This is a genomic window from Lysobacter sp. MMG2 (assembly GCF_016735495.2).
In the GTDB taxonomy this organism is placed as follows: Bacteria; Pseudomonadota; Gammaproteobacteria; order Xanthomonadales; family Xanthomonadaceae; genus Lysobacter_J.
The window spans coordinates 112892-162082 of record NZ_JAERQY020000006.1 but is presented as its reverse complement, the minus strand read 5'-3'; the positions used below and the strand labels follow the sequence as shown (position 1 = coordinate 162082).

The 49191-nt window shown below is 65.0% G+C and carries 57 protein-coding genes and 3 tRNA genes (1 of these 60 running past the window's edge); 7 read left to right on the top strand and 53 right to left on the bottom strand.

Features of this window, described 5'->3' with window-relative positions:
- Positions 1–140: 140 nt before the first annotated feature.
- Positions 141–626, top strand: a complete 486-nt coding sequence (locus JI752_RS18755) for a hypothetical protein (protein ID WP_216967136.1) — start codon at positions 141–143, stop codon at positions 624–626.
- A gap of 285 nt (positions 627–911) precedes the next feature.
- Here the strand turns inward: JI752_RS18755 and JI752_RS18750 are convergent, their stop codons facing one another.
- Positions 912–1454, bottom strand: a complete 543-nt coding sequence (locus tag JI752_RS18750; RefSeq protein ID WP_216967133.1) for a hypothetical protein — start codon at positions 1452–1454, stop codon at positions 912–914.
- 3 nt (positions 1455–1457) lie between these two features.
- On the bottom strand, positions 1458–1661 hold the full coding sequence (locus JI752_RS18745) for a hypothetical protein (protein ID WP_216967131.1): 204 nt from the start codon (positions 1659–1661) through the stop codon (positions 1458–1460).
- 226 nt (positions 1662–1887) lie between these two features.
- On the opposite strand from JI752_RS18745, the gene JI752_RS18740 reads away from it, so the two are divergent.
- Positions 1888–2844: an SOS response-associated peptidase family protein gene (locus JI752_RS18740; RefSeq protein WP_216967128.1), complete on the top strand. Its 957-nt coding sequence runs from the start codon at positions 1888–1890 to the stop codon at positions 2842–2844.
- A gap of 415 nt (positions 2845–3259) precedes the next feature.
- Here JI752_RS18740 and JI752_RS18735 read toward each other — a convergent pair whose 3' ends face one another.
- From JI752_RS18735 to JI752_RS18665, 14 genes are all read right to left on the bottom strand, one after another.
- Positions 3260–3571 carry a response regulator gene (locus JI752_RS18735; RefSeq protein ID WP_216967125.1) on the bottom strand — a complete coding sequence of 104 codons (312 nt, stop codon included), beginning with the start codon at positions 3569–3571 and terminating at the stop codon, positions 3260–3262.
- 141 nt (positions 3572–3712) lie between these two features.
- Positions 3713–3949, bottom strand: coding sequence for a hypothetical protein (locus JI752_RS18730; protein ID WP_216967123.1), 237 nt, complete (start codon positions 3947–3949; stop codon positions 3713–3715).
- A gap of 12 nt (positions 3950–3961) precedes the next feature.
- The gene (locus JI752_RS18725; RefSeq protein ID WP_216967121.1) at positions 3962–4288 is read right to left on the bottom strand and encodes a hypothetical protein; all 327 of its coding nucleotides are present in this window, start codon (positions 4286–4288) and stop codon (positions 3962–3964) included.
- Positions 4289–4377: 89 nt separating this feature from the next.
- Positions 4378–4596 carry a hypothetical protein gene (locus JI752_RS18720; protein ID WP_216967118.1) on the bottom strand — a complete coding sequence of 73 codons (219 nt, stop codon included), beginning with the start codon at positions 4594–4596 and terminating at the stop codon, positions 4378–4380.
- 521 nt (positions 4597–5117) lie between these two features.
- A complete protein-coding gene (locus tag JI752_RS18715) occupies positions 5118–6215 on the bottom strand; it encodes a TIGR03118 family protein (protein WP_216967115.1) in 1098 nt (365 codons plus the stop codon).
- A gap of 288 nt (positions 6216–6503) precedes the next feature.
- Positions 6504–6728, bottom strand: a complete 225-nt coding sequence (locus tag JI752_RS18710; protein ID WP_216967112.1) for a hypothetical protein — start codon at positions 6726–6728, stop codon at positions 6504–6506.
- 1209 nt (positions 6729–7937) lie between these two features.
- Positions 7938–8144: a DUF4224 domain-containing protein gene (locus JI752_RS18700; RefSeq protein WP_216967106.1), complete on the bottom strand. Its 207-nt coding sequence runs from the start codon at positions 8142–8144 to the stop codon at positions 7938–7940.
- Between the two features lie 162 nt (positions 8145–8306).
- Positions 8307–8882: a hypothetical protein gene (locus tag JI752_RS18695; protein WP_216967103.1), complete on the bottom strand. Its 576-nt coding sequence runs from the start codon at positions 8880–8882 to the stop codon at positions 8307–8309.
- A gap of 633 nt (positions 8883–9515) precedes the next feature.
- Positions 9516–9881 carry a hypothetical protein gene (locus JI752_RS18690; RefSeq protein ID WP_216967100.1) on the bottom strand — a complete coding sequence of 122 codons (366 nt, stop codon included), beginning with the start codon at positions 9879–9881 and terminating at the stop codon, positions 9516–9518.
- A gap of 114 nt (positions 9882–9995) precedes the next feature.
- Positions 9996–11477, bottom strand: coding sequence for a hypothetical protein (locus JI752_RS18685; RefSeq protein WP_216967097.1), 1482 nt, complete (start codon positions 11475–11477; stop codon positions 9996–9998).
- A 110-nt stretch (positions 11478–11587) separates the two neighbouring features.
- Complete coding sequence (locus JI752_RS18680) at positions 11588–11866, bottom strand: hypothetical protein (RefSeq protein WP_216967094.1); 279 nt, start codon at positions 11864–11866, stop codon at positions 11588–11590.
- Between the two features lie 189 nt (positions 11867–12055).
- Positions 12056–12541: a D-Ala-D-Ala carboxypeptidase family metallohydrolase gene (locus JI752_RS18675; protein WP_216967091.1), complete on the bottom strand. Its 486-nt coding sequence runs from the start codon at positions 12539–12541 to the stop codon at positions 12056–12058.
- A gap of 42 nt (positions 12542–12583) precedes the next feature.
- Positions 12584–13150 (bottom strand): hypothetical protein, encoded by a 567-nt coding sequence (locus JI752_RS18670; RefSeq protein ID WP_216967088.1) that lies wholly within the window; start codon positions 13148–13150, stop codon positions 12584–12586.
- A gap of 185 nt (positions 13151–13335) precedes the next feature.
- Positions 13336–13644 (bottom strand): hypothetical protein, encoded by a 309-nt coding sequence (locus tag JI752_RS18665; protein WP_216967085.1) that lies wholly within the window; start codon positions 13642–13644, stop codon positions 13336–13338.
- On the opposite strand from JI752_RS18665, the gene JI752_RS18660 reads away from it, so the two are divergent.
- Entirely contained in the window at positions 13615–14211 is a 597-nt protein-coding gene (locus tag JI752_RS18660; RefSeq protein WP_216967082.1) for a hypothetical protein, read from the top strand. The genes JI752_RS18665 and JI752_RS18660 overlap by 30 nt on opposite strands.
- 31 nt (positions 14212–14242) lie before the next feature.
- A complete protein-coding gene (locus tag JI752_RS18655; RefSeq protein WP_216967079.1) occupies positions 14243–14914 on the top strand; it encodes a hypothetical protein in 672 nt (223 codons plus the stop codon).
- A 3-nt stretch (positions 14915–14917) separates the two neighbouring features.
- On the opposite strand, the gene JI752_RS18650 is transcribed toward JI752_RS18655, so the two are convergent.
- From JI752_RS18650 to JI752_RS18505, 30 genes are all read right to left on the bottom strand, one after another.
- On the bottom strand, positions 14918–15457 hold the full coding sequence (locus tag JI752_RS18650; RefSeq protein ID WP_216967076.1) for a hypothetical protein: 540 nt from the start codon (positions 15455–15457) through the stop codon (positions 14918–14920).
- A gap of 38 nt (positions 15458–15495) precedes the next feature.
- Positions 15496–15936 (bottom strand): hypothetical protein, encoded by a 441-nt coding sequence (locus JI752_RS19390; protein ID WP_254201199.1) that lies wholly within the window; start codon positions 15934–15936, stop codon positions 15496–15498.
- An 806-nt stretch (positions 15937–16742) separates the two neighbouring features.
- Complete coding sequence (locus tag JI752_RS18640; RefSeq protein ID WP_216967070.1) at positions 16743–17339, bottom strand: HNH endonuclease signature motif containing protein; 597 nt, start codon at positions 17337–17339, stop codon at positions 16743–16745.
- Between the two features lie 579 nt (positions 17340–17918).
- Positions 17919–18650 (bottom strand): hypothetical protein, encoded by a 732-nt coding sequence (locus tag JI752_RS18635; RefSeq protein WP_216967067.1) that lies wholly within the window; start codon positions 18648–18650, stop codon positions 17919–17921.
- A gap of 90 nt (positions 18651–18740) precedes the next feature.
- On the bottom strand, positions 18741–19199 hold the full coding sequence (locus JI752_RS18630) for a hypothetical protein (protein WP_216967064.1): 459 nt from the start codon (positions 19197–19199) through the stop codon (positions 18741–18743).
- Positions 19189–19380, bottom strand: a complete 192-nt coding sequence (locus tag JI752_RS18625; protein ID WP_216967061.1) for a hypothetical protein — start codon at positions 19378–19380, stop codon at positions 19189–19191. Before JI752_RS18625 ends, JI752_RS18630 begins: the two co-directional genes overlap by 11 nt.
- The gene (locus JI752_RS18620; protein WP_216967059.1) at positions 19373–19690 is read right to left on the bottom strand and encodes a hypothetical protein; all 318 of its coding nucleotides are present in this window, start codon (positions 19688–19690) and stop codon (positions 19373–19375) included. Before JI752_RS18620 ends, JI752_RS18625 begins: the two co-directional genes overlap by 8 nt.
- A 126-nt stretch (positions 19691–19816) precedes the next feature.
- Positions 19817–21052, bottom strand: a complete 1236-nt coding sequence (locus JI752_RS18615; protein WP_345777377.1) for an integrase arm-type DNA-binding domain-containing protein — start codon at positions 21050–21052, stop codon at positions 19817–19819.
- A gap of 173 nt (positions 21053–21225) precedes the next feature.
- Positions 21226–21312 (bottom strand) — tRNA-Leu (locus JI752_RS18610).
- Between the two features lie 104 nt (positions 21313–21416).
- Positions 21417–21490: transfer RNA gene (locus JI752_RS18605), tRNA-Cys, on the bottom strand.
- A 101-nt stretch (positions 21491–21591) separates the two neighbouring features.
- Positions 21592–21667 (bottom strand) — tRNA-Gly (locus tag JI752_RS18600).
- A gap of 153 nt (positions 21668–21820) precedes the next feature.
- Complete coding sequence (gene pgsA, locus JI752_RS18595; protein ID WP_216967053.1) at positions 21821–22387, bottom strand: CDP-diacylglycerol--glycerol-3-phosphate 3-phosphatidyltransferase; 567 nt, start codon at positions 22385–22387, stop codon at positions 21821–21823.
- Positions 22384–24285 carry an excinuclease ABC subunit UvrC gene (gene uvrC, locus JI752_RS18590; protein WP_216967050.1) on the bottom strand — a complete coding sequence of 634 codons (1902 nt, stop codon included), beginning with the start codon at positions 24283–24285 and terminating at the stop codon, positions 22384–22386. Before uvrC ends, pgsA begins: the two co-directional genes overlap by 4 nt.
- A gap of 175 nt (positions 24286–24460) precedes the next feature.
- Complete coding sequence (locus JI752_RS18585; protein WP_216967047.1) at positions 24461–24955, bottom strand: low molecular weight protein-tyrosine-phosphatase; 495 nt, start codon at positions 24953–24955, stop codon at positions 24461–24463.
- On the bottom strand, positions 24948–25733 hold the full coding sequence (gene kdsB / locus JI752_RS18580) for a 3-deoxy-manno-octulosonate cytidylyltransferase (protein ID WP_345777376.1): 786 nt from the start codon (positions 25731–25733) through the stop codon (positions 24948–24950). Before kdsB ends, JI752_RS18585 begins: the two co-directional genes overlap by 8 nt.
- Entirely contained in the window at positions 25730–26758 is a 1029-nt protein-coding gene (lpxK, locus tag JI752_RS18575; protein WP_342317283.1) for a tetraacyldisaccharide 4'-kinase, read from the bottom strand. The genes kdsB and lpxK overlap by 4 nt, the downstream gene beginning before the upstream one ends.
- Before the next feature lie 25 nt (positions 26759–26783).
- Positions 26784–28532, bottom strand: a complete 1749-nt coding sequence (gene msbA, locus JI752_RS18570) for a lipid A export permease/ATP-binding protein MsbA (RefSeq protein WP_345777375.1) — start codon at positions 28530–28532, stop codon at positions 26784–26786.
- On the bottom strand, positions 28529–28972 hold the full coding sequence (locus tag JI752_RS18565; RefSeq protein ID WP_216967039.1) for a biopolymer transporter ExbD: 444 nt from the start codon (positions 28970–28972) through the stop codon (positions 28529–28531). The genes msbA and JI752_RS18565 overlap by 4 nt, the downstream gene beginning before the upstream one ends.
- A gap of 13 nt (positions 28973–28985) precedes the next feature.
- Positions 28986–29621, bottom strand: coding sequence for a MotA/TolQ/ExbB proton channel family protein (locus JI752_RS18560; protein ID WP_216967037.1), 636 nt, complete (start codon positions 29619–29621; stop codon positions 28986–28988).
- A gap of 5 nt (positions 29622–29626) precedes the next feature.
- Positions 29627–32014 (bottom strand): DNA internalization-related competence protein ComEC/Rec2, encoded by a 2388-nt coding sequence (locus tag JI752_RS18555; protein WP_345777374.1) that lies wholly within the window; start codon positions 32012–32014, stop codon positions 29627–29629.
- A 3-nt stretch (positions 32015–32017) separates the two neighbouring features.
- Positions 32018–32740 carry a lipoprotein-releasing ABC transporter ATP-binding protein LolD gene (gene lolD / locus JI752_RS18550; protein ID WP_216967034.1) on the bottom strand — a complete coding sequence of 241 codons (723 nt, stop codon included), beginning with the start codon at positions 32738–32740 and terminating at the stop codon, positions 32018–32020.
- Entirely contained in the window at positions 32733–33977 is a 1245-nt protein-coding gene (locus JI752_RS18545) for a lipoprotein-releasing ABC transporter permease subunit (protein WP_216967031.1), read from the bottom strand. The genes lolD and JI752_RS18545 overlap by 8 nt, the downstream gene beginning before the upstream one ends.
- Positions 33978–33983: 6 nt before the next feature.
- Positions 33984–34433, bottom strand: a complete 450-nt coding sequence (locus tag JI752_RS18540) for a hypothetical protein (protein ID WP_216967028.1) — start codon at positions 34431–34433, stop codon at positions 33984–33986.
- Positions 34384–34638, bottom strand: coding sequence for a succinate dehydrogenase assembly factor 2 (locus JI752_RS18535; RefSeq protein ID WP_216967025.1), 255 nt, complete (start codon positions 34636–34638; stop codon positions 34384–34386). Before JI752_RS18535 ends, JI752_RS18540 begins: the two co-directional genes overlap by 50 nt.
- On the bottom strand, positions 34635–35057 hold the full coding sequence (locus JI752_RS18530) for an MAPEG family protein (RefSeq protein WP_216967022.1): 423 nt from the start codon (positions 35055–35057) through the stop codon (positions 34635–34637). Before JI752_RS18530 ends, JI752_RS18535 begins: the two co-directional genes overlap by 4 nt.
- An 82-nt stretch (positions 35058–35139) precedes the next feature.
- Positions 35140–35922: a succinate dehydrogenase iron-sulfur subunit gene (locus JI752_RS18525; RefSeq protein WP_216967019.1), complete on the bottom strand. Its 783-nt coding sequence runs from the start codon at positions 35920–35922 to the stop codon at positions 35140–35142.
- 15 nt (positions 35923–35937) lie between these two features.
- On the bottom strand, positions 35938–37728 hold the full coding sequence (sdhA, locus tag JI752_RS18520; RefSeq protein ID WP_216967015.1) for a succinate dehydrogenase flavoprotein subunit: 1791 nt from the start codon (positions 37726–37728) through the stop codon (positions 35938–35940).
- Between the two features lie 4 nt (positions 37729–37732).
- Positions 37733–38128 (bottom strand): succinate dehydrogenase, hydrophobic membrane anchor protein, encoded by a 396-nt coding sequence (sdhD, locus tag JI752_RS18515; protein ID WP_216967012.1) that lies wholly within the window; start codon positions 38126–38128, stop codon positions 37733–37735.
- Positions 38125–38520 (bottom strand): succinate dehydrogenase, cytochrome b556 subunit, encoded by a 396-nt coding sequence (gene sdhC / locus JI752_RS18510; RefSeq protein WP_216967010.1) that lies wholly within the window; start codon positions 38518–38520, stop codon positions 38125–38127. Before sdhC ends, sdhD begins: the two co-directional genes overlap by 4 nt.
- A gap of 67 nt (positions 38521–38587) precedes the next feature.
- Positions 38588–38752, bottom strand: coding sequence for a DUF1674 domain-containing protein (locus tag JI752_RS18505; RefSeq protein WP_216967006.1), 165 nt, complete (start codon positions 38750–38752; stop codon positions 38588–38590).
- A gap of 50 nt (positions 38753–38802) precedes the next feature.
- Between JI752_RS18505 and JI752_RS18500 the strand changes: the two genes are divergently transcribed.
- Positions 38803–39651 carry a folate-binding protein gene (locus tag JI752_RS18500; RefSeq protein WP_342315602.1) on the top strand — a complete coding sequence of 283 codons (849 nt, stop codon included), beginning with the start codon at positions 38803–38805 and terminating at the stop codon, positions 39649–39651.
- Between the two features lie 9 nt (positions 39652–39660).
- Here the strand turns inward: JI752_RS18500 and asnB are convergent, their stop codons facing one another.
- The 6 genes from asnB to JI752_RS18470 form a co-directional block, all read right to left on the bottom strand.
- Positions 39661–41604 (bottom strand): asparagine synthase (glutamine-hydrolyzing), encoded by a 1944-nt coding sequence (gene asnB, locus JI752_RS18495; RefSeq protein WP_216967000.1) that lies wholly within the window; start codon positions 41602–41604, stop codon positions 39661–39663.
- 4 nt (positions 41605–41608) lie between these two features.
- Complete coding sequence (locus tag JI752_RS18490) at positions 41609–43876, bottom strand: thiamine pyrophosphate-dependent enzyme (RefSeq protein ID WP_216966997.1); 2268 nt, start codon at positions 43874–43876, stop codon at positions 41609–41611.
- A 54-nt stretch (positions 43877–43930) separates the two neighbouring features.
- On the bottom strand, positions 43931–44569 hold the full coding sequence (locus JI752_RS18485; RefSeq protein WP_345777378.1) for a glutathione S-transferase family protein: 639 nt from the start codon (positions 44567–44569) through the stop codon (positions 43931–43933).
- Positions 44569–45123, bottom strand: coding sequence for a GNAT family N-acetyltransferase (locus tag JI752_RS18480; RefSeq protein ID WP_216966991.1), 555 nt, complete (start codon positions 45121–45123; stop codon positions 44569–44571). Before JI752_RS18480 ends, JI752_RS18485 begins: the two co-directional genes overlap by 1 nt.
- A 12-nt stretch (positions 45124–45135) precedes the next feature.
- Positions 45136–46299: an acyl-CoA dehydrogenase family protein gene (locus JI752_RS18475; RefSeq protein ID WP_216966988.1), complete on the bottom strand. Its 1164-nt coding sequence runs from the start codon at positions 46297–46299 to the stop codon at positions 45136–45138.
- 160 nt (positions 46300–46459) lie between these two features.
- Positions 46460–47254: a glycine zipper 2TM domain-containing protein gene (locus tag JI752_RS18470; RefSeq protein ID WP_216966985.1), complete on the bottom strand. Its 795-nt coding sequence runs from the start codon at positions 47252–47254 to the stop codon at positions 46460–46462.
- Positions 47255–47429: 175 nt separating this feature from the next.
- Here JI752_RS18470 and JI752_RS18465 point away from each other — a divergent pair, with 175 nt between their 5' ends.
- Both JI752_RS18465 and JI752_RS18460 read left to right on the top strand, forming a co-directional pair.
- A complete protein-coding gene (locus JI752_RS18465) occupies positions 47430–47648 on the top strand; it encodes a DUF6116 family protein (protein ID WP_216966982.1) in 219 nt (72 codons plus the stop codon).
- An 8-nt stretch (positions 47649–47656) separates the two neighbouring features.
- Positions 47657–48430 (top strand): TatD family hydrolase, encoded by a 774-nt coding sequence (locus JI752_RS18460; protein ID WP_216966979.1) that lies wholly within the window; start codon positions 47657–47659, stop codon positions 48428–48430.
- Here JI752_RS18460 and JI752_RS18455 read toward each other — a convergent pair.
- A protein-coding gene (locus JI752_RS18455) for a tRNA threonylcarbamoyladenosine dehydratase (protein WP_216966975.1) crosses the window boundary here: on the bottom strand, positions 48427–49191 show its 3' portion. It continues 84 nt past the right edge of the window; 765 of the gene's 849 nt are visible here — the last part of the coding sequence; the start codon falls outside the window, past its right edge; its stop codon occupies positions 48427–48429. The two genes, JI752_RS18460 and JI752_RS18455, sit on opposite strands and share 4 nt — an antisense overlap.

Here is a 49191-nt window from a genome sequence, read left to right as displayed (position 1 = left end):
GCCGGCTTCAACCTCTTTCAGGATCCGGACGATCTGTTCCTCGGTGAATTTCGACTTCTTCATGCAGAGCTCCTTCTGGGGAAACTCTACTTCCAACTGGATCGAATTTTCGAGGACGCTACAGCACCAACCGCGTCGCGATGCCGCATGACGTCGGCCCTGGCCAGGACGTTGCCTTCAACTTCTGGGTGCAGGCGCCCGCTTGGGCGGGCACGTACCAGATGCAGTGGAGGATGGTAAAGGATGGGATGTCGTGGCTCAGCGGCGCGACGCCGGACTGGTCCATCAGCGTGCTCCCTCCGCCGTCGGGCTCCATCGGCGCCAACCCGAACCCGTGCACGATTCCGTGGGGCAGCGATCGCTGCACATCCACCATCACATGGAACTCCAACCGCTCCGACGCCGAGGTGTGGGTGTCGAACCCGGACGGCAGCAATCCGATGCTATTCACCCGCGCGCAAAGCGGTTCGGTAGCAGCGCCATGGATTACTACCAACTGGCTCCGCTTCACGCTGAAGTCGGCTGGCGTGGCGATCACGCACGTTGACGTGTACGGCGTGCCGGGGGGCGAGCCGCCGCCGGTAGATCCGCCGCCGTGCCCGACACCGCATTGCGTGGAACCTTGACACCGCTACACGCATGAATGCGCAAGCCCGACCCGGACGGATACATCGTCCGGGTCTTCATGTGGCTGCCGGGGTGCGTATCGACCCGCTAGCGAGCGACTGAGTCTGCAAGCGCACGCCCTGCGTATGCCTACGCTTGCGACATGATGCGTCTGTACCACAGCGAAGGCTTTAGCCAGAGCGAGACTGCGGCTCTCGTCTCAATTGACCTCGGTCATGGCGACGGCCGCGGGCGCTACGTGTGGAAGTCTACACGCGCGGGCACGCAACATCACTTGGACCGCACTACTCCTCTGCTTGAGAGGCAGGCTTAACCTTGGCCGATTGCTCTACGACGGGCGCATCAGAAATCGCAGGGGCTACGTGTTCCGTCTTGGCTAAATCCGCCTTTGGCTCCATGCCTGGGATGAGCGACATCTGATGCGCATGCTCCCAAGTGATGCGGCTCTCGCCCAGGCGTTTCAAAGCTGCCTTTGGCAACGCACCGAGGCGTGGGGTTTGACGACCAATTGCGCGCTTGAACCATACGTCGTCGTAAGGGAGCCAAACTGTTCTATCGAGCGCGAAACGCGTCGGCTTGGACAAACCAATCTCTTGAGCTTCGTCTTTGCTTAGAACCAAATCCCAAGGATGCGGGTGGTCAATGCCTTGGCTTGTTCCGTATGCCACGAACAGCGAAAAGGGATCCTTCCGGCTGATTGCGAGCACAAGAACCGGGTGCTCCACTGGTCCGGGAGCATCAGGAGCTTCGTTGTACGGAAAATATGCGAGGCAGACTTCTGCCAGGACGGGAAGGCTGGCGCCCTGCCACGACGCGGGAATACCCACGTGTCAAATGGATTCGTCGGCGACGCGCGACTGGTCCACAACGCTACGAATCTTAGCCATCATCTGGTCGGACGGCTCGGCTGATTCGATGTTCAACAAGGTTTGGCGAGTCACGGAGACGTTCAGACGCGCGGGCTCGCTGCGGGCTTGCGTATGCAGCGCATACGACTTGCCAACCTTAGGAGCGGGATAGTTGCGCTTGAGCATTTCGTTTCCTCCATGAGGCAGGTGTCCGGGATACCGGATCTGCTCAGCTGGCAACTCTACGGGGGTGGCTAACATCGTCGCAAGTGACGCATTCCGCCCTCCTGCCTACTAGTTCACATTCGCCATTTACCCTACGCGCGGCCTGTTTACAATCAATGGGTTAGACCGTCGCAGCGGTGGCCGCGACTCGACGTTCAGCTAGCTGAAGCCGAAAGGACAAGAGATTATGTGCTACTCCGCGCAGATCTGGGCCGACTACAAGAAGTTCACCCGCCAGTTCGGGGCCATTCTGAGCATCGGCGACTTCACCCGGATCTTCTGGGAGCGCCGGGAGGGTGGCAGTCCCAAGATCCCCAAGGCCATCGAGCTGGCCTTCGCCGAGCCGCAGGACGAGTTCGAGGCCCAGGTGAAGCAGATGATCGACGAGGCCCGGGAGGCCGAGCTGGCCCGGATCGACGAGCGAATCGCCATCCAGCAAGAGAAGATCGCCGAGGCAGAGGCGGCCCTGCAGAAACGGGTCACCAAGAAGTCCCAGGAGATCATCCGTGTGGCGAACAACCGGATCGCGGCGGAACGCCTCAAGGCCGACAGGCTCCAGCGGACAGAGCCCGCCGAAGACGACGACCGCATATGGCCCGGCGACTACACGTTGGTGATGGTCATCGAGGACGGGCGGAAGGTTGTCAAGCCGATGCGCTATCAGTGCCGCCTACCCGGCTGGACCTTGGCCGACGAGAAGGCCAAGCCCGGCACCTACAACGCCCGCCGAGACAGCCTCAGAAGCGTCTGGAAGCGTCTCTACGGCTACCGCCACGGAATCATGGTCGCGACGCACTTCTACGAGAGCGTGGCGCGCCACGACTACGAGCAGCGCGCGCTGGCCGATGGGGAGCGTCCGAAGAGCATGGAGCTGGAGTTCACGCCGCAGACGGGCGAGCCGCTCTACATCCCAGTGCTCTGGTACGCATGGACCGATGGCGTCGAGGAGCTACTGTCCTGCGCGGCCATCACTGATGAACCGGAGCCAGAGGTGGCGATGACCGGCCACGATCGGACCATCATCAACATCAAGCCTGAGCATATGGACGCTTGGCTCAGTCCTGACCCGAAGAACCTCGCAATCATGGACGAGATACTGGAGGACAAGCGGCATCCCTTCTACGAGCATCGAGTGGCGGCTTAGACCGACTCGGTGTTTCGCCTGTGATCTAACGCGGCAGACCAGGCTTCGTAGGCAATAGGTTCGACTTCACTCCACTCGACCCGCCCGGACACGGAACTTGTATGCCAAGCGACCATTAAGTGAGCCGCAACTTCGTCCCAATCCAGATGTGCGAGACACGTGGATGCGCTACGTCCCAAAGCTTGGGCGAGCCATCGTTGATCGCAATTAATGCGCGCGGAATCGTCGTGAAGCCTGACGGGCTGCTCTGACAGTTTCACAGTGCACCTCAATGTGCTGCCGCTGAGGTGCCGTAGGGCGACGCCGCAGCGGACGAGCTGCACGGAGGCCCAATGTCGGGACGCAGGAAGTGCGCCCGGTGCGATTGCTTCTGGACCATACAGCACGCGGTGTGAGGCGGACGTTGGAGCAGCCGTTAGTCCCTTGGCCCTACGGTATGGATGCGACAGGTTTGCAGTGCGCGTTCCAAATCATCAAGGAGGTAAGGTTTGCGCAGGTGACCAGTGCCGACCATTCCGGCAGGAAGATCGTCGGCGGCGCGCGCGCTTGCGATTACGTAGGGGATGCCGCTCTCCGTCAGAACCATCGCCACGTCGGCGGTCGTCTCGGCGCCCATGTTGACGTCCAGCATTGCTGCATCGAATGTCTTCCGCCCCTCCAGAAGGTGCACGGCTTGTGCAATGGAGCTGGCATGTACCGCCGTGTGCCCGAGGGCCTCCAGCGCCATTACGACGCAATCTGCGACTTCTGGCGTGTCTTCAACTAGCAAAATCCGCATTAGAGCAACTACGAGAGATTTCAGGCGAGCGTACTGTCGCGTCCGTGACGTCGCCGGCATTTCATCGCTCTCTCACCTCGCTGACGAACGTCAGTGCTGTCTCTCATGTTCGGGCACGTAGCCCAGATCGATCAGGATGTCCGTGATCCGGATACTGGCCTCCTCGATGCAGTCGTTATCGGACGACGCAAGGACGTCGTCGGCAAGGTCTGCAAACCGGGGCATGAAGTCAGCTTCATCAGGGAAGCGAGATTTCAGGTCCTCGGCGGTGAGGCGAAGCTGTTGCAGCCACGGGAGGATCTCGGCCCAAGATTGTTTAGTCGTCATCTATGGCCTTTGTCAGTGGCGCTTGCGGCGCCTGCGGTGATGGGTGGTCGTGACCTGCTCGCGCGGTCGGACCAGCAGGTGGCCGAATGGATTGCCCGTACGGCCGACCTCCTCCTTGATCCGGTTCTCCCACTTAGTGGCCCACGCCTCCATGTATCGGATCGAGTCGGCCTCGGTCCTCGTGAATACATAGCGCGGCAGGCCCGCGGGGTTGATGCAAAGCCGCCATGGTGGATCCGGGTCGTAGTTCGCCGGACATGCGGAAGCCACGACCCGATCGCCCAAGTAAAGGCCAGGGCCATCGACGTACCGTTCGAAGTGGAAGCCGTTCGGAAGCATGGCGCCATCCTACGGCCGCCCGTCGCACAGGTTGCGACCGCTAAGCGGACGGCCATCCAACACCCGCCCGGGCACGAAAGATCACGCTGCTACTGCGGAGCGAGGAGCGCACGCCGGCCTTCTATTTCACGAAGCACCGAACGGAATGCTCTGGTTGAGGCTGACTCGGCGCCCACATTTTGCAGCAGCTCAAGCACCTCAGTCTCGAATCGCGCAAGCTGCGGAAGAGTGGTCAACGCAATGACCCGGGAGAGGCATGTAGTAAGCGCCCCGAACAGCTCAAGCATCGATTCATCTTCGGCAGTCATGATGCCTTCTCGTATTTGGCCCAGGACGGTCGTATCCCAGGCAGTAGCGGGCCGAGCGGCGGCCCTCAACAGCGGTTATGCGTGGGGTACGCTTGCCTGCCAAAAATCCACTTTTTCGCCCGGGCACTTGTTGTTCCAATCCAACAGTTTCTGCCTGAAGGAACTGTCGTCAAGACCCTGCTCTCGGTAAAGAAAAGTGCTCCTGCTTTCCCAAGCATTCGTCCTGACCGGAACCGGTGTGAAGCGAGTTTTGTCCTCCGGCTCAAGGCTGTGTGCCGCGCCGTCCAATGGAACATAGACAACTACATCGGTCATAGGGATAGCTCCTATCGCAAGTCCTTTTAAAGAGCTATGAGCTCGAACTCGTCAGTTGCCGAACGTCTGATTTGGGTCGAAAGCGGACATTAGCACTGCGGTGCAGGCACCCGGGCGAAAGTCCGCTATCGGCCAGGAGCGGACATTCAGTGCGCTTGATCGAACCAACTCGCCGCCGCTTTGCTGGTACGGTCCCAATTCCGCGGCTATCGGATTAGATCAACGCGGCCGTACAAGCCCGCGGCTCCATTGACCGGTCCGGCCGTGAAGTACAGCGTATTCACAGACTGATTGGCAACTCCGTTGCCGAACTGCACTGCCCGGAGGCCATCGATGACGATGGGATTGCCGGACGCATCCCGCAGGCATCCCAGGTGCGCACCGCTGGTTGGATCGAAGACGTTTATACGCCCATCACCGAGGTTGGCGACTAGCAGCTTGTTGCTGTGATCTCCGAACTCCGCGGGCGCCATGGCCATTCCCCACGGAGCATTCAGTGCGCCGCCGGTCGAGATGACCCTGATCAGACGCCCGCTCGGAGTGAACACCGTCACTCGTCCCGCTCCCGCGGCTGGCACCGCGTTAGGTGGCCTGAAGCCGTCGAACCTTGCGTATGCAGCGTAGATGTTCCCGCCGATGGCCTGCACATTGTGTAGAGCCAGATCAGCCGGAAGTGCCGGATCGTAGAACGCACCGACAGGCATCGAACTGCGCTTGATGTTTCCGTTGGCATCGTTGTCGAACACGGGCAAACCACGCTGGCCGGGCAGCACCGCGTAGAGAAGTTGACGGCCGCAGCAGCCGCTGAGCGCCATTCCCGTAAGGTAGGGAAGTGATCCGCTGTTGAAGCGGTAGAAGGCGACGGCCGGATCGGTTTCCGGGTTCCAGCCGTGTATCGAACCGATGTCCGTGGTCATCAAGAACCGACTGGTCCTGCATAGACCATTGGCATTGCAAGTGATGAAACCCTCATAGCCGCCATTGAAGACGATGCCGAAGGGCCTCAGGTTGCCGTAAGCCGAGACGGGCACGCGCACCAAGGGCGGTTGTGATACGCCGTTTCCGTCGTACTTCATCACGGCGCGACTGGCCGGTGATGCGACCCACGCAAACCCATACGGATCGAATGCGAGTCCCCACGGATCGACAAGGTTGGAATCGATGTGGTCTGCTGCAATCGTGCCGTTCGACACCAGGTAGCGCACCTTGTACCTGCTTTGAGCGAGCGCTGGCGTTATCGCGAGAACCATCGAGAACGCGACAACCGAACACAGCCGCAGGAAGAATCGAAGATGGCGATGCATGACGGCCTCCCGTGAAGTGCTGACACAACGTCGTGGGTCCCACTCCCTCGGCACCTAAGTCTAGGCCGCGACAACGTTCGATCCGAGCCGTCTGTCAGTCGCTGCGGCGAGGCGCTCACGAGAGGGCCGCGCGTAAGCACAGGCTCACTTCATTGTGCTTTGTGCAGAGCGTGTATGCCTGACTGCCTCGGGTAAAAGAGGATAAACGTTCGTTTCGGGCCTCTAAGCAAAGTCCGCTGGGTCGAAAGCGGGCATTACCAGCAGCACCAAGCGTCGTGTGAGGGGGGGCTATTCGAACAGGGCCCGCATGGTGGCCTCGCCCACCTTCGCCTTCGTTTCCATTTCGCGGCAGGCCTCACCCTCAAAGGCTCGGCGCAACTCCCTTTCACTGCCCGCGCCTTCGACTACCTCCACGACGCAAGCCTCATGGCTGTCCGACAGTCCCATCGCCATCGAAGTGAGCAGAGCAATACCGAGCAGGCCAATTAGCACGAAGCCGGCGTAGACGGTCACGGGGAGATCCTTCGACATGCCGTCACCGAGAAATGGGATTGCCGCGATATCGGCCGGGACACCCCTGGCTTGAATCGCTTGGGGCGGACCGATCGTCAGGCGCTATCGCGATTGGATGCGCTCGGTTCTGTCGGGATCTAACGCTAGTGGCCCCTGCGGCCCTTGGGCCGTCTAGGAACGCTGTTGATGGCCGGCCAGTTGGGCTCAACTCTTGGCTTAGTCACTTTCCGAGGACCCTTCAAGACGGCCGTCCGCTCAACGAGTGGACGGCCCACTGCGTTTGGTAGGAAAGGGATGCCCATCGAAGCCAGCCGCCGGCATTGAGCCTTCCAGCTGTTCGGCTTTAGGGCAGTGAGTTCCCCGACCTCATCAGGCGTGAGCCAAGTCTCCGACATATCCAGCGCCCCCTACTCCTTGAGTTCAGGCTTCTTGCGGGGCTTGTACGGCCGTAGTCGGATGGCCGACAGGCGTGCGTCTAGCGAAGACGTGGGCAAGGCGCGCGGCTCTCGCGACCATGGGCGAGACTGAAGGCAAGCATCTAAAGTCTCTCGAAAATAGACCTTTCTCCCACCTGAGTTGTTTGCAGGTAATCCCATTTTTCGGAATGCCCACAAAGAGCAGCGACAGTACTCGGCCGCTTCAGCCTCGGTCAGCCAACGCGCCCATTGCAGACCCTTCGGTTCGCTCATCGATGCTTGCCGGCCCGGTGACTGTTCCGGTACTCCACGACCTCGCCCGCGCGCCAGGTTGCCGGCTTGTAGGTCAGCCTCGAGGGAAAGCCCGGACGACAGGCCACCCTTTGCAGGAAGTGGTCTTTCGACACCCCCCAGAGCTCGGCGCACTCGTCGGCGGATAGAGCCAACTCCGTCCAAGGAACCTTCTCAGCAAGCGTCATCGTTCGCGCTTCCTGCGCGCATGGAATCGATTCGCGTCGCGCCATTCCACCACCTCGCCGGCCTTCCACGCTGCCGGTTTCAAGTTCACCCGCCGGGGGAACGTAGGGAGGCAGGCAATGGTCCTTAGAAATCGATCCTTGGACAGGCCAAAGAGCTGCGCGCATTCGTCCGCAGCTAGGGCCAACTCAGTCCACGGCAACTTGTCGAGTGCGGACACGGGCCACCTTCGTCTAACTCTTCGAGATCAAACGAAGTCGCGCAGCATCAGGGGCCAAGGCTCGACCACCCGCGGTGAGTGGTGGACGGTACACGGCTAGATTAAGCCCGGGGACCACTTTGGCTTCTCAGGCCGCGAGGGAGCATCCCGGCCCTCTACCGTAGAGCGCATCACAACCGGCCAGCCATATGCATCTATGTAATGCCGAATCCCATTCCGAACGAGAAAGGCAACTTGCCTTGCCTTCTGTGGAGATCTGGTCAGCTGCGCCACCTCTGACTTCGACAGGGTCAATGCGGTCATGAATGTGAGCAGTCCTTAACGGAGTTGGCGTCACCTTAAGTCACTCCGCAGCACAGCACTGCTCACCGGTTCTCATTCCTGCATTGAGTGGAGGCATCGCGGTGATGCCTTAAAGCAGCCGCGAGCTCTCTAAGCATCGGTCGAACACCACCTTTCCATGCATTACGGCTGACCACTGCCTTTCCTTCGTCGGTTACTGGGCCTGTTGATTGCTCCCACGGGTTCCAGCGCTGAATTGCCTCTGCTTGCCGTGCCCGGGCCTCGGGCGTCCAGCGGTTCCCCATGTATCACCTCGAAAAGTTTGTTTGGCTGGATTTCGCTCTCTCCCGCGCGGGGTTCCGTCCCGTTGTTGATCTGCTGGTGGCCCGCCGCGATGTTGGCCTGGCGTACGAAAGCCACCGAACGCGGGTTCTTGACCTCGGCCAGTGTCTCCACCGTCGATCGACTCTGGCTCTGAGCCTTCATGGCGAGCCGCAAGTATGTGTCTGCCGCGCCCAAGTTCTGGCCCAGATTGAGCGCCGCGCGTCGGGTGCACTCGTGGAAGATCGTGTTTAATGCGAAGGCCTGCCCGACAAGCATCGCTTCCATGCCGGCCAAGCTGCCGCCTTCCACTTGGCGAACGTGGTCCTTCAGCACCGCGACGCACTCATGCAAACCCAGATCGCCGAATGAACCCGCTCCCATCAATCGCGCAATGTGCGCCCCGGAAGCAATGCCATTGACGGCAATCTCGGCCATCGCCTGGTTCTCCGTCTTCCCGGACGGAAGCACCACCTCAAGCGAATGCGTCGCCCGCTTGCTTGCCTTCTTTCCAGCCACGAGAACCTCAGTCTAGTCGGGAGTCAGCACTCGCCACGTCGGAACGAATCACGATTGGTGATGGTGCATAGCGCAGCCATCGGATGTACCAGCGGCACCCTGCGGCGTCTGCGATGGACCAAGCGAGCGCACCGGCGGCAAAGAAGGTGAGTACGAATGCGGCCTTCCCCACCGCCCCTGGCAGCAGGAGGGCGGCCGTCAACAGCGCAGCTGTGAGCCACGTTCGGCGGTTGACCTAAGCCTTGTGTAGCTCGTACTCGTTGCCGTGCAGCGCCAGCAGCTCTTCCCAGTTCGCCACGTCGGGGTACATCTCATGTTCCATTTTTGACACTCGAATCTCCTAGTCCCCGTAGGGGAATGCTTCTCGTGATTGGGGCGGGTAGCCCGAGGTTCTGAATCTCTTGGGCGGCTTCGGGCGTGCTAGGCTCGGGGCGCCCTAGTTGGGAGCCCCTGAGATGGCTGATCTGCAAAAGAAGGACTGGCTGGACCACGCCCGCGAGCCTAGCGACGGGTGGAAGGGAACCCTGTGGTTCGGCGCCGCCGCGGTCCTCGTTATTGGCGGGGCACTGGCGTTCTTCCTTGCGCTCTAAGCAGCTCGTCGGCCAGCTCCACCGTCTCCTCATCTCCGTTCATTTGGCCGATGCTGCGCAGCGTGTGTAGCTGCGCCGCGGCGCTGCCCACCGGCACCTTGGTGGAGTCCGCCAGCCACCGCACTACCCACGGCTTCGTCAGGCCGCGCGCCAGCAGGTTCAAACCGGCGCCTGCAGAGATCAGACCGCCCGTGCCGCCCGTGAAGAGGGAGCTGACCAAGGCGCCGCCGTAGGTCAGAGCAGCGATCCTGTTCGCGGTCCCTGGCGGATTCGCGTACACCTGAGCGCCGGTCTTGATGTTCTCGGCCACCCGAGCGATGCGGTCCATGTCCTTCGAGAACGACGAGCCGTAGCGATCGAACAGCGCGCGCCTTGCCTCGGGGCTCAGCTTGTTCCAGTTCGTCAGGAACGTCTGAGCGCTGAACTCCGCGCCCTCGGCTCCCTACTGTCCAGCAGAAGCCAACCCCATCCGCTTCAGGACCGCGCCAGTGATCGCGCGCTGCCCTTCCTGGTCCAGTGACTGCATTACCCCCCGCAGGGTAGTGCCGCCGTCCCTGGTGCCCGACATGGCCGCTGCGTAGACCTTCTCAGGGCCGCCGCTCTTGTCCACGATCCGCTCCAACTGATCCAGGCGGCTCGCGCTCATCTTGAAATAGTTATTGGCGCGGCTCATCGCCTGGGCGGCCTTCGGACCCTGAGCCTTTGCCGCCTCGTCCAGGTCTTGCGAAAGCGCCGCGTAGACCTGCTTGAGCTGCCTAGTGGGGCGATCCGTCGAGAGCGAGAAATCCGCCAGCTCCCGTCCAATGCTCGTGCGGATGTCCCGCACGGTCTGGTAGCCCAGGCCACCCGCAGTCGGAGCGAGCCTACCCATCGGGCCGGAAGTACGCGAGGCGGCTATGTCCTGCTCAATACGCTCGGCCAACGAACGGATCTGCGGATTGATGAACTGCTCGCCTGTCGCGGCCGCGCCCTTTGGCACCGTCGTCAGGGTCGTCAAAGCAGCGCGCGTGCGGCTCATCGGCACCAACGTCTCCGGAGGGATCAGCGCGTCAGCAGCACGGTACAACTGGCCGCGCTTCCCTTCGACGTCTTTGGCGAAGGTACTGATGCCCCGCTCCACCGCGCGGCCTGCCCGTTCGCTGCTCGCGTTGCGGTAAAAGCCATCCGCATTCGCCTGGAGACCTTCGCCGATGTCCGCGGCCTGCTTCCTAGCGAAGCGGTCCATGACACCCGAGCTGGTCGGCGAGCCTGCAAGCAGGTTCTCCACGCCTTGGACAGCGCGATTGCCGGAAGCCTGACCAACGGAGGGCGACGTTCCGAGTTGACCGAAATCCTCTATCGCGCGCTGCATACCGATACCCGACCTGCCGCGGACAAGGCCACGAGTAGCTGCTGCAGTACCGGAGCTAATGGCACCTGGACTCAGGCCACCGGCGAGACCCGCGGCCAGCTGCACGCCTGGGCCGTAGCCCTTTTCGTTTGCAACCGATGCTGCGCCCGCGCCCGTCGCAGTGCTCACGGTTTGCAGCGTCGGCTGTGCGGTAAGGAAATCCCCAACACGGTTAGCAACGCTCGGACTCGTGGCGGCGCCGCGGCCGGCATTGAGCACGCCACCGATGCCCATCGTCAGAGCAGTGCCGGTCAGCGCACGACCCACATCCGCCTGCACCCGTTCGGAGGCTGTCTCAGCGCGCGGCAAGCCCATGTTGTCGAGCACTTGGCCCCAACCCTCACGAGTCGTCGCCTGGCGCTCCCAGCGGCGCTCCGGCTGTCCAGCGATCAGGCTCTTGGTCGTCGGTTCCTTCTCGCCAAGCCAGTTGTAGGCGTGGATGAAAGGATCGGCCACGATGCCAATCAAGTCGCCTACGCCCTCAACCACATTGCGCGTGCTGAGGCCGAGGTCCCGTTTGACGCCACGCTCCATCGGCGGTTCTGCGCGCGTAGCCGCGGCGGTCGCCTTGGGCTGCTCCTGATACCTGCTCCACGGACCATCGGCCTACGTCTCGGTTTGATACCTCTCCCACGGTCCTGCCATTACAGCTTCTCCCAACTGTTCGGATCTCCAGGGTTGCCGCCCTTGAAGCGGTGGCCATCCTGCACTTCGCCCACAGTGGGGCCGTTGTTGCCACCTGCCTGCTTCCGCTGCTGGTAGACATCTTGGTTGAACAACTGCGGATAGCTCGACACTTGGTTCTCGATACTGGTCGCGACGGCCCGATAGAGCTCGTCCAACTGCGCCTGGATCTGGGGCCGCGTCCTCGGGTCCAAGACCGCTTGGAACGACGTCGGATCGCGAAGGGCGCTCTCCAGCATCGGAAGTTCGCCTGGCTGCAACACGCCCGTGTTGTAGACGATCCGCAGCGCGGCACGAGCGTTGTTGTAGGCGGTGCCGAGGCGACCCTTTTGCTCACCGTCCAGAAGCAGGCCGGCGCCATTGGGAACTTCCGTGAGAGCCCTATCGAACGCCTTGAACGTGTTGAGCGCGTCCTTCGTCTCCTTGAACTACGTGCGCACCTTGGCGGCCTCACCGGCAGACAGCGGCAGAACGCCGGGAGTGCCAGTGCGCGCGTCCGGCTTGTTGACCACGTCGATCTTTCCGTTTGGCCCAACCTGGGCGACCGTCCCCTCGGGCAAGCCCTGTTGCGCAATCTCATCCGGACTTAGCGTGCGATATGCGCCCGGCCCCTCCTTCCGCTGGACGTGCCTACGCCCAAAAGGGGCCTGCGTCCGCGAAATGTCCGCTTGCGATGCGGGCACCTGCTGACCCGGCCCGAACGAAGAGGTAACCTGCGCACCTCGCGAAGGCTCGACGTGCATGTGGTCGCCTTCATCCAGTACGTCGTAACCCATGTCACGACCGCGGGCCGAGAAAGCCGCGCGCTGGTCCGGAGGCACGACAACGTCCATGCCCTGGCCCTTCGTGTGGTAGCTGTTCGACACGCCGCCGACCTTGGCGTTGTGCCCGGCGTCGCGATAGAGACTCGTCACCTGCACGCCAGGGAAGCCACCAATGAGGGAGCCGAAGTCCTTCTACGGATCAAGGATCGTCCCCGCCACCGGATTCCTAGCCTGCGGATCGTCAGAGGTGATGCCGAACTTCGGAGCCGCGGTCGGTACCGACGCAGCGAGCGGACCAGCCGCGGGCGCTTGAGATTGAACCTGGGCCTCGGCACGAAAGTTACCGGCGGGGACAAAGCCGCCCGTCTCGTCATCCCACACATAGGGGTCTTCGAACTGGCCCGTTTCGTCGAGCATGTAGATCGGCGCGCCCGGGTTCTTTCGACGGGGGTTAGCCGCGTCATACCACTCCTTTGCGCCCTTTGGGTCCTCGACCTGCCATTCCTTGAACGCCTGCGCGTTGATCGAACCGTCCTGATTGCGGACGCGCTGCTTGATGGCGTGCAGGCGCTGCTCGGCTTCGTTGTTTGAGGCCATTCGACCCATGATGGCGTCTTGGTATTGGTCCCTCTGGATGTCTCGCGCGTTCTCGTTCATCGCGAGCAGACCGGACTGAAGGCCTTCACCCACGGCATTGCCGAAGCCGCCACGGGCCTGAAGCATCGACAGGCCTGCGTGCAACAAGCCTTGGCGGATCATCGCGCTCTTGTCCTCGTCGGAGTACGAATCCGCACTCGGGATAAGGCGATCGGCAAGTCGCGCTTGCCAGCCGCGCTGCGGCGGGCCGGCGAGGAAGCTGGCGGCTAATTGGGCGCGGGGCGCCTATTCGAAATCGGGGGCGAGAATGCCGATCTGGGGGATGTTGATCATGGTGAGTCCTGTGCTTAACGGTTCTTCTTGGTGGCGCGCATTGCGTCAGCCAGTGCGATTGATCCGGCGGAACTGGAGCCTGCGCCCTGCGCACCCAGACCGAAGCCCGCCGCCGCATCGCTACCTGCCCAGCCTTGTCCGGCCACTTGGATTGCGCCCGCGCCAAAGGGAGTGAACGAACCGGCCGCACGACCGTAGGAGCGCGACTGCGGCACGCTGAAGCCGAGGTTGCCGCCGTAACTGCCACCGAAGGGATTGCTGCCCGCAAGCGACCCGCCCCAGGGAGCCTGCGCTTGCACTGGCGCCATGGTGGGCATGTTCATGGATGGCTGACCGCCGACGTTGCCAGCATACACATCGCCCAGCAGGCCGATCTATTGCTTGGTGACCGGTCCGATCTAGTTGCCGAACTCACTGAAGGCAACGTTGGGAGGCGGGCGGAAACCCTTGGCGTCAATCGCGTGCTGCATCTGCTGCTGCGAGAGCGAGAGCTGCGAGTTCAGCTAATCCTGCGGGCCGTAGCCGAACACGCGTGCAGCCAGCCCCTTGCCGAACGGAATCCAGTTCTGGCCGTTGCTATCGATGGCGGTGTCCGCGACCTTTCCCGCCATGTACGCGCCGCCGGGGCCGAGGAACGTTCCTGCCAGTACTTTCGCGCCGAAACCGAGGGCGCCTTTGCCGACGTTCTACAGCGTGCCATCGGGCGCGCGCTGCTCACCCGGGAAGAGCCCATTGACGCCAGCCCTTGCGGCGCGCTGGATGAAGTTGCCGGCGTACTAGTTGAAAAATCTGGGACGGTCTGGGTTTGCCATGTCGTTACCTCGTTTGCTGTGATATTCGAAGAAGGCCCGCGATCTGGCCGCCTATCCGGCGATCGCAGCACCCAATAGACTGCCGCCACCAAGTCAACAAAGAACTACGATGACTCCGCTGCCTTCCGTGCTCGAGTGGCTAAAGTTCGCGATCAGTGCCGCGACCTTGGTTTCGATCGTCATTGCTTTCCGCAGCTACAGAGCCAATGTCGCAAAGCAGAACGAAGATCGAATCCGCGACAGCGACAAAGAGCTGCTTGCTCAGGCTCAGAAGTCGATCCAATGGGCCTACGACGCGCTAACGGACGAAGGTAAGGGGCTCCCTCCCTTGCCCGATCGCCTGAACTGGCTCACTTCCGCCCGCCACCTAATCCGCGCTCAGAAGCTTGCCGCCAAAATTGCTAGCCCAACCTATAAGACAGTCTATGAAGAGATCGAGGAGTTCTGGCGCCATAGGTTCTATGTCGCGTTGAGCCACTCCGATCTTCGTAGCTGGGCTTACTTTGCCGACTCCGCCAAGTCGAACTACCCAGAAAGAATCCAACCGACCTCCGCCGTGGTGATCGTCGCCTTCTCGAGTTGGAAAGAAGGGGTGCCTGATCCGACAGATGAAGTTGACCTCGATACGATAATCAAGCGCGGGGCCTTGGAAAACACGTCAGCTGGAAGGGGCCTCGAGTCCTACTTGCAGCAGCTCGAGGCTGCGCGTAACAAGCTCCAAGAGCGACGCAAAGCTGAAATGGCGAATCGGCCAATTAAAGGCGAACTAGACACCCCTTAGGAGTCAGGCGGCCCAGTCGTAATTTGGGAGCCATCCTGTATCGCGGGATGGCGCGCGAGGGTCGGAGGCCGGGGGGCGATCGCGATTCCCTACTTCCAATTTTATCAACTTGACCCCAGTTCGCCGTCCCGCTTCGAGCTTGTTCCACCAAGTGGTTTCCGCGAACGGTGAGAGGACAGTACCGGCCGTCAACGGGTGCTCGTCGTTGGCAGCCGCTTCGGTGAAACGGAGCGCGCCCTCGACAAGGCGACGTCGGTACATGTCGTGTACGACCGATTTCAATCTCCGATAGCGGGCGGCACGAATGCCCAGCTGCGACGCCCGCTGATCAGTGGGGGTGCACGATGCGGGCATGTAGAGCTTCATGAGCCCGTCCACCACGCCGAACCGGATCGCGTCCGCCTTGTGGCGTTCACCACGCGACGTACACCATGCCTGCGTGTACGCGAGACCGTAGCTCAGCACCGTTTCGAGGTGCTCTTCCTGTCCGGCGTAGTACAGGCTCACCAGCGCAGGGCGGATGTCGTGGGGCCCGTCGCTCATGAAGGACAAGGCCGCGGGACAGCGCGCGGGGCGAATCCTCATACACCGCGTTCCTGGAACGCTGCCATGATCCCTTCATCCGGCTCGATACCTCGCGCGCCGCAACGATCGAGATACATCGCTTTCAAGGACTGAAGGCGTTCCAGACGATCAGGCAGATATCCGTCAGCCAGCATCAGACTGGTGTCCAAGATGCTCAAGCCGGTCTCGACCTGCTTCTCTGGTGACCCCGTCGGGAACGCCTCAGGATTCAGTGCGCCGTCACTTGTCCCTCCACCCTGCTCCTTTTCCCGATTCCCAAAAGAAGAAAAGGCTTCTTCCCTCTCTTCTTTTTCTTTTTCAGGAATCGATTCATTAAGGTATTCGGGTGGTGTCCTTGCCGTGGGTGTGACGGCGTCTAGACCGTTCCTTTTGGACTGATTCGCCGCTACCGACGGACGAGAATGTCGCCCCTTGTCCGCGTCACCCACGGCACCCACGCCGTTACTTCCAGGCCCACGTTGTGCTTGGAAATGGGGCACGTACCGATTGAGCTTTCCGCGGTGTCGCGCTCTGTGGAGATACCCAAGCTCCTCCAAGCTATCGAGCGCCCGCTGAACTGTCCGGCCATCCAGATCAGCATCCGAGGCGATTGACTCGATCGACGGCCAGCAGCACCCATGCTCCGCATTGAAGCGTCTTAGGATGACTGCCATTACGGCCACCGTAGCTCGGCTGCCGCGTGAGTCGCACGCGACAGTATCGAGAAGGCGGAACTTGTCGCCGTAGCCTCCGGCGATCTTCTGTGTCGTCACTGTTCGCCCCCCGGCGCTCATCGAGCTGCCGGTGGACTGCCGCGGAGCAGTCCAGTACGGAGTCGTTCGATGTGCGTGGAAACCTCTCGCAACGCGGCCAACATCTGGTCGCAGCGATCCGCGCCAAGGTCACGGGATAGGTCCATCAGCTGGCCATGGGTCCGGTCGGCTAACTCGATCAGGCAAGCCTGCGCATATGGGGAATTAGGGGCCATCCAGTGTCTCCGCTAGGTAGGTAGCGCCCTCGTAGTCCGAGCTCTGTTTATGCGCCTCGGTGACACGCAGAAACGCACTCGTAATCCACGCCCCTGCCCCGTTGCGAGTCCAGCCAGCAACTAAGAGTTCGGGCGGCATCAGGCACCGGCGCGTGTTGATTCCGCCCAGGCCGGCGAAGTCGCCTACCCGGTGCCGATCAAAGGCCGATTCACTGTTGAACAGATCGCCACAAGCGGTGCACTGGCAGCGACGGCCCGTCAGATTGGGCATGGCCATCAGCCAGCCTCCTTCGGAGCCCTGCGCCGTGGACGACGGCTGGTCCGGCGGGCCGGGCGCGTAGAGGCGGTTCCGTCCCGATGGCAGCAGATGTGTCGCCAGCTACGCCCAGCCCGAGCGTCGCGAATCGTGCGGGGATCGAGTCCAAGTTCCCTCGCCCATTCCCGCGTGCTGATCTGCTTCGCGGTGCGGCGGATCTCGCACACCTGCTCCCCTGTGAGCTTGGCGTCGGAACGAAGGTCGCCCGTCGGCACGCGGCCCTTGTCTAGAGCGCGGAGCAGGTTCTCGGTCGGCGTTACGGCTTCGAGGTTGCGGATGCGGTTGTCAGCCCTCTTCCCGTTCCGATGGTCGATGTAGTGCCCGTCCGGAATCGGCCCGTTTACGGTCTCCCAGATCAAGCGATGGGCGTACTGATGGCCCGATCGATTGGCGGACCACCCCAAACGGATGTAGCCATCGCCGTAGTCGCGGCCCAGGACCTTGCCCAAACGGCCATAGACCAAGCCGCGCGCTGGATCGACGAGATAGCGCGACTGCCAATGCAGGATCAGACCCACAATGCGAACATGTGCAGCGTGCGGATCGAACAGGGTCATGCACATTAGGCAGCCTCCTTCCGCGCCTTGGCACGTCGCTGCCACTCGGGCATAGGCGACCAGCGCTCCGGTAGCCGCCTCGGAAGACTTTCAAGACTGTGGAGGTAGACCATCCGCCGACGGCCCAAGACGAACGTGTCCAGAAGTCCGTCGCGGACAAGTGCCCACGCCGAGGTTTCAGGAATCCCATGGGCCTTGCACGTCGGAACTAGCGGTGCGAATGCGGGCTTGAGATCGTGATCGGATTGATTGGACGGGGGCATTAGGCGCCCCCTTCGCTCAAAGCCGACGACGGATTCTGGAGATCAAGCCAATCATCAAACCGCCTAACGTCGATGTAGACCCTTCGTCCGATCCGGACGATCGCCCCAGCACGAGAAAGGCCGTTTTGAGGTGCCTGGAAGATCCACCAGCGGAGTTGAGACTCACTGAATGGAGTTGAGTCTGCGAACTGCGAAACGCTCCTAAGCGTACGTGAACTGCTCACTGTTGTTGACCAATCCCGACCGGGGTGGACGGGTTCCGGGCAATGGTCGCTCGCTCAACTAAGGAGAAGTCCCAAGTTCTTCTCCAGATTCCCTATTGGGGTTTCTCTGAATGCAAGCCCCGCGCTTCCTCAAGAATCTTGCGAATCGTTTCGTCATTTGGACCGACGAAGCCCAGCGCTTGAATCTGAGCTTCGATCGCAGCAGCGGCTCCTCTCTTAGGAAGGCGTGCCATCACATCAAGCGCGCGAATGACGCGCAACAAGCTCTTCTCCCGCCTAGCGTCCAAGGCCAAAGATTCACGCTCCTTGCTGTGCTCAGCGACAAACATTACGTCGTCAGGCCCAGTGCTCTGACAGACCATTACGTAGCCATCGTCCGGCCCGCGGAACTCGGAGCGACCACGCACGGTGACAACCACATGCCCATCGTCGTCATCTATGCCAACGTGCCATCCCTCCAAACTGATCGCATCCTTCCTCGTGAACACCGTTGCCACGAATTCTTGAGCGAGGCGCACCCATCCAGTCACTTCGTAGCCAGGACGAGGGATTATGGTTCGCCGCTTGTTCGTAAGGAACAGGCGTGTGCCGTGCTCATACGTTTCAGTCGGGTCGAACGGTGTTCCCAAGTCACGCCAACGGACATTCGGGAAGGTCTCGAATGACCAGGGCGGAAGAAATTCCTCTTGACTCCCTTCAGCCATTTCACGGAGAAAAACATATGCGTCCAGCTGGCCGCTCATGGCCCTGGATCTCACAACGCTCTCGCTGACACCAAGTTCTTTCGCTTTTGCAGAAATATCTATGAAGTCAAGTTCAAGCACGCGCGTACCCTCGCGCCCCAAGAAGGGGCCGCGCCAGCGCCGCAGGGTGGCGGCGTTTTCGCCCCGTCGGGCTAGGCGCGGCTGTTTTGCCTACCGGTTCCTATTCAAGCCCTCTTCGAGCTCATTTGCCAAGGCACCCCAATCCACATTTGCCCCCATCTGACCCATGCGCCGTTTGCCGGCCTTCCGGGCGATCCAAGGGGTCCATAGGGCTCCTCGTCCCACCACTTGCTCGTCGAACGCCTTCTCCATCTCGCGCACACGTGCGTTGAAATCGCGGCACTGCTCCAGGGTATCCCTGATCATTGGGACCGCATTCTTCATCTGCCCGATGGTCAATTCCGTGTGGCTGCTGACACTGAAGTGGTAGCGAAGGAAATTGATGGCGCGCTGCTCGTTTCTGCCCCAGGATTTGAGTTTGTGCAACAGCCCTTGGAGCTCCTTGTTGAGAGCCTCGATCTGCTCCCACTCGTCCTCCGCCGAGACCTGAGGGAAAGGCTGTGGCATCTGCGGGGGGCGCCCCGGGAACTGCAGGACATCAGCGCTCATGGTCGGCCTCCTCTCGACTGGAACGGGCGCGCTGAAGGCTCTCCGCCATCCTTCGGCCGAAGTTGAGCAGCCGAGCCTCGCCGTAGGTCATGGAATCATCGATTCGGACACCTGACTGGTAGGCCTTCACCGCTGACTTCATGACTTCGACCATGCGATTGACAGACTCTTCGCTAGCCATGTCGCACCTCCGAATACAGACGCTCAATCGCAAGCTCAGCCGCAGCTAGGAGCAAGCCCTGGGTGGCATAGATGCCCCCGAGCCGGTTGTCGTCCACAGGGACATAGGCAGGCCCGCCAATGTTGGCATCCGCGCGGCGTTCGAAGTCTTCCCGGAGGGTATCGGCCAGATTGCGGAGGCCGGTAATTGCCTCATCTAGCGTTACTAACTGGACCCGCTGAGCCGGGGTCAGGGCTGTTTCTACCCAAAGCTGGTTTCGAATTGGGACATAGCGGGGCAGTGCCGCCGCGATATCATTCGCAGTTGCCATGGTCGTTCTCCTCATAGAACGGTTGTGGAAGGCGGGGTCGGGTGTTTCCAGCACTCGGCCCTGCCGCTTTTTACAGATTGCGCTTGGTGTAGGTGTTCCTCCTGGTTCGTGGGTCTGAATCTGGAATCAGGCGCGCCTGCCGCGGATGGGCACGACCTTGGTCTCGCCAGCCCGCAGTTGATCTAGGTGGTCCGCCCACGCCTGCATCATCTGCTTGCGCTCGCTGAGATACTCCGCCCGGTTGTATACAGCGCGAACCTTATTCCGCTCCGCATGGGCCAACTGCCGCTCGATCACATCAGACGACCAGCCCATCTCATTCAATACGGTCGAAGCCATCGCGCGGAAGCCGTGGCCGGTCATGGTCTCCTTGTCGTACCCAAGGCGACGCAATGCAGCGTTGATCGTGTTCTCGCTCATCGGCTCCTTTGGGGAGCGCACGCTCGGGAACAGATAACGGCCCTTAGCTGTAAGGGGTTCGAGCTCTTGGAGAATCTCCACGACCTGCTTGGAGAGGGGCACGATATGGTCCCGCCGCATCTTGGTTTTGGATCCCGGGATACGCCATTCGGCCGCATCCAGGTTGAACTCTGACCATTCCGCCTTGCGCAATTCTCCAGGGCGGACGAAGACGTAAGGAGCCATCCGGAGCGCGCTGCAGGTTGAGTAGAGTCCTTCGTATCCGTGGAGAGTGCGCAGCAGATCGCCGATGTCTGCCGGCCGGGTGACCGCCGAGTAGGACCTACTCACGAGTGGCGCCAACGCGCCACGAAGGTCGGCAGAGGGGTCGCGCTTGGCTCGGTTCGTGGCAATGGCGTAGCGGAATACCTGGCCACACTTCGCACGCGTGCGGTGCGCTGTCTCGTGCTTCCCAGAATCTTCAATGCGTCGCAGGACAGCGAGCAATTCTGAAGGTTCGATCAGGTCGATGGGTCTAGAGCCAAGATGCTTGAAAATATGGGCTTCTAGTGCCCATTTGGCCTTGTCGTAGGTCGCCGCAGACCACTTTCGCTTCTGCAGGTTGAGCCATTCAGTGGCCACCGCTTCAAACGTGTTCGCATGCGCAACCTCCGCATGCAGCTTTTGCGCTTTCCTCTTCTGCGAGGGATCGATGCCCGACGCGAGCACCTTCCGTGCCTCGTCGCGGCGCGCGCGGGCCTCCGCCAACGACACCTCTGGGAATACTCCGTGCGAGATGCGTTTTTCTTTGCCGGCAAAGCGGTACTTGTGCCGCCAGTAGCGACGACCGTCCGGCATTACTTCCAAGTAAAGACCGCCGCCGTCGAACATGCGCACCGGCCTTGAGCCAGGCTTCGCACCCTTGATCGAAACTTGCGTCAGCTTTCCGGTCGCAATTGCCACTGGGGGCACCTTCATGCGTACCGGGGACAATCCCCGTTCTTGCCCCCAATCCTGCCCCCAGATGCCCCCAAATGCAATGGGTCTTTACTGAACTGGAGGGACCGCTGACTAGTCTATTTCCCTAGGGGAATTTGGCCATTGCGGAGGGAACTGATCTCAACTGAACTCAACTTTGGTGCCCGGACCCGGGATCGAACCGGGACACCCTTGCGGGTGGCGGATTTTAAGTCCGCTGCGTCTACCTGTTCCGCCATCCGGGCTGGAACGCGCGCCTAGCTTACGCGACGAACCGCGCAGGACCGGTGCCGCACGATTTCCTGGCCGCAACGAAAAAGCCCGACCTGTCGGTCGGGCTTCATGATGCTGGAGGCCTGGGTCGGAATTGAACCGGCGTACGCGGATTTGCAGTCCGCTGCATAACCACTCTGCCACCAGGCCGGTGACTCGAATCCGTCGACCGGATTCTTTCATATTCCGGCCCCGTTCACGCAACGAGGCCTGAAACGACAAGGCCCCGAGAACGGGGCCTTGTCTGAAACTGGAGCGGGAAACGAGACTCGAACTCGCGACCCCGACCTTGGCAAGGTCGTGCTCTACCAACTGAGCTATTCCCGCAGAGGAACCGACATTTTAGGCATGGAATGAAAAGTGTCAACTCTTTTTCACTCCGTGGGAGGCCCCGTCAGCGGACTTCCCGAACCGGCCGATCGGGCTGCCATCTCCCGGTCGGATCGTCGAACGCGTCGGCGTTCGCGTTGCGCATATTCTCTATGAACGCGCGTCTTCGCGCAATACCGGCCATGCAGCGCGCAGGTATGCGAAGCCAGACCACAGCGTCAGCAATGCAGCCGCAGCAAGCAGCCATTCGCCGACCAGGAAGATGTTCACTCCATACAGCGGCTCCTGGTACAGCAGGCATACCAGCGCCACCATCTGCACGATCGTCTTGATCTTGCCGATCGAAGCGACCTTCACAGTGGCGCGCTGGCCGAGTTCGGCCATCCACTCGCGCAGCGCGGAAACGGCGATTTCACGGCCGATGATGACCGCCGCCCACAGCGCCATCCACACGGTTGGATGTTTCTGCACGGTCAGCAGCAGCGCGATGGCGACCATCAGCTTGTCGGCAACCGGATCGAGGAACGCGCCGAACGCCGAATACTGGTTATAGCGGCGCGCGATCCAGCCATCCAGCCAGTCGGTGATGGAGGCGAACGCGAAGATGAAGGCCGCCGCGAAATTGGTCCACTTGTAGGGCAGATAGAAGACCAGCACCAGCACCGGGATCAGCAGGATCCGCAGCAGGGTCAGCATGGTCGGTACGGTCAACTTCATCCTTCGCTCCGCGCGCCGCCGGTCGGTTCGGGCATGTCCAGGGGGGTGGGTCGTTCGGTGGGCCTGTCGGGGACGTCCAGCCCGTGCAGGGTCGCATAGATACGCTCGGCCAGGGCGGCGTTGATGCCGTCCACGCGCGCGATCTCCTCGATACCCGCCGCCTTCAGGCCCCCTAACCCGCCGAAATGCCGCAACAGATTAGCGCGACGGCGCGGGCCGATGCCGGCGATGTCCTCCAGTCGGCTGGTATTGCGCGCCTTCTGGCGGCGGCCGCGGTGGCCGGTGATGGCGAATCGGTGAGCTTCGTCGCGAACCTGCTGAACCAGCTGCAGCGCGGGCGATTCGGCCCCGGGGTGCACGGTCCGGCCGTCGGGCAGGAGGAGCTCCTCCTCGCCGGGCCGGCGTTCGGGCCCCTTGGCCACGCCCACGAGGGTCACCCCCTCCACGCCCAGGTCGCCCAGCACGGCACGCGCCTGGGCGACCTGCCCGGCACCGCCGTCGATCAGCAGGACGTCCGGCGTCACGCCGCCCTCCTCCACCGCACGGCGGAAGCGGCGCTCGATCGCCTGATGCATCGCTGCATAGTCGTCGCCTGGTTCGATGCCGCTGATGTTGAAGCGCCGGTACTGCCCGCGGACGGGGCCTTCGGCATCGAACACCACGCACGAGGCCACCGTGGCCTCGCCCATGGTGTGGCTGATGTCGAAGCATTCGATGCGCGAAGGCAATGCCGCCAGCCCCAGCATCTCTCGCAGCGCTTCGGCGCGCGCATGCTGCGCCGCATGGCTGGTGCGTTCGGCCGCCAGCGAGAGCTCCGCGTTGCGCCGCGCCATATCGAGGTAACCCGCGCGTTCGCCGCGCACATTGCACTTGATCTGCACGCGGCGCTCACCGGTACTGGAGAGCGCGTGTTCGATCAGCTCGCGATCGGGGATGTCGCGATCCAGCACGATCTCGCGCGGCGGCGTTTGTTCGCCGTAGTACTGGGAGACGAAGGCCGCCAGCACTTCCTCGGCATTCTCGCTGCCGTTCGTTTTCGGGAAGAAGGCGCGCGTGCCCAGGTTGCGGCCATCGCGGAACGCCAGCAGCAGGACGCACGCGGCCACGCCATGCATGGCGATCGCCAATACGTCCAGGTCGGCCGCGCGTCCGTCGACGTACTGCCGTGCCTGTAGGCTGCGGATGGAGGCGACGAGGTCGCGCAGCCGCGCGGCCTCCTCGAAATCCAGCCGCACGCTGGCCGCCTCCATCGTCTTCACCAGCTCGTCGCTGAGCTCGTCGCTGCGCCCTTCCAGAAAGAGGCCGGCGCGGCGCACGCTTTCCGCGTAGTCGCGCGCCGGCACCAGGCCCACACACGGCGCGCTGCAGCGACCGATCTGGTGCTGCAGGCACGGTCGCGAACGGTTGCGGAACACGCTGTCCTCGCAGCTGCGCAGCTTGAACAGCTTGTGCATGAGGTTGAGCGTGTCGCGCACTGCGCCGACGCTGGCATAGGGGCCGAAGTAGCGTCCCGGGATTGCGCGTGGACCGCGGTGCATGGCGATGCGCGGCCAGGCTTCCTGCGTCATCAGCACGTACGGGTAACTTTTGTCGTCGCGCAGCAGCACGTTGTAGCGCGGCTTGAGCGACTTGATGAGCTGGTTTTCCAGGATCAGCGCTTCGGCCTCGGTGCGCGTCACCGTGACTTCCATTCGCGCGGTCTGCGCCAGCATCGCCATGATGCGCGCGGACTTCGGTGTCGCATTGAAGTAGCTCGACACACGGTTCTTCAGTGCGCCGGCCTTGCCGACGTACAGCACGCTCTCGTCCGCCGCGATCATCCGGTAGACGCCGGGCGCGGTGCTCAGGTGCTTGACGAAGGCCTTGCCATCGAAGGCCGGTGCGACGGTTTGGCTCATGAATGCGCGGGCCGTCCGCAGGCTGGCCGCAGGAACGGCGGGATGCGGCTGGAAGCCGCGATGGGAAGCGGGACGATGGCGGGCGTTGCGGTCATGAGCATCGGCTCAGGGATGGGGCCGATTATGCGTCAGGGCAAGGCTTGCGCGCCGTGCGGAACACGCTCTGTGCGCCGGTTCAGCCCAGGCGCGACGCGTACTCCCGGCGCAGGCGTGCGATCACGCCGTCGGCCGCGCGGTCCAGGAGCTGGTAGACGTGCTCGAACTGTGCGGCGCCACCGGTATAGGGATCGGGAATCTCGCCCTCGCCCGCCATGCCGGCCCAGTCCAGCAGCAGGTCGATGCGCGCGTGCGCGTCGGCCGGGGCCCGGGCGCGCACGTCGCGCAGATTGGCGCGATCGGCGCACAGCACCCAGTCGAAACGCCGGTAGTCCACGGACGCGAGCTGACGCGCGCGCAGTCCGCTGATGTCGATGCCGTGTTGCGCTGCATTGGCGACCGCGCGCCGGTCCGGTGGCTCGCCGACATGCCAGTCGCCCGTGCCAGCCGAATCCAGTTCCACGCGTCCCGCCAGCGTCGAAACGGCGATGCGCGCGCGCAGCACGCCTTCGGCCACGGGCGAACGGCAGATGTTGCCCAGGCACACCACCAGCAGGCGGACCGGTTCAGCCATGGCCGGCGGCGATCCAGGCTTCGGCGCGGGCCAGGTCTTCCGGCGTATCGACGCCGGGCGGGAACGGTTCGGGCGTCACGCCGACCCGGATGCGGTAACCGGCTTCCAGCACACGCAATTGCTCCAGTGATTCGACCTGCTCCAGCCGCCCCGGCGGAAGCGCGGCGAAGCGCTGCAGGAAGCCTGCGCGGTAGCCGTAGATGCCGATGTGGCGCAGCCATTCGCCATGCTCGTTATCCGGCATGCGACTGCGGTCGCGCGCGAACGCATCGCGCGGCCACGGAATCGGCGCGCGACTGAAGTACAGCGCATGGCCGTCGCCGTCACGAACCAGCTTCACGGCGTTGGGATCGAACAACGTCTCCACGTCGGTGATGGGCGCCGCGAGCGTCGCCATCACCGTCTCGCCGTCCTGCATCAGCGCTGCAACCGCGCGTATGCCGGAGGCCGGCGCAAACGGTTCGTCGCCCTGCAGGTTCACCACGACGGTGTCGTCGCTCCAGCCGGCAATGCGCGCGCATTCGGCCAGCCGGTCGGTGCCGGAGGTGTGGTCCGGCGATGTCATCGCCACGCGCACGCCTGCACCGTCCAGTGCGGTGGCGATGCGCTCGTCGTCGGTTGCGATCCAGACCTCGCGTGCGCCGGCCTTCAGCGCGCGGCGGGCAACGTGCAGCACCAGCGGCTCGCCGGCCAGCAGGCGCAGCGGCTTGCCCGGCAAGCGGCTGGCGGCGAAGCGCGCCGGAATGGCGACGACGAAACCGGGAGTCTGCGCGTTCACGTCTTCTTCCTCGCTTTCGAGCCGAGTTCGCGGCATTCACGCGCCTTCGCAGCGATGCGGTCGAGCAGGCTCACCCAGAACGCTTCGGGCAGCTCCGCGCGCACCGGCACGCTGAAGAAGCGGTCGTCGGCGAAGGCCGCGCACTTGACCGCATCCTTCTCGGTCATCAGCACGGGCAATTCGCGGCTGCCGAATTCGAAATCGACGGACTGGTACTGGTGGTGATCGGAGAACGCGTGCGGCACCACAGCGATACCGAAATCGCGCAACGTCGTGAAGAAGCGTTCGGGATCACCGATGCCGGCCACCGCATGCACGCGCTGTCCGGAGAAGGCGCTCAGTTTGCGCGGCCGTCCGCCCAGCATCGGATCGACCATGTCGGCCACCAGCCGCATCGACCATTCGCCGAAGCCCGTGTCGGCGCCGCCCGTGCCCACGTTCACCACGCGGAAATCGCAACGCAGCCCGCGCTCGGGCAGTTCCCGCAACGGGCCTGCCGGCAGCAACTGGCCGTTGCCGTAGCGACGACGGCCGTCGACCACTTCGATCTCGATGTCACGCGCCAGGCGGTAATGCTGGAGGCCGTCGTCGCAGATGACGAGGTCGCAGCCTGCCTCCGCAAGCGCTTTCGCAGCCGCGGCGCGGTCGCGATCCACGCGCACCGGCGCGCCGGTGCGATGTGCGATCAGGACGGGCTCGTCGCCGCCCTGCGCGGCATCGGTGCGCGTGTCGACCCAGCGCGCCGTCGATGCGTCCTCGCGGCCGTAACCGCGACTGGCAACGCCGGGATTCCATCCTTCAGCGCGCAGGCGCTCAACCAGCGCGATCGTCAGCGGCGTCTTGCCGGCGCCGCCGGCGGTGATGTTGCCGACCACCAGCACCGGCACGCCGGGATGGCGTCGCTTCAACCAACCCTTCAAATACGCACTGCGACGCACTCCGCTGATCGCGCCGTACAGACTGGCCAGGAGTCGCGCGCCGATCGGAGCCGGCCGATCGCCGTACCAGTACGCCGGGGGATTCACCGGGCCTTTGCTCACCGTATTTCCTTCATTCCGCCTCGCGGAACTGCATGCGGTGCAGGTGCGCGTAAAGTCCGCCCTGCGCCAACAACTGCGAATGCGTGCCGCGCTCGACGATGCGACCCTGGTCGAGCACCAGCACCTGGTCGGCGTGTTCGATCGTGGACAGGCGATGCGCGATGACCAGCGTGGTGCGGTTGGGCATCAGATGCTCCAGCGCGTCCTGCACGAGGCGTTCGGATTCAGTGTCCAGCGCGGCGGTCGCTTCGTCCAGGATCAGGATCGGCGCGTCCTTCAGCATGGCGCGGGCGATGGCGAGGCGCTGGCGCTGGCCGCCCGACAGACGTCCGCCCTTGGCGCCAATGTCGGTATGCATACCCTTGGGCAAGCGCTCGACGAATTCCATCGCGTTGGCGCCGCGCACGGCGCGTTCCAGCGTATCGGCATCGGCCGACTGCATCTCGCCGTACGCGACGTTGGCCGCGACGGTGCCGTCGAACAGCATCACCTGCTGCCCCACCAGCGCGACCTGACGGCGCAGGTCGGCCAGGTGGTAGTCCTGCAGCGGATGCCCATCGAGCAGGATCTGGCCTTCCTCGATTTCATAGAAGCGCGGGATCAGCTTGATCAGCGTGGACTTGCCGCTGCCGGAGCGGCCGACGATCGCCGTGACCGTGCCCGGTTTCGCCTCGAAGGTGATGTCGGACAGCGCCGGCTCGGCTTGGCCGGGATAGCGCGCGGTGACGTGGCGGAACTCGAGCAGGCCTTGTGCGCGCTCAAGCGGGCGCGTGCCGGTGTCCACTTCGTCCGGCGTGTCGAGCACGTCGAACAGTCGCTCGGCGGAAGCCACGCCCCGCTGCAACATGCCCTGCACATTGGTCAGCTGCTTCAGGGCGGGGATCACCGCGAGCATCGCCACCATGAGGCTGACGAACTCGCCGGCGGTCAGACGGCCCTGCATGGCCTCGCGACCGGCGAAGAACAGCAGCAGCGCCAGGCCGATCGCGCCCATCAGCTGCACCATCGCCGAGGAGATGCTGCGCGTGGATTCGACCTTCAGGCTCAGGCGCAGATGGTGCTCGGCCTGGCCGGAATAGCGCGCCAGTTCGGTCGACTGCGCGCCGTACACCTTCACTTCCTGGTGGTTCGACAGCGCCTGGTCGGCCGATTGCAGCAACTGCGCTCCGCTCTCCTGGATGCGGTGGCCGATGCGACGGTAGCGACGCCCGACCTTGTCCATCGTCCACGCCAGCATCGGCCCGAGCAGCAGCACGGCCAGCGTCACGCGCCAGCTGGTGTAGAGCATCACGCCCAGCATCACCAGCACCTGCAGCGACTGCTGCAGCATGACCTTGGCCGCATCGATGGCGGCCTGCGCGACCTGGTCGCTGTCCGAACCCAGGCGGGTGAGCATCGACGACACCGGTTCGGTGTCGAAGCGCAGGCCCGGCAGGCGCAGGTACTTGCCCAGCACCTGCACGCGCAGGTCGCGCGCGATGCTGCGTCCGGCGCGCGCCATGAAGGTGTCGGTCAGATAACCGGCGAGGCCGCGCGCCACGAAGATGCCGATGATCGCCAGCGGCAGGATCAGGCCCACGTTCGGATTGCGGCTGACGAAGGTCAGGTCGACCATCGGCTTCATCAGTTTGGTGAACGCACCGGCCGCGGCGGCTTCGATCAGCATGCCGACCAGTGCGATGAGCAGAACCGAGCGGTACGGCGCGACGAAATGCAGCAACCGGCGGTAGGTCTTCCAGGGCGAGACGTCGTCGCTCACCTGGCGGTCTCCGCTGCCGCTTCGCGCGTCTGCGGCGCGGTCGCGTTCATCACCTTGCGGAAGCCGAGCTGGCCGAGTGCGTCGTACACCGTGACCACGGCCTGGTACGGCGTGCGCGCGTCGGCGCGCAGCATCACCGGGCGGTCGCGGTCGTTGCCGGCGACTTCGGAGATGGTGCTCTTGAGCGACTCGACGTCGCTGCGCAGCACTTCGCGGTCGTCGACAAAGTAACGACCTTCGGCATTGACGAGCACGATCAGCGCCTTGGCCGGATCGGTGTTGGCTTCGCCGGTGGCGCGCGGCAGTTCGAGCTTGAGCACCGATCGCGCGTCGAACGTGGCGGTGACGACGAAGAAGATGATCAGCACCAGGATCACGTCGATGAGCGGCACCAGATCGATGTGCGGCTCATCGTCTGCGCGGTGGTCGCGGATACGCATCGGGCGCGTCGCCTCAAGCCGCCTGCGGGGTGCGCACGGCGGTGGCCGGGCGCGTGTCGAGCGTGTCCATGAGCGCGATGGCCTCGTGCTCCATCGCCACGATGTACTCCGAGATGCGGCCGCGGAACCAGCGGTGCGCCATCAGGGCCGGAATCGCGACGATCATGCCGGCGGCGGTACACACCAGCGCCTTGCCGATGCCGCCGGCGAGCTGGTTCACGTCGCCGATGCCGTGGTCGAGGATGCCCAGGAACATCTGGATCATGCCGACCACGGTGCCGAACAGGCCCAGCAACGGGCCCGCCGCGGCGATGGTGCCCAGCGTGTTCAGGTAGCGCTCCATCTTGTGGACGAGGTGGCGGCCGACGTCCTCGATGCGCTCGCGGATCTGGTCGCGGGGACGCAGGCGCACGTCCAGCGCGGCGGCCAGCAGCTCGCCCAGCGGCGAGGTGCGGCGCAGGGACTCGATGTGGGCGGGGTCCAGCTTGCCGCTGCCGGCCCAGGTGCGGACTTCCTTGCCCAGGTTGGGGGGCAGCACGGCGGTGCGCCGCAGCGTCCAGGCGCGCTCGACGATCAGCGTCAGGGCCAATACCGACAGCAACAACAGCGGAATCATCGGCCAACCGCCGGCCTTGACCAGTTCCAGCACGCGAACTACCCCTCCGGCCCTCGGCCGTCTCGATCTGGCCGATAGGATAGCCCAGCCGGATGCGACTCCCCTCGCCGCGCGGCGTCCCAGAGCCGCGGGTGTGCATGCCGTCGCGCTTCCACCTCCACGCCCCCGGCATTCAGGCGAACGCGCAGAGCGCCTTCGCCGGCCGTGCCATGCACGGTTGCCCCCATGCGGCGCCAGCGCTCGACCACGAACGGGCGCGGATGCCCGAACCGGTTGCCGTGTCCAGACGACACCAGCGCGACCGACGCCCCCGTGCCGGCGATGAAGGCAGGGTCCGAGGAACCGCCGCTGCCGTGGTGGGCGACCACGACCACGTCGGCGCGGATGTCGGCCGCTGACTCCCGGGCGAGACGCCGCTCGATCACCTCACCGATGTCTCCCGTCAGCAGGGCTGCCCGTCCACGTGCTTCGACGCGCAAAACGCAGCTGGATTCGTTGCGCAGGTAGGGAAAATCGACCGGCGGATGCAGGAAGCGGAAGCGGACGCCGTCCCAGGCCCACTCTTCGCCTGCACGGCAGGCTCGCCCTCCGGGCAGGGCGAGCCCTTCGGGGGCAAACAGGGCCGGCACGGGGAAAAGCCGCTGCACCGACGGCCATCCCCCGGCATGATCGTTGTCGCCGTGGCTGACCACGGCCGCGTCCAGCCGTGTCACGCCCAGCGCATGCAGGACCGGTACGACCGCGCGCTCCCCGGCATCGAATCCATCGGGAACCGCGGGTCCCATGTCCACCAGCAGCGCGTGGTGCGTCGTGCGAACCAGCACGGACAGCCCCTGCCCTACGTCGATCACCACCAGCTCGGCCTCGCCCGGGGCCGGCAGTCGACGGTCAGGCCACAGCAGCGGCAACCACATCAGCACGGCCAGCGACTTGCCCGGCGTACCGCGCGGCAGAAGTAACCAGAACGCGCCCAGCAAGGCGAGTGGCAGGGCGAACCAGCGCGGCTCGGGTAGCCACCAGAGGGACAACGGGCTCGCTGCGAGCCGGACGAACAGCGGCCAGGTCAGATCGAAACACCAGGCAGCGGCCTGCCACGCCCAACCACCGGCGCCGGGATGCAGCGACTCCAGTCCCAGTCCGATCAACGACAGCGGCACCACAACCAGGCTCCACCATGGCACGGCGAGCAGGTTCGCCAGCGGCCCCGCGAGGGAAGCCTGCCCAAACAGGATCGCAGCCAGCGGCAGCAGGCCGAGCGTCGCCACGGCCTGCGCGGAAAGAAAGTCACGCACTGCACGGCCACCGCTGTCGGGCAGGCACCACAGAAGCCAGGCGACACCAGCGAAACTTAGCCAGAAGCCGGCCGACAGAACGGCGAGTGGATCCACGAGCAACATCGCGAATGCCGCCAGCGCCAGGCATTCCCCCGCGGACATCCGACGCCGCAGCATCCGCAGACCGGCCACGATGGCGATCATCAGGGCCGTCCGCACGGTCGGCAACGCGAAACCCGCAATGGCGGTGTAGACCACCGCACCGGCAACGCTGCCGGCCGCAGCGGCGACCTGCGCAGGCACGCGACGCGCGAGGTTCGGCCACAACCACCACACCCCGCGGATCAGCAACGCGAAGAAGCCTGCGACCAGGCCGACGTGGAATCCGGAGATCGCGATGAGGTGCGTCAGACCATTCGCACGCAGGACGGTCCAGTCCTCATCGTCCAGGCCACGAACGTCGCCCAATGCGAGCGCGCGAATGAAGCGCGCGGACGAGTCGGGCACGCGCACGACGATGCGTTCCGACATTGCGTCACGCCATGCGTCGATGCCCCGTGCGGACGTCAGAAGCCGCGCGGATGCAGGGTTGCGTACGTAGCCCATCGCCGCGATGCGCTGGGCCATGGCGAACTTCTCTGCATCCGCGCCGCCTGGATTGCGCAACCCGCGTGGCGCACGCAAGCGGAGCTCGAAACGCCAACGCTGGCCGGCGCGAAGCGTGGTGCGTCGTGCGGGATCGTCTTCGTACCAGGCCAGTCGCAGGATGCGACCTCGAAGGTTTGCATCCTGCACCGCATCGTCGACGCGCAACAGGAAGCTCGTGCGGCGCGGCTCATGTGCGGGCAGGTCGAGGATGCGGCCGGTCACGACGGCGTCGTGCCGCGCCGGCTCCGCCGGCAGTTGCAGCGACAGCGCATGCACCGCGTGCAGGCCGGCCAGGGCGTGACCCAGCAGCATCCAGCCCATCAACAGCGTGAATGTGCGCGGCGACCGGATGCCTCGCCATACGCATCCGATGCCCACGATGACCATCGCCAGCGAAGCCCACCACGGCAACAAGCCTGACGACCATAAACAAACGAAGACGCCGATCAACAACGCGAGCGCTGCAGCGATTCCGAACGGCGGCGTCCCTGCCGCTGGCGTCACCCGTCAGACCTCGCTGGGGGGCAACTCGCGCAGTTTGCCCTCGTGCAGCTCAAGCACCCGGTCCAGACGACGCGCCAAACGACGATCGTGCGTAACCAGCACCAGTGCGGTGTGCTGCTCGTGGTTCAACGCAAGCATTAACTCGAACACCGTCGAGGCGGTCTTCTCGTCGAGATTACCGGTGGGCTCATCGCCCAATACGCACGCCGGCCGATTGACGAGCGCTCGTGCCACAGCGGCGCGCTGACGTTCACCGCCGGACAGCTCACCGGGCTTGTGTTCGAGGCGATGGCCCAGCCCCACGGCTTCCAATAGCGCTTTCGCCTGCCTGTTCGCATCGGGTACGTGCGCGCCGGAGAGCAGCACCGGGAGCATCACGTTCTCCAGCGCGGTGAACTCCGGCAGCAGGTGATGGAACTGGTAGACGAAGCCGAGCGACTTGTTGCGCAGTGCGCCGCGGTCGGCATCGGACAGCGAACTCATCTTTCGCCCTGCAACGAACACCTCGCCCGCCGTCGGCCTGTCGAGGCCGCCGAGCAGATGCAACAGCGTGCTCTTGCCTGCGCCGGAGGCACCCAGGATGGCGACGGTCTCGCCCGACTGGACCGCCAGGTCCAATCCGGCGAACACCGGTGTGCGCAACGAGCCCTCGGCATAGGTCATCGCCAGGCCTTCCGCGCGGATCGCCTCGCCCTGGTGCTTGATTGCCTGCATGGCCTCACTCATAGCGCAGCGCCTCCGCCGGAGCCGTGCGCGCTGCGCGCCAGGCGGGGTAGATGGTGGCGAAGAACGCCATGACGAGCGCGACGGTGGCGATCACCACCACGTCGCTGGCCTGCAGATCGGTCGGCAGGCCGGTGATGTAATACACATCCTCGGGCAGCAGTTGCACGCCCACAACGGCTTCGATCGCCTTGAGGATGTGCTCCAGATTGAGCGTCAGTACGATGCCGCCGATCACGCCGATCACCGTGCCGATCACGCCAATCAACGTCCCCTGGACGACGAACACCTGCATCACTCCGCGCGGCGTGAGGCCCAGCGTGCGCAGGATCGCGATATCGGCCTGCTTGTCGGTGACCAGCATGACCTGCGAACTGACCAGGTTGAACGCGCCCATCGCGATGATCAGCGACAGGAGGATCGCCATGATGGTCTTTTCCATCTTGAGCGCGCGGAACATGTTGGCGTTCTCGCTGGTCCAGTCGCTGACGCGGTACGGACCGCCCAGCGAGACGGCGAGATCACGCGCGACGTCCCATGCCTTGTCCATATCGTGCAGGCGCAGGCGGACGCCGGTGACGCCCTCGCCCATGCGCAGCAGCCGCTGCATGTCGTGCATGTTGGTGACGGCCAGGCCCTTGTCGAAGTCGTTGTAGCCCGCTTCGAAGATGCCGCTGACGGTGAAGCGCTTGAGCTGCGGCACGGCGCCCAGCGGCGTGCTGCGGAAGTCCGTCGTGGTCATCACCACGCTGTCGCCGATGCCGACGCCGAGCCACAGCGCCAGTTCCTTGCCCAGCACGATGTTGAAACTGCCCGGCGCGAGGGAGTCGAGCTTGCCCTGCACCATCTTGTCGGCCAGGACCGAGACCTTGCCCTCCTGGTCCGGCAGCACGCCACGCACCAGCGCCGGCTGGTTGCGGGCACCGGACAGCAGGGCCTCCTTCTCGATGTACGGCGCTGCACCGGCCACGCGCTTGTCGGCCACGGCCTTGGCGATGGCCGCCTGCCATTCGGTCAGGGGTTCGCCGTAGGCGCTGACAGTGGCATGCGCCGCCATCTGCAACATGCGGTCGCGGATCTCACGCTGGAAGCCGCTCATGACCGCCAGCGTCGTGATCAGCGCAGTCACGCCGAGCGCGATGCCCGCGATGGAGGCCAGGGAGATGAAGGAGATGAAGCCGTTCCGGCGTTTGGCGCGCAGGTAGCGCAGGCCGATGGCCACTGGGATGGGTTTGAACATAGCGGGCTAGGATGCCATCGAACGCGGTGGCTGCGCAGCCGTTTGGACAGGAAGAGCCAGCCGCAGTTCACGGCGTTCGCGGGACGGCAGTGTGTCCGGCCACCAGGCCAGGCGCTGGCGGCGCCCGGTTGCGTCGCGGTAGCGCAGGAAGGCGAGCGGCCCGCGCCAGTGCAGGTCCAGCGCGTCGACAGGCAGGCCATCGACCATCGCCCGCCCCTCCCCGGCCAGCACCAGCATCCTCATTGGCCGCACGGCCTCGCGCCGCGAGAGCCGGAGGCCCTCGGCCATCGCGGCGAGCGCGAGCGGGATCGACCACCCCAGCGGCATTTCGCTCGCGATGACACCGAGCGCCGCGAGCAGCCCGAGTATGAAAAGCGCCCGCGTCAGCCAGCGCGACGGCCGCCACTCAAGGCGGCAAGGTGCGGATGCGTGCGACGAGGGCGGCGAGTTCGGCATCGGCGGGCGTTTCGTGTCCCATGAACCAGTGCCAGAGCTTATCGTCCTCGATTTCCAGCAGGCGTAGGAAAACCGCGTGTTCGGATGCAGGAGCTTGCCGCCATTCGCGGTCAAGGTACCGCTCGAGCAACCGATCCAGTTCCCGCATGCCGCGGCGCGAGCGCCAACGCAGGCGGCTCAGTTCGCGTTCGATGTCCTCGCTCATGTGAGCCACCAGCCCAGTGCGATCACGGCCCACAGCGCCCACAGGACCATGCCGCCCGTGACGTAGGCGTAGAACCGGTGCATGACCTTGTTGTAGGTGCAGTGGATCGCGCTGTGGACGATGCGAAGCAGGACGAACGCCCATGCCAGCGCCACCGTCACCGCGTTGACCTGCGCCGTCAGCGCGGCCACGACCAGCGCCAGGTAGAACAACACCGGCAACTCGAACAGGTTGCGGAAGTTGTCGGCGGCGCAACTGTCGGTCAGGCGCGCGGCGGACTGCGCCGAGGTGGCGACGGCTTGCGGATGGATGCGCTCACGCTTCATCTGCCCGATGCGCATGACGTACATGCGCCACCACACCACGCAGGTGAGCGCGACCATCGCCATCGCCGGAACGAAGATCAGCCTGTTGTCCATGTCATTCCCCTGAAACGTTCCAGAAAAAAGGGCGCACTCTCGTGCGCCCCAGTTCCGTACACAGCGGCCACCATCCGCCCGATCAGGCGCGACGCGCCAGCATCAGCTTCTTGATCTCGCCGATCGCCTGCGCCGGGTTCAGACCCTTCGGGCAGGTGCGGGCGCAGTTCATGATGGTGTGGCAGCGGTAGAGCTTGAACGGATCCTCAAGGTCGTCCAGGCGCGCACCGGTGTCCTCATCGCGCGAGTCGACGATCCAGCGATAGGCCTGCAGCAGGATCGCCGGGCCGAGGTAGCGGTCGCCGTTCCACCAGTAGCTCGGGCAGCTGGTCGAGCAGCATGCGCACAGGATGCACTCGTACAGGCCGTCGAGCTTCTTGCGGTCTTCCGGCGACTGCAGGCGCTCGCGATCGGACGGCGACGGGCTCTGCGTGCGCAGCCACGGCTTGATCGAGGCGTACTGCGCGTAGAAGTGCGTCAAGTCCGGAACAAGGTCCTTCACCACCGGCATGTGCGGCAGCGGGTAGATCGGCACCTCGCCGGCGCTGCAGTCCTCGATGGCCTTGGTGCACGCCAGCGTGTTGGTGCCGTCGATGTTCATCGCGCACGAACCGCAGATGCCTTCGCGGCACGAGCGACGGAACGTCAGCGTCGGATCGATCTCGTTCTTGATCTTGATCAGCGCGTCCAGAACCATCGGGCCGCACGTCGCCATGTCCACCTCGTAGGTGTCCACGCGCGGGTTCATGCCGTCGTCGGGGTTCCAGCGGTAGACCTTGAAGGTGCGCGCCTGCTTGGCGCCCTGCGCCGGCCAATGGCGGCCCTTCTGGATCTGCGAGTTCTTCGGGAGGGTAAATTCAGCCACGGTTGCTCGCTCCGGTCAGTAGACGCGCTTCTTCGGCGGAACCACGGCCACGTCGTCGCTCAACGTGTACATGTGCACCGGGCGGTAGTCGATCTGGGTCTTGCCGCTCTCGTCGACCGAGCACAGCGTGTGCTTCTGCCAGTTGGCGTCGTCGCGATCCGGGAAGTCCTCGCGGGCATGCGCGCCGCGCGATTCGGTGCGGTTCTCGGCGGACACGATCGTCACCAGCGCCTGGTCGAGCAGGTTCGACAGCTCGTAGGTCTCGATCAGATCCGAGTTCCAGATCAGCGAACGGTCGCTCACCTTCACGTCGGCGAAGGATGCGTGGATCTCGCGCATCTTGCGCACGCCGTCGGACAGCGTCTCGCCGGTGCGGAACACGGCCGCGTCGGCCTGCATCGTGCGCTGCATCTTGTCGCGGATGACCGCCGTCGGCGTGCCGCCATTGGCGTTGCGCAGCTTGTCCAGACGCGCCAGCGCCGGATCGCAGGCGTCGGCCGCCAGCGCGGCGTGCTTGCCATCGCGCTTGACGGTTTCCGCCGCGCGGTTGGCGACGGCGCGACCGAACACGACCAGGTCGAGCAGCGAGTTCGAACCCAGGCGGTTGGCGCCGTGCACCGACACGCATGCGGCTTCGCCGATCGCGTACAGACCCGGGACCACTTCGTCCGGGTTGCCGTTCTTCAGCTGCACCACTTCGCCGTGGTAGTTGGTCGGGATGCCGCCCATGTTGTAGTGAACGGTCGGGATCACCGGGATCGGCTGCTTTTCGACGTCGACGTTGGCGAAGATGCGCGCCGACTCGGCGATGCCCGGCAGCTTCTCGTGGATCACTTCCGGGCCCAGGTGCGTGAGGTCGAGCAGGATGTGATCCTTGTGCTCGCCGACGCCGCGGCCTTCGCGGATTTCCATCGTCATCGCGCGACTGACCATGTCGCGCGGAGCGAGGTCCTTCACGCTCGGTGCGTAGCGCTCCATGAAGCGCTCGCCGTTGCTGTTGCGCAGGATGCCGCCTTCGCCGCGCACGCCTTCGGTGATCAGGCAGCCCGCGCCGTAGATGCCGGTCGGGTGGAACTGCACGAACTCCATGTCCTGCATCGCAAGACCGGCGCGCAGCACCATGCCGCCGCCGTCGCCGGTGCAGGTATGGGCCGAGGTCGCGGAGAAGTACGCGCGACCGTAGCCGCCGGTGGCCAGCACGGTGCCCTGCGCCTTGAACAGGTGCAGCGTGCCTTCGGCCATGTCGAGCGCGAGCACGCCACGGCAGGCGCCGTTGGCGTCCATGATCAGGTCGAGCGCGAAGTACTCGATGAAGAACTGCGCGTCGTGCGCCAGCGACTGCTGGTAGAGCGTATGCAGGATCGCGTGGCCGGTGCGGTCGGCTGCGGCGCAGGTGCGCTGCGCCGGCGGACCTTCGCCGTAACGCGTGGTCATGCCGCCGAACGGACGCTGGTAGATCTTGCCGTCCTCGGTGCGCGAGAACGGAACGCCGTAGTGCTCCAGCTCGATGATCGCCGGGATGGCCTCGCGGCACATGTATTCGATCGCGTCCTGGTCGCCCAGCCAGTCCGAACCCTTGACGGTATCGAAGAAGTGGTAACGCCAGTCGTCCTCGCCCATGTTCGCCAGCGCGGCGGCGACGCCGCCCTGCGCGGCCACGGTGTGCGAGCGCGTCGGGAAGACCTTGGTGATGCAGGCCGTCTTCAGGCCCTTCTGGGCCAGGCCGAAGGTGGCGCGCAGGCCGGCGCCACCGGCGCCGACGACCACCATGTCGAAAGTATGTTCGTGGATCTTGTAGGCGGGCACGGCGTCAGGCTCCCAGCGCGATGCGGACGATGGCGAGCACGCTGGCGATGGCCGCGAGTGCGCACAGGAAAATGTTGAGCAACTGCAACGTTGCCGCCGGGAGCGGCGCGTGCACGTAGTCTTCGACGATGACCTGGATGCCGAGCTTGGCGTGCCAGAACATCGCGATGCTGAAAGCAATCAGCAGGATCGCATTGCACGGATGGGCGACCGTGGCGCGCACGCTCGCGTAGTCGTCGCCGATCAGGCACAGGATCAGGCCCAGGACGTAGAGCGACAACGCAACCAGGGCGATGGCCGTGATGCGCTGGACGATGAAGTGGCTGGTGCCGTCCTTCGCCGAACCCAGGCCGCGGGCGCTCTTGAGCGGGTTGCGCAGGCGGGACTTGTGCAGGCTCATGCGCCACCCCGCTGCATCATCGCCAGCACCCAGATCAGCACGGTCAGCGCGAGGCTGCCGAAGACCGAGATCCAGCTGCTGCGCACGAACGACGCGATCTTGTAGCCGTAGCCGGCGTCCTGCACGAGATGGCGGATGCCGTTGATCAGGTGGAAGGACAGCGCCCAGCTCCAGCCGAACAGGATCAGGAACCCGAACGCCGACCGGCTGAAGCGGGTGAAGGTCGCCCACGATTCGGGACCTGCGGCCAGCGCGAGCAGCCCCCAGGCGACGATGAAGCTGCCGACCACCAGGATGATGCCGGTAATGCGGTGGACGATGGAGGTCACCGTCTGCACCTGCCAGGCATAGATCTGCAGGTGGGGTGACAAAGGACGTTCGCGATTCGCCATGAGCGTGGCGGTCTCTCGGCTGGGCGGCGGTGCCGCGTGGCGGGAAGGCGTGTGGAGCGGTGACGCGTCAGAAGTCGATGCAGCGGCCGTTCTTTTCCCAATCGCCGTAGCGGGTCGGCTCGGGGCCTTCACGCCCTCCGACTTCCTTGGCCTTCGCATCGCCCGTGACGGGTGTCTGCTCGGGTGCTTCGGGCGCGTGCGGCGCTTCGACGGGGGTGGTTTGGCCTATCATCGCAGCGCTAAATGTTAATTCCCGCCCCCATGCATGACAACCCGCAAGCTGTGGCGGACGCTGTTTTCGCCCTGCCCGACCACCGCCTGATCTCGCTTTCCGGCCGCGATGCGGCGACTTTCGCGCAGGCGCAGTTCATGAACGACGTCGCCCTGCTCGAGCCCGGGCAGTGGCAATGGAGTGGCTGGCTGACGCCGAAAGGGCGCGTGATCGCGCTGTTCGCTTTGCTCAAACTGTCCGATGAGACCCTGTGGCTGCTGCTCCCGGACGCCGATCCGGCGGCCTTGGCGACGGCCCTGCAGCGTTTCGTGTTCCGCGCCAAGGTGAAGATCCAGGTGCGTGAAGACCTGCACGTCTCCGGCCGTTTCGCGGCGCCGGCGGGTGCGTCCGGGGCGACGTTCGCCGGCGATGAGGCCAGCGGCCTGGAGCTCGACCTGGGCGGCGCCGGCGGTCCGCGCACGCTGCGCATCGCCAGCGCCCCGGCCTCACACGACGCGGCCTCGGCGGCCCGCTGGCAGGCCTTCGACCTCGAACACGGCCTGCCCCGCCTGCCCGGCTCGCAGGTCGAACACTGGACGCCGCAGCAGCTCTCCCTGGATCGCCTGCGTGGTTTCAGCGTGAAGAAGGGTTGCTACCCGGGCCAGGAGATCGTTGCGCGCACGCACTTCCTCGGTCAGGCCAAGCGCGGGCTGGTGCTGGTCGAAAGCGATGCGCCGCTGGAAGCCGGACGCGACCTGAGCGCGGGAACGGCGACGCTCGGCAAACTCGTCGCCAGCGGCCATGACGGCGCGCGCCACCTCGCCCTGGCCGTGCTGCCGCTGGAACGCGAAGCCACCGCGCTGGACGTGGGCGGAGTCGAAGTGAAGGAAGCCGGGCTTCGCGAAGGACTGGCGCGCTGAGGCAGCCGCTCAGGGCGCGCGCACGTCGCGTCGCTGCGCCTGCCAGTGTTCGAGCCACGCCTGGAACATCAGCACATTCCACAGGTGCGTGTGCCATTTGCGCTCGCCGCCGAGGAACTCGCGCCACAGGCCATGCACCGCATCGGCATCGAAATGGCCTTCCGAGCGCAACCGCGCGGGATCCAGCAACGCCGACGCCCACTCACGCAGGTCGCCTTTGAGCCATGCACTCACCGGCGCACCGAAGCCGCGCTTGCCGCGATCGACCATCGAATCGGGCAGGTAACGTCGCAGCACGCGCTTGAGCAGATGCTTGTTGCCGGACGGCTGGCGCTTGAAATCCAGTGGCAAGGACCAGGCGAACTCCGCCACGCGCCAGTCCAGCAGCGGCGCCCTCGCCTCCAGGCTCACCGCCATGCTCGTGCGATCGACCTTGCACAGGAGGTCTTCGGGCAGATACACGCTGAAGTCCGCGAGCATCATCGCGTCGGCCGGCGTGCCGGATCCGTGCAGCGGATCGGGCTGGTCGTAGAAGGTCGCCGGCAACGCGGCACCCGTTACGACCGCTTCGGGATCGCGCCAGCGCGCGACGCGCTGCCGGTACACGTCGCCGATGCCGCGCGCGCCCATTTCCGCCGCCAGGGCGGCGAATCCGCCGGTGCGCGAGGCCTCGCCGTGCTGCTTCGCGCTGCCCGCCAGCGCGCGGCGGATCGGCGCCGGCACGCGACGCTGCCAGCGCCAGTTGCGCAGGGCGCGGTCGTAGCGCTTGTAGCCGTAGAACAACTCGTCGCCGCCGTCGCCCGACAGCGCCACGGTCACTTCAGTGCGCGCCAATCGCGCGACCAGCGCGGTCGGCACCTGCGAGGCATCGGCGAAGGGTTCGTCGAACATCGCCGGCAAGGTCGGCACCACCGCCAGCGCATCGGCGCCGCTCACGTACAGCTCGGTGTGCTGCGTGTGCAGGTGCTCGGCGACTTCGCGCGCCAGGTGTGCCTCGTCGTGGTGCGAGCGCTCGAAGCCGATGGTGAAACTGCGCACCGGATGCCGGCTCTGCGCCTGCATCAGCGAGGTGACAATCGAGGAATCCGTACCGCCAGAAAGAAACACGCCCACCGGCACGTCCGCGACCATGCGCAACGCGACGGCGTCGCGCAGCAGCTCGTCCAGACGGTTCTCCGCTTCGAGCACGTCGCCCTTGAACGGATCGGCTAGCGCAGCGCTCATGCGCTCGCGCGGCTCCCAATAGCGGCGTTGTTCGCGTTGCGGGTCGTGTTCCACCGACCCGCGCGCGACGGTCGCGGCGTCGATGCGCAGCAGCGAACCGGGCACCAGCTTGAAGGTATCGACATGGATCGCATGCGGCGCCGGGATGTAATCCAGGCGAAGCAGCAGCGCGAGCGCGTCCGGGTCGACGCCGTTGTCGAACTCCGGATGCCGCCACAGCGCCTTCAGTTCCGAGCCGAAGACGAACGTTCCGCCGGCCCAGCCGTAGTACAGCGGCTTCTTGCCCACGCGGTCGCGCGCCAGCCACAGCGCGCGCTCCTGCTTGTCCCACAGGGCGATGGCGAACATGCCGTTGCAGCGCGAGATCGCCTCTTCGACGCCCCACTCCATCACCGCGGCCAGCAGCACCTCGGTGTCGGAGTGCCCGCGGAAGACGTGGCCGCGCGCGACCAGCACTTCGCGCAGTTCGGCGAAGTTGTAGATCTCGCCGTTGTAGACGACGACGTAGCGGCGATCCTCCGACGCCATCGGCTGATGGCCGAGCGGCGAGAGGTCGAGGATGCTCAGGCGCCGGTGTGCGAGCGCGATGCCGGCGGTGTCATCCACCCAGACGCCACGATCGTCCGGGCCGCGATGCGCCAGCGCATCGCCCATCGCGCCGGCGAGCGCGTCCAGCCGCGCGGCGTCGGTGTCCGGCGTCGGGCGCAGCAGGCCGGCGAGTCCGCACATGCGATCAGGCCAGGCAATCGGCCGCCGCGACGATGTCGTCGTCGGACGGAATCACGAGGAAGGCGGCACCGGCGAGTGGCGTGTAGGTATCCACACCGACCACGCGCTGGAACGGACGCGCACCAAAGCCGCCTTCGGCGATCGCGGTCAGCACGCCCTCGCCCACGCCGGCGCTGTGACGGCCTTCGTCGACAATGAGGATGCGCTTGGCGGTCTTCGCCTGCGCGCGGATGTAGTCCTCGTTGAGCGGCACGAGCCAGCGCAGATCGACGACGCGCGCCTTCCAGCCATGCTTGCCTTCGATCGCACGGGCGGCGCGCAGGCTCATCGGCACGCCGTTGCCGTAGGTGAAGATGACCAGGTCGTCGTTGCCTTTGCCGTAGACGCGACCTTCGCCCAGTGGCATGGCTTCGTCCGGCTTCGGATACGTCGTCAGCCACTGCCCGTCGCCGGGCTCGTACAAGTCCTTGGTCATGTACAGCGCGATCGGCTCCAGGAACACGCTGACGCGGCCGTCCACCTTCGCCAGTGCCGTCAGCGTGCGCAGCATCGTCGCCGCGTCGTCGCCGCGCGAGGGGCAGCCGACGACGAGCCCCGGAATGTCGCGCAGCGCGGTGATCGAGTTGTCGTTGTGGAAGTGCCCACCAAACCCGCGCTGGTAACCCAGGCCGGCGATGCGCACGACCATCGGGTTGGCGTACTGGTTGTTGCTGAAGAACTGCAGCGACGCCGCTTCGCCGCGGATCTGGTCGCAGGCGTTGTGGAAGTACGCGAGGTACTGGATCTCCGGAATCGGCAGCATGCCGACGTTGGCGAAGCCCTGCGCCATGCCCAGGATCATCGTCTCGTCCAGCAGCGTGTTGAACACGCGTCGCGGCCCGAAGGCCTTCTGCAAGCCCTTCGTCACCGTGTAGACGCCACCCTTCTGCGCCACGTCCTCGCCGAACAGCAGCGTCTCGGGGTACTTGGCGAACAGGTCGTGGAGCGCGTTGTTGATCTGGATGGCGAGATGGCGTGGCGGCTGGTTCTCCGGCAGCTTGCCTTCGCCGCCGAACACCTCCAGCCGGCGCTGCGCGAAATCGGCGCGCTGCGCTTCGGCCTGCACCTTCGCCGGCGTGTACGGCGCCAACGGCGCGATCACTTCGTCGAGATTGTCGAGCTTCGGGCGACGGTCGGCTTCCTCAGCGGCGGCGAAGCATTTCTTGCGCGTCGCTTCGTACAGCTCGAGCACCTCGTCCTTCGACATCAGGCCCGATTCCAGCGCGATCGCGGCCGAACGCAGCAGCGGATCGGTGGCTTCCACCGCGCACAGCTCCTCGATCGAACGCCATTCGATCTCGAAGTCAGTGCCGGCGTGGCCCATGATGCGGGTGGTCTTCAGATGCAGGAACGTCGGCCGGCGCGTCGTGCGACAGTGCTCGACGGCGCGTTGCACGTCGGCGTAGCCGTTCGCCAGGTCGAGGCCGTCGGCGGCGAAGTAGTCCAGTCCGTCCATGTTGCGGAAGCGGTTGCCGATCCAGCCGCCCGGCGTCTTCACCGAGATGCCGATGCCATTGTCCTCGCACACGAACAGCACCGGCGCCGGCAGCTTCTGGTAGGCGGTCCAGGCGGCGGCGTTGAACGCGGTCTGCGCGGTGGCGTGGTTGGCCGAGGCGTCGCCGAAGGAGCAGATCGCGATGCTGTCGCCGGGAATCGGCAGCGTGTGGTTGAGTCGCTTGGCCGCTTCGATCGCCACCGCCGTGCCCAATGCCTTGGGAAGATGCGAGGCGATGGTCGAGGTCTGCGGCAGCACCCACAACGGCTTGCTACCCCACACCTTGTGTCGGCCGCCGGAAGCGGGATCGTCCTTGCTGGCGGCGAAGCTCAGCGCCGAATCCATCACCGGATCCATGCCGGGAAGCTTGCGGAAGCGCTCGGCCATGAAGCCGCCGGAGCGGTAATGCAGGAACGCCGGATCGGTGTGGCGCGTCAGGCGCGCGACCATCGCGTTGCCTTCGTGGCCGCTGGAGCCGATGGTGTAGAAGACCTTGTTCTGCACGCGCAGCACGCGCGCCATGAGATCGAGGTGGCGACTGACGAGTTGCGATTCGAACAGTTCGCGAAAGCCCTTCGCGTCGAGCGCACTGCCTTCCAGGATGGCATCGCCCGGCGCGGGGCGCGCATCGGCGCGACCGTTCCACGCCTTCACGAACTCGCTGAAATTGACGTCGCAGATCTCGGCCCGGTTGAGGCCTTTCATGCGCGCGGGGATGGGATTGGGGATCAAGGACATGGTCGGTTCCGCAGGCGCGCGTCGCCGGACGCGGCCGTGTTCGTGATTCGGGGTTCAGTCCGGCAGGGCGAGCCGCGACAGGGCTTCGACGGGCGGCGCGGGCATGGCGACGAAACGCGGCGTCTGCCGCACGCGCTCCAGCCACGCCAGCACGGCAGGGTATGCGGTCAGGTCGAACCCGCCCTCGTCCGCCACGCCGGTGTAGGCGAACAGCGCGATGTCGGCGATCCCGTAGGCCTCGCCACTGAACCACGCGTTCGATTTCAGATGCTGCTCCATCACCGCGAGCGCCTGGTTTCCACGCTCGCGCAATTGCGGCAGCGAAGCGCGCCGCGGTGAATCCAGCGGGGTCCAGCCGCGAATGAAACGCGCCACGGCAATGTACGGCTCGTGGCTGTACTGCTCGAAGAACAGCCAGCTCAGCACGAGCGCGCGCTGGTAGGTGTCGCCGACGAAGAACGGCGTGCCTTCGGCGAGGTAGCACAGGATCGCGTTCGACTCGGTCAGGATGCGACCGTCGTCGAGTTCGATCATCGGCACCTTGCCGTTGGGGTTTTTCGCCAGGTACTCCGGCGTGCGCGTGGCGCCGGCGGTACTGTCGACGTCCACCCATTTGAACTCGCGTTCCAGTTGCGTGAGCAGCAGGCGCAGCTTGTGGCAGTTGCCGGAAGCGGAATATCCGTAGACGGTGATCACTTTGCGCCCTCGCGTTCGCGTCGCGCCAGCCATTGCTCGCGCGACTGCCCCCAGATTTCGATGTCCTTGGTGTCGTACGGCGCCGGCAGCCGGCCCATGCGCAGCAGGGTCGATCCGAGTTTGGCGGCCACGGACTTCGAGTTGGTGTTCTCCGGATCGATGGTGTGGATCACCTCGCTCCAGCCCAGTTCGTCGAACGACCAGTCGATCGTCGCGATCGCCGCTTCCGGCCCGTAACCACGGCCCCAGCGATCGCGCACGATGCTCCAGCCCACTTCCGTGCCCGGCCAGCCTTCCGGCTGCCACGGGCCCACGCGACCGACCCACTCGCCGCTGGCCTTCTCGATCACCGAGAACATCGCGAAGCCCTTGAGGTGCCACACGCCAATCATCGCCGCGAAGCTGCGCCACGCGGGCGCACGCGCCTCGACGCCGCCGATGTGGCGGCAGGTCTCTTCGTCCGACTTGAACGCCGCCCAGGCCTCGAAGTCCTCGGCCTGCGGCGGGCGCAGGATCAGTCGCTGCGTTTCGAGTGTGGGACCCAGCTGCATCGCCGGCCCCACTCAGAACGCGTTGATGCCGGTGAGTTCGCGCCCGATCACGAGCTGGTGCACGGTCTCGGTGCCTTCGTACGTGATCACCGATTCCAGGTTCAGGGCGTGGCGGATCGCGGCGTGTTCGGTGGTGATGCCGGCGCCGCCGAGCAGGTCACGGCATTCGCGCGCGATGTCGATCGCCATGCGGCAGTTGTTCCACTTCGCCAACGAGACCTGCGCCGGCTGCATGGTGCCCGCGTCCTTCAGGCGCCCCAGCTGCAGCACCAGCAGCTGCGCGAGCGTGATGCGACGGGCCATCTCGGCCATCTTGATCTGCGCACTCTGCGTGGCCGCCACGGGGCGGTCGAACAGGATGCGTTCCTTGGTGTAGTTCAGCGCTTCATCCAGGCACGCGATGGCGGCGCCGATCGGGCCCCAGGTGATGCCGTAGCGCGCCTGCGTGAGGCAGCCCAGCGGACCCTTCAGACCCTTCACGTTGGGCAGTCGGTTGGCGTCGGGCACGCGCACGTTGTCGAAGAACAGCGAGCTGGTCACCGAGGCGCGCAGGCTCATCTTGTGCTTGATTTCCTGCGCGGCGAAGCCGGGCATGCCCTTTTCGACGACGAAGCCCTGGATGCCTTCATCCGTCTGCGCCCAGACGATGGCGATGTCGGCGACGTTGCCGTTGGTGATCCACATCTTGGAACCGTTGAGGATCCAGTCGCCGCCGTCGCGCCGGGCGTTGGTCTTCATGTTCGCCGGATCGGAACCGCCGTGCGGTTCGGTCAGGCCGAAGCAGCCGATGACCTTGCCGGCGGCCATGTCGGGCAGCCAGCGCTCGCGCTGTTCTTCGCTGCCGTAGGCGTAGATGGGGTACATGCACAGCGAGGACTGCACGCTGACGAAGCTGCGGATGCCGCTGTCGCCGCGTTCCAGCTCCTGGCAGATCAGGCCGTAGCTGACGGCGTTGAGGCCGGCGCAGCCGTACTTCTCGGGCAGCGAGGAGCCCAGCAGGCCCAGCTCGGCGATCTCGCCGACCAGTTCCTTCGGGAAACGGCCCTGATCGAACGCGTCGCCGATGATCGGCAATACGCGCTCGTTGGTGAACCGGGCCACCGTGTCCTGTACGGCGCGCTCCTCTTCGGTGAGCAGGGAGCGGACGTCGAAGAGGTCGTACGGATGCAGGGCCATGGCGCGCTCGACTAGGGGAAAGACCGCCATTGTACGGGGGCCCCGCGGCGGGGGTAAGGCTGCGTAAACGCTTGCGGCACCGGGGATTTCCGCAGCGCCAAAGAAAACGGGGCCGGATCGCTCCGGCCCCGTCGGGGTACTTCGGCAATGTCCTGCGGTATCAGCCGCGCGTGGTGCCCGCGGCGGCGGCGGTCTGCGTCACGACCTGGCCGTCGATCACCGGCAGACGGCCCGCGACCGGGCGCTCGTCCATGCGGATGGTCTGCTCGGTGCCTTCGTAGCGGTAGGTCACGTCGTAGCCGATGACCTTGTCTTCTTCGCCCAACAGGATGCGGCTGCCCGGCTTGCTGTCGGTGCGCATGGTGCCGGTGGTGCCGTCCGGGTTGCGGTACGTCACGTTGTAGCCGGTCACGCGCGAGGACTCGGACGTCGAGGACACGGTGTGGCACTGGCGCTCGGTACGGCTGGTGACCTTGCCGCCGACGTGGCGCTTGTCGATCTGGTTGCCGATGAAGCCACCGGCCACCGCGCCGCCGACGGTCGCGGCCTTCTTGCCGTTGCCGCCGCCCACCTGGTTGCCCAGCAGGCCGCCGATGACCGCGCCGGCCACGGTGCCGCCGACGTTGCCGTCACGCTCCGGGGCGCGCTCCTGCACGACCACGTCCTCGCAGACTTCGCGCGGGGTGGAGGTGGTGCTGGTTTCACGGATGGCGTCGGTGCCGATGACCGTCGCGTAGAGCTTTTCCTTCTCCGAGACCGCCTTGACGTTGGTCACGTCGGCGTATTCGACCTTGTTGGCATCGATCGCGCCGTCGGCGCCGATATCGCCCTCCTGGCCAGGCAGGGCCTCGGCGCCGGTCGCCGCGGCCGGGGTCGTGTCGTTGCTGCGGAAGCTGTTGAATGCGGCCACTGCGACACCGCCGACGAGCAGCGAAGCCAGGGCGACAGCGAGCATGTTCTTGTTCATTTCTAGCCTCTGCGGCGGGTGGGCCCGCGGTTGGTGGATGGCGCCATTCGAGCACTGGCAAGCTGAACGGCCGCCGATTTTTTAACATCAAGCTGTCGAAACTGTGAACTGGTTTAGGCACGCTACTTGGCGTCTCTGGGACCACCGTCAAACTGGATCTGCCATGGCCTCCCCAATCACTGCCCCGCTGCTCGGCTATTTGTCGAAGCTCAGCTTCCCGCGCCTGTTCCTGGTGGCGGCGGCCCTGTTCCTGGTGGATCTGGTCGTGCCCGACTTCATTCCACTGGCGGATGAACTCCTGCTCGGCCTGGGCACGCTGCTCCTGGCGAGCTGGAAAAAGCGCAAGGACGCCCCACTCCCGCCCCCGCCGGTCCAGCGCTGAATCCGCCCATGCCCGCGCTCGTCGACACCCACTGCCATCTGGATGACGCCGAGTTCGACCGCGACCGCGATGCGGTGATCGCACGTGCACGGGAGGCCGGCGTGGACCGGCAGATCGTGCCCGCGGTGGACGCCGCGAGTTGGCCGAAACTGCGCGAGGTCTGCGCGGCCGACGAGCGCCTGCACGCCGCCTACGGCCTGCACCCGATGCTGCTGGACGTCCACCGCGACGAGCACCTCGTGCAACTGCGCGAATGGATCGAACGCGAGCGCCCCGTCGCCGTGGGCGAATGCGGGCTGGACTACTTCATCGAAGGGCTCGATCCCGATCGCCAGCAGCATTTCTTCGAGGGGCAACTTAAGATCGCGCGCGACTTCGACCTGCCCGTCATCGTGCACGCGCGCCGCGCCGTGGATGCGGTGATCGCGACGATCCGCCGCATCAGCGGGCTGCGCGGCGTGGTGCACAGCTTCTCGGGCAGCCAGGAGCAGGCGAACCAATTGTGGAAGCACGGCTTCCTGCTCGGGCTCGGCGGGCCGGTCACCTACGACCGCGCCAACCGGCTGCGCAAACTCGCCGCGACCATGCCGATCGAACACCTGCTGCTGGAAACCGATGCGCCCGATCAGCCGGACGCGTGCATCCGCGGCCAACGCAACGAGCCCTCGCGACTGCCGCAGGTGTTGGCGACCATCGCCGAGCTGCGCGGCGAGTCCGTCGAGGCCGTCGCCCGCGCCACCAGCGCGAACGCCGAGCGCCTGTTCGCCCTGCCCCGCACCTAGGCGCGCGCGGCGCCCTTGCGCTTGAGCAGCAGCTCCAGCGCGCGCCCGACCGCCGCGAAGGCGAACGTGCCGGTGATGTGCGTCGCAGCGCCCAGGCCGGCACCGCAGTCCAGCTTCAGCGCCGCATCGCCGGACACCTGCGGGCGGGTGCCGCAGACCGTCCCGTCGGGCTGCGGGTACTTCACGTTCTCCAGCGAGTAGATCGCGGAGATGCCGAAGTAGCGGTCGGCGTTCTTCGGGAAATTGAACTCGCTGCGCAGCTTCTTGCGCACCAGCGCCAGCATGGCGTCGTGCTCGGTGCGCGAAAGATCGCGCACGCGCACCAGGGTCGCGTCGGTGCGACCACCGGCCGAGCCGACCACGATCAACGGCAGTTTGCGGCGCCGGCACCACGCGGCCATCACGACCTTGGTCCGAAAGCTGTCGCAGGCATCGATGACCAGATCGAAGCCACGGTCCAGCATTTCCTCCAGGTTCGAGGGCGTGACGAAGCTGGCGATGGCCTCCACCGTAATCTGCGGGTTGATCGCGCGGCTGCGTTCGGCCATCGCCTCCACCTTCACGCGACCGTACTGGCCGGCGAGCGCCGGCAACTGGCGGTTGGTGTTGGAAACGCACAGGTCGTCGGCGTCGATCAGGGTCAGGTGGCCCACGCCGGTACGCGCCAGCGCCTCGGCCACCCAAGAGCCCACGCCGCCCATGCCGATCACCGCAACGCGGCAGCCGGCCAGATGCGCGACGGTCCCCGTGCCGTAAAGGCG

Coding starts and splice junctions, on each gene's coding strand:
- pgsA (WP_216967053.1), bottom strand. CDS start 22,387: ATGAAGTTGACCGTACCGACCATGCTGACCCTGCTGCGGATCCTGCTG.
- JI752_RS18695 (WP_216967103.1), bottom strand. CDS start 8,882: ATGGCCGAGATTGCCGTCAATGGCATTGCTTCCGGGGCGCACATTGCG.
- JI752_RS18680 (WP_216967094.1), bottom strand. CDS start 11,866: ATGCTGGAGAGCGCCCTTCGCGATCCGACGTCGTTCCAAGCGGTCTTG.
- JI752_RS18490 (WP_216966997.1), bottom strand. CDS start 43,876: ATGTCCTTGATCCCCAATCCCATCCCCGCGCGCATGAAAGGCCTCAAC.
- JI752_RS18655 (WP_216967079.1), top strand. CDS start 14,243: ATGACTCCGCTGCCTTCCGTGCTCGAGTGGCTAAAGTTCGCGATCAGT.
- JI752_RS18530 (WP_216967022.1), bottom strand. CDS start 35,057: ATGGACAACAGGCTGATCTTCGTTCCGGCGATGGCGATGGTCGCGCTC.
- JI752_RS18720 (WP_216967118.1), bottom strand. CDS start 4,596: ATGACTGCCGAAGATGAATCGATGCTTGAGCTGTTCGGGGCGCTTACT.
- sdhD (WP_216967012.1), bottom strand. CDS start 38,128: ATGAGCCTGCACAAGTCCCGCCTGCGCAACCCGCTCAAGAGCGCCCGC.
- JI752_RS18620 (WP_216967059.1), bottom strand. CDS start 19,690: ATGGCAACTGCGAATGATATCGCGGCGGCACTGCCCCGCTATGTCCCA.
- JI752_RS18640 (WP_216967070.1), bottom strand. CDS start 17,339: ATGACCCTGTTCGATCCGCACGCTGCACATGTTCGCATTGTGGGTCTG.
- JI752_RS18725 (WP_216967121.1), bottom strand. CDS start 4,288: ATGCTTCCGAACGGCTTCCACTTCGAACGGTACGTCGATGGCCCTGGC.
- JI752_RS18685 (WP_216967097.1), bottom strand. CDS start 11,477: ATGGAGCGTGGCGTCAAACGGGACCTCGGCCTCAGCACGCGCAATGTG.
- lolD (WP_216967034.1), bottom strand. CDS start 32,740: ATGAGTGAGGCCATGCAGGCAATCAAGCACCAGGGCGAGGCGATCCGC.
- JI752_RS18625 (WP_216967061.1), bottom strand. CDS start 19,380: ATGGCTAGCGAAGAGTCTGTCAATCGCATGGTCGAAGTCATGAAGTCA.
- JI752_RS18715 (WP_216967115.1), bottom strand. CDS start 6,215: ATGCATCGCCATCTTCGATTCTTCCTGCGGCTGTGTTCGGTTGTCGCG.
- JI752_RS18480 (WP_216966991.1), bottom strand. CDS start 45,123: ATGCAGCTGGGTCCCACACTCGAAACGCAGCGACTGATCCTGCGCCCG.
- JI752_RS18665 (WP_216967085.1), bottom strand. CDS start 13,644: ATGAACATGCCCACCATGGCGCCAGTGCAAGCGCAGGCTCCCTGGGGC.
- JI752_RS18690 (WP_216967100.1), bottom strand. CDS start 9,881: ATGGACCGCATCGCTCGGGTGGCCGAGAACATCAAGACCGGCGCTCAG.
- JI752_RS18460 (WP_216966979.1), top strand. CDS start 47,657: ATGCCCGCGCTCGTCGACACCCACTGCCATCTGGATGACGCCGAGTTC.
- JI752_RS18535 (WP_216967025.1), bottom strand. CDS start 34,638: ATGAGCGAGGACATCGAACGCGAACTGAGCCGCCTGCGTTGGCGCTCG.
- JI752_RS18740 (WP_216967128.1), top strand. CDS start 1,888: ATGTGCTACTCCGCGCAGATCTGGGCCGACTACAAGAAGTTCACCCGC.
- JI752_RS18475 (WP_216966988.1), bottom strand. CDS start 46,299: ATGGCCCTGCATCCGTACGACCTCTTCGACGTCCGCTCCCTGCTCACC.
- JI752_RS18585 (WP_216967047.1), bottom strand. CDS start 24,955: ATGGCTGAACCGGTCCGCCTGCTGGTGGTGTGCCTGGGCAACATCTGC.
- JI752_RS18545 (WP_216967031.1), bottom strand. CDS start 33,977: ATGTTCAAACCCATCCCAGTGGCCATCGGCCTGCGCTACCTGCGCGCC.
- JI752_RS18630 (WP_216967064.1), bottom strand. CDS start 19,199: ATGAGCGCTGATGTCCTGCAGTTCCCGGGGCGCCCCCCGCAGATGCCA.
- JI752_RS18565 (WP_216967039.1), bottom strand. CDS start 28,972: ATGCGTATCCGCGACCACCGCGCAGACGATGAGCCGCACATCGATCTG.
- JI752_RS18700 (WP_216967106.1), bottom strand. CDS start 8,144: ATGACCGCATTGACCCTGTCGAAGTCAGAGGTGGCGCAGCTGACCAGA.
- sdhC (WP_216967010.1), bottom strand. CDS start 38,520: ATGGCGAATCGCGAACGTCCTTTGTCACCCCACCTGCAGATCTATGCC.
- uvrC (WP_216967050.1), bottom strand. CDS start 24,285: ATGAGCCAAACCGTCGCACCGGCCTTCGATGGCAAGGCCTTCGTCAAG.
- JI752_RS18735 (WP_216967125.1), bottom strand. CDS start 3,571: ATGGCGCTGGAGGCCCTCGGGCACACGGCGGTACATGCCAGCTCCATT.
- JI752_RS18745 (WP_216967131.1), bottom strand. CDS start 1,661: ATGCTCAAGCGCAACTATCCCGCTCCTAAGGTTGGCAAGTCGTATGCG.
- JI752_RS18670 (WP_216967088.1), bottom strand. CDS start 13,150: ATGATCCGCCAAGGCTTGTTGCACGCAGGCCTGTCGATGCTTCAGGCC.
- JI752_RS18755 (WP_216967136.1), top strand. CDS start 141: ATGCCGCATGACGTCGGCCCTGGCCAGGACGTTGCCTTCAACTTCTGG.
- JI752_RS18470 (WP_216966985.1), bottom strand. CDS start 47,254: ATGCTCGCTGTCGCCCTGGCTTCGCTGCTCGTCGGCGGTGTCGCAGTG.
- asnB (WP_216967000.1), bottom strand. CDS start 41,604: ATGTGCGGACTCGCCGGCCTGCTGCGCCCGACGCCGGACACCGACGCC.
- JI752_RS18505 (WP_216967006.1), bottom strand. CDS start 38,752: ATGATAGGCCAAACCACCCCCGTCGAAGCGCCGCACGCGCCCGAAGCA.
- JI752_RS18650 (WP_216967076.1), bottom strand. CDS start 15,457: ATGAGCGACGGGCCCCACGACATCCGCCCTGCGCTGGTGAGCCTGTAC.
- JI752_RS18465 (WP_216966982.1), top strand. CDS start 47,430: ATGGCCTCCCCAATCACTGCCCCGCTGCTCGGCTATTTGTCGAAGCTC.
- JI752_RS18540 (WP_216967028.1), bottom strand. CDS start 34,433: ATGCCGAACTCGCCGCCCTCGTCGCACGCATCCGCACCTTGCCGCCTT.
- JI752_RS18730 (WP_216967123.1), bottom strand. CDS start 3,949: ATGACGACTAAACAATCTTGGGCCGAGATCCTCCCGTGGCTGCAACAG.